Consider the following 56,870-nt stretch of genomic DNA (forward strand, 5'->3'; position numbering starts at 1 on the left):
CCGGCCGCTGGCGAATTTCGGGCAACTTCCCGACGCCTTCAGCACCGGCACGTCGTCACTCACTGTGCGCAGACCACGGAAGTTGAGCCAGAACCACGACTCGTGAACAAGGCCAGGGGGCAGGCCTCCAGTTGCGAGGACGGACGGTCGTGGCCACCCGACCAGCCGAGGAACTCCTCATCACGTCGCCACGGAGCGTGGTGCGGGGGCGGGATCCCCGTGGTGGGAGGCCTTCTCGGCGCGTTGCCCTTCCAGGGGAGGCAACCACGTCTCGGCGACGGCCGAACGCGGTTCACGTGTCGCCGACACCACGCCCGCCCTCCGACGGAGGCGCCCCGGGCCGTAGCGCCGGGCGCACCGCTCGTCGGACGTCCGGCCCCGTTGACGGCCTGTCACTCGAAGCGGCGATTTCCGCGCGGCGACGCCACGCCTGTGCCCGACCGGTGGCCGGGCCGACGGGCGGCCGACCGGCACGGCCAGAACGACGGAGGAGTTCCCCGGACCGGTCGGGGACGGTTCACCCGATGGGATGACCGCGGACCGGCCCGGGCGGCTGCGACCGGTATACGTGACGTGATCCACCGTTCGGAGAGACCACCTGCGAGGGGCCCATGACCGATACGGCCGACACGTCGCCGAGGACGGCCGGCGAGATGCTGCCGACCGCCTACGCCCCCCGGGTGGCCCTGATCCGGGGCGCCATGGAAGCCGGGGACACGGTCCTCGCGGCCCGCCTGGCCGAGGAGCTCCACCAGCACGTCGCCCTGGAGCGCGGTGCCCTGCATCCCGAGGCGCTGCGCGCGCAGGAGGTGCGCGCGTACGTCGCGGCGGTCGGCGGCGATCCCCGGCGGGCGGCCGAACTGTTCAGCGTGGCCGCCACCGCGTGGGCCGGCCTGGGCGCGTCGGAGCAGTGGGCGGCGTCGCGCAACGCGGAGGTCTGCCGGCGTCGTGCGGAGTCGGCGGCGTCCGCCCCCTCGGCGGTCCCCGTCGCCCGGCGCCCGCCCGGCTGCCCGTCCCCGGCCCGGGCGTTCGGACGCGGCACCGTCGTGGCGGTCGTCCTGGCGACGGCACTGCTCTCGGGGGCGGCGGACGCCGGCCCGCGGGCCTACCTCGGGACGGGCCCGCGACCGGTACCCGACGACCAGCCGGTCGCCCCCGCCGTCGTGGGAGCCCTGGAGCGCTCCGCCCCGTCGGCCTCCCTGGCACCGGGCCCCGTGCCGCCCCCGCCGGATCCCGCGGGCGCGGAGCCCGTCCCCGCGCCGGACGCCGGGCCCGCGGGCGAACAGGAGGACCCGGCCGCAGACCCGGACGGAGGCGGGCCCCGGGCGGGGCGCACACCACTGCCGGGCCCCGGACGGCGACCGGGCCTCCCGGCCGGCGGTGCCCGACCGCGGCCCGCTCCCGACGCCGTGCGGCCGTCCGGCGGCCAGGCCGCCGAAACCGGCTCGGACCCCTGCGCCGCCGCCCGCGCGTACGGCGGCCGACTCCTCGGCTCCCTCGTCGAGCTGTGCCACCGAGCCGCCGAAGCATCGGGCAAGCGGCCACCCGCCCCCTGACACCGTCCCTAGGGAGGGAAACGACCCGCGGATGCCCGGTGCCGTCCGGACGCCCGGCATGGCCGGCTGACCGCCTCGTCTCCAGCCAACGGCCCTGACGCTTCCACGAGCAGCCCCGGCGAGAGCCCTCTCAGAGGGTGTTCTGTGAGCCTTTAACCTCCAATAAGCAATCGTGACTGCTTGTCGGATGAGTTTGGGCAATGGTGTGATGATCCGGGCCCTGCCGGTCCACGTCCTTGACGGGAGGGGTTCAGCCGGGCCCGGCTCCGTTCAGCTGGCGAGAGACTCCGCGTAGGCACCGAAGGCGTACATCGCTTCGAGGCTGCCCGGTCGTGGCGGGTCGGTCGGGTCCCAGCCCAGCTCCCGGTCCTGGATCACCTGGGTGAGCAGGGGGCGCCAGCGCGGGTCAAGGGTTTCGCGCGCCCATTCCAGTGCATCGCGCTTGGAGGCCACCTCGCCGGTGTGCAGGGTGAACAGTGCCCGGCAGTAGGTGGTCACGGCATAGCGCTGGCTCCAGGCCACGTCGAAGCGGGCCCAGGTCCGCAGGTCTTCCATGAGGCCCGGCAGCATCTCGCGCATCGATTCGCGCAGGGCCTGGGGTGGCACTGCGTCGACGAGGTCGGTGACCGGGGGGCCGGCGAGGGTGATTCCGTGGTTCCTGAGGATCCAGCGGGTGTGCGGGCTGTTGCAGTGGGCGTCCCAGATCAACTCGCGGTGGCCGTGGTCGCAGAACAGCCACGGTGTTCCGAGCCCGGCGACGGCGCGCAGGGACGTGGTGTCCGCGTAGGAGCCCTCCAGGTGCTTGGTCCAGAAGCCCGGACGGGTGGGAATCTCGTCGTGGAGCCGGCGGAGCTCTGCCTCTGTGGCCCCGGCGGGCAGGACGGTAGTGGCAACGATGAAGTCGCAGTCGCTGTGCAGGTCTCCGGCGCCCAGCGCGAAGGAGCCCTGCAGGTAAGCACCGACGAACGTGTCGCCGAGGATTCCGCGGACCGCGTGGACGAACTCGTCCAGGAGCGCGTCCAGCTCCCGGTACGGGGTGAACATGGGGGATCTCCATACCCGTTGAAGTGGAAGGGGCTCACGGGCGCGGCGGAGATGAACGGGATGTGCCGCCGCGTTCAGGCGCGGCGGATCCGCCCTGCGGCGAAGCAGTACGACGTCATGGGATGGACGGTAGCCGTCGCCCCCTTTGCCGGGCAATCGAGATTCCAGCGGGCGGATCGCGTCTCTTCTCGGCAAGCGGTAAAGATCTCGTGTCAGAGGTCAGCCTTTGCCGGATTTCAGCTTGAGTCGGCCTCCGGCGTGCCGGTGTTGGCTTGGTGAGGGCGAACGGGCCGGGCGCGGGTTCGGTGAGGATGCCGCGGGTCACCGGGCGTTTGAGCTTCGCGCGGGTGCCTTCGGTATGCCGCGGTTCGGCGCCGAGGCCGAGTGCCTGGCAGACGTCTTTGGCGCGGAGCCCGTCCGTGGCCTTCTCGATGGCGGCCAGGATGTCGCGGTATCAGGGCGGTAGCGGCTCCGGAAGCGGGATGCGCGCAGAGCAGCTCGCGAGGTGGGCGCAGGACGGCGACCGGGCCACGGCCGACGAAGCTCGCAATGGGACCGGTACGGGACCGGTTGAGGCGAGGGAGCCAGCCTGTGGAGGCCCTTATCTCCGCCGCAGCAAGCGCCTCATGAATCCGGCCCTGGGCGTGGCAGGCCCGATCGAACCGTCATCGTTTCGCCGGATGGCGGCTCCGATGGTGGTGCCCTTCACCCGCTCCCCGCGGTGGAGCTGGCCGGCTTCGTCCCGCTCCCACGTCCGCCCCTGAGCGTCCTGGAACTCAATGGTGACGGGTCGCTGAACGGTCCCCGGCGGTACCGCAACGCTGATGTCGCGCTGCACCGTCTCCTTGGGTGGAATCAAACCGATGTTGATGTTCACCACGTCGGTCTCGCCCGGAAGCTCGCCGGGCGTAGCGGTCCGCAGGACCACCATGGTGTTGAACACCGGCTGAACCGAGCCGTTGTGCACAACGACCGAGTCGTAGCGGTAGCTGCTGAATTCGGAGGGGGTGGGCGCCGGAGAAGCCCCCGCCGGGGCTTCCTTGCGGCCGGAAGCCCGACGCGTTCAGCGGGAGGGCATTGTCGCCGCCGTCCGACCGGACGCAGCGAAGCGGGCGCGGCACTGCCGGATCGGCCGAAGGCCGATGCACCCCACCACTTTCGGTGCCTGACGGTGAACCGGTGACCGTACGGACGGTCAGCGCCCTTCGCCGACGATGAGGCCCGGGAGTCTCCAGGGAACTCCACCGCGCTGTACGGTCGGGCGAGTACCGCAGCCGTCGACACAGGAGCCGAGATGGAACCGGATCATGTGCCTGATTGGTTCTGGGAGGTCCTGGAGGCGACACGACCGCGTCTGTCTGCCCTGGAGTCGTGGTTGGAGTCCCACTCGCGGGAGGTGCTCGAAGCCTTCGCGCTCGCATACGAGTCCGCGGCGGAATCGCTGGCCGACTTCTCGGAAGGTGTGAGCGTGGACGGGGACGTCTGGTCCGAGGACAGCACCGAGGATCTGTGCATGTGGGTGGTCGGGCAGGGCCACGGGCTGTGGAGCTCGGTGGTTGGGGGAGAGCTGCGGCTGGAGGAAGCCGCTCGGATGTACCTGGGCCGTGCTCCGCTGCTTCCGGAAGGCGTGGCGCTGTGGGACGGGGATGTCTCGGACCCTGAGCACAGGGGCTACCAGTCTCCCGGGGCCATCGTCCACGGCGTCTACCGGACGCGATTCGCCGAGGAGCTCCATGAACGGCTTGAGGCCATGTGAGGGGATTGCCCGGGCCGGGCGGGTAACGCGGCGGCGCCGCGCACATCGTCGACCGGGCCGGCCCGTGGCCGGGAGGAACATGAGCCGCTTCACGCCAGGTGTCCGGTCGACTACCCTCTGCTCTGCAGATCTTCGGAGTGTTACAGCAGAGAGGAAGCACCGTGGGGGACGAGAACAAGGGCGGCCCGAACGACGGCAAGGGCGGGGCCCACGCCAAGCCCGGCGGTCCGCAGATCGGCCCGAAGCCGAACCCGGACGGACAGGGCCCGACTCCCGATCCGAAGCACAAGTGACGGCGGCCGCCGACGTCCACGTCCGGCTGGTCGACCGGCTGGAGGCCTCGGGGGCCCTGACCCCCGGTTGGCGGCAGGCGTTCCTCGACGTCGGCCGCCATGGGTTCCTCCCGGACGTCTTCTGGGCGAGCACCGGCGACGGCTACGAACGCTGCGACCGCGCGCAGAGCCCCGGTCGGTGGCTGGAGCTCGCGTACTGCGACGTGGCGATCGTGACGCAGTGGGACGACGGAGCGGACAGCGGACAGCAGCGGGAGCCGACCTCGTCGGTGTCCATGCCGACGATGGTCGCCTCCATGCTGCGCGACCTGGACGTCCACGAAGGCCACAGGGTCTGGGAGGGCGGAACCGGCCCCGGTTGGAACGCCGGGCTGCTGGCCCGGCGCCAGGGCGCGCACAACGTGGTGACCGTGGAGCTGGACCCGGAGGTCGCCGCCCGGGCCGCCGCCAACTTCCGGGCCCTGGACGCCGCTCCGACCGCGGTGGTGGGCGACGCGGCCCACGGATACCTTCCCGGGGCCCCGTACGACCGGGGAATCCTCACCTGCTCGGTACGGGAGGTCCCCCCGGCCGTGATCGGGCAGATCCGCAGGCAGGGCGTGCTGGTGCTGCCCTTCGCGCCGCTCTTCGGGGGCGGCGCCGTCGCCCGGCTGACCGTAGCCGACGGCGCGGCCACGGGCCCGTTCACCGGCTCCTCGGCGTTCATGCGCATGCGGCAGCAGCGTTACCAGGCCCCGCCCGTCGACGACTACCTGCCCGGCGACTGGCCCGGGGACGCCGCGCAGGAGTACACGACCCTGAATCCGCTCGAAGTCGTCGACGACTGGCTGGCGTCCTTCGTCGTGGGCCTGGCCGTACCCGACGTGTACTACCGGCGCAGCGACGGCGGCGGTATGACGACCCTGTGGCTGTTCGACACGGGCGTCACCTCCTGGGCGACGGTGGACTTCGTGGACGGCGCGCGCCGGTTCGAGGTCCGCCAGTCGGGCCCCCGTCGGATGTGGTCGGAGGTCGAGGAGTCCTTCCAGTGGTGGGTGGGGGAAGGCCGTCCGGGGTTCGAGAGCTTCGGGCTGACCGTGGACGGGGGCGAGCACCGGGCGTGGCTGCACGAGCCGGCCAACCCGCTGCCGTCCCCACGGGGGCGGGGCTGAACCGCGCAGGCCGCGTGCGGCATCGGCGGAACCGGTTGCGGCGGCCCGTGGACGTACCACGAGAACGCGTAGGAGTCGGGCACGGCGAGGCCGTGACCACGGTGCTCGTGTCGCTCCACGAGGCTGTCCCTTGTCCGCTCGGCGAACCTGTCAACCGATCTGCTACGGCAGCCGGCGGTCCTCGAAGGGGTCGTCGCAGTCGTGGGGCTCGTACGGCTCGAAGTCGGGGCGGTCGATGAGCTCGGCGACCGAGAAGGGGTGCCGGTGGTCGGTGAGGAGCCGGTGGACGAACTCGGCGGTGGAACCGTCGAACCGCGCACAGCTGTCGCCGTCCTCGTCGCGGGCGACGACCGGCCACCGGTTCGGGTCTGCGCCCTCCGTCAGCCAGTAGAACTGGTCGGCCTGGACGGAGTCGGCCCACTGCAGGAGCCCGCCCGGGGCGGGGTGGAGCCGGTGGGGGCGGTAGAGGTCGGCGATACCGGGGTCGGCGGCGGCGAGTTCGGCAAGGCGGAGGGCCTGCTCGACGAGGCACAGGAACTGCGGGAACGGGTCGTCGCGGCCGGGCGGGGGACCGGGCAGGGAGAGATCGAGGAAGCCGGCGAACGTGCCCGGGCCGAAGTGCTCCGCCAGGCGCCGGTAGTCGGCGGGCAGGGCGGTGCCGAGCCGGGCTTCGGCCGACGACCAGTCGACGGGCCACTGCCGCGACTGCGGCCGGCCCGTCACGGCGGCGAGCCGCCGCACCCAGCGCTCACCGGGCACATCAGCCCCTTCCTCAGCCTCCCCGGCGAGCAGGAAGGCCGTCGCCCGGTCGGCCCGGCGGGCCGTCACCGCGACCAGGTGCGACCCGCCGCCGTCGTTGTCCCGGACGATCCCGCAGCCGATCCAGCGCCCGCCCACCGCCCACCCGCACAACTCGGCGAGCCGCCCGCCGAACGGCGCGGCCAACGGCAGCCCGCTGTCGTCATCGAGGGAGGGGTCGACGAAACCACCGGCCGCAAGGACGCGCGCCGACCCCCAGCGCGGGCGCAGCGCCTCGACGAGACGGCGGTGGGCGGTGGAGAGGTCCCCGTCGGCCGGCAGCCGGGCGACGGCCGGGGCAGGGCGGGCCAGCAGCGCGTCGATGCGGTGCAGGTGGTCGCTGGTGTCATCCATGACGTCAGTCAACCGCGGGCCGCCGACAGGGCTCCCGGCAGTCCTCGCCGTGGCGATCACAGGCGGCCACCAGCGCGCTGGGCTCCTCGGGGAAGCGGCGCCGGTCGCGGAGAGCTGCGCCGTCGTGGCCGCGTTGATCGACGGTGCGGCCACCGTCGATCGGCTGAAGCGCGAGGACGGCCGGATCCGGCTGATGCCGCACACCTCGGCGTACGGGCCGAGCCCTGGTCGTGGCCGTCGACCACCCGAAAGCCCTGGTTGCTCTTGTGAGCGGCATCGAGAACGCAGGCCACCGCGAGGTGCTGCGGCCCACCCACGGCCGGCCGGCGCGCAGCAGCACCTGGTCGCCACCGCGAGCGCGGTGAGCAGCAGGACCTGTCCCGGCAGCGTGGCGAGGACAAGCATCCCCATGCCGTCCACTGTCACCGCTCCGCCCGCAACGACGACGGTTGTTGCGTTGTTGGGCCGCTGTTGGCCTGCCCTGCCAGCTTTGTGGCTGTCCCCGCGTGACCGGCCCCCGCAGCGAAAGTCCGGGGCCGGGCGCGCTCCCAACACCAGAGGCAGGACACGTGAAAACCACAATCCTCCGACTCCGCCGCATCAGGGCGGCCCTGACCGTGGTCGCCATGACGCTGACCGGCCTGACGGTCTCCGTGGGGCAGGCGTCCGCGCAGCCCTACTACGCGTTCGAGATCCAGAACCAGGCGACGGGCCTGTGCATCGAGGGGTCGTCCGACCTGAACCCGTACCAGATGGAGCTCCACCCCTGCGGCAGCAGCGGTGACCAGTGGTTCGGTGTCAGGAACCACAACACGCTCGTCGACCTCAACACCGGCGGCTCCTGCCTGGCGACGGACTCGTACGGCAACGCCCTGTCCGTGGGCTGTGCCACCGAGGGCTACAACCCCCACTGGACGTTCGGCTCCACCACGGGAGACTGGACGACCATCAGCAGCCCCAACGGCTGTTACCTGAAGATCCTCAACGGGCAGACCCCGGCGTGCATGCCGGGCTTCCAGGGCAGCAACGCCCAGTGGCGCATGATCAGGCGGGTCCCGGACCACCACGCCGGCACGGACGCGGGCACGGGCCGGGTGAAGTGGGCGGACTTCGACGGCGACGGCAAGGCCGACTACATCACCGTCGGCTCCAACGGCGCGGTCAACGTCTGGCTGAACCGTGGCGGCGACACCGGCGGCGGCTGGGACTCCCTCGGCCAGGTCGCCAGCGGTGTCACCACGGACGCCACCCGGGTGCGTTTCGCCGACTTCGACGGTGACGGGCTGGCCGACTACATCTGCATCAACGCCGACGGCTCGGTGCAGGTCTACCTGAACCGCGGGGGCGACGGCCACGGCGGCTGGCAGCCCCTCGGCCAGGTCGCCAGCGGCCTGACCACCGACCCCAGCCGGGTGCGCCTCGCCGACATCGACGGCGACGGCAAGGCCGACTACAGCGCCATCGGCGCCAACGGCTCGATCAGCACTTACCTCAACCGCGGCGGCGACGGCCACGGCGGCTGGGCCGACTACGGTCAGATCGCCACCGGGACCACCACCGACCAGAACGCGGTCGTCCTCGCCGACTTCACCGGTGACCACAAGGTCGACTACATCACCACCAACCCGAACAACTCGGTCAGCGCCTACCGCAACGACGGTGGCGACGGCCACGGCGGCTGGACCAGCCTCGGTCAGGTCGCCGCCGGCGCCTGAGCCGCGTCACCGCCGTGACCCGGGGGCTTCGGTCCGTCAGCCGAAGCCCCCGCTCCCACATCGACCACCACCACACGTACGCCCTGGGGGAACCTTGAAACGCATCCTGCTGCTCGGCCTGAGCACCGCACTGGGCGTGGCCGGCGTGGCCGCCGCCCCGGCCACGCCGGCCGCACACGCCGCGACGGCGACCGCCCCGGCCACGCACGCCGCGACGACGGCCGCCACCGTCACGGCCGCGGTGCCCTCGCTGCGCGTCATGCCGCTGGGAGACTCGATCACCGCGGGCGCCGGCAGCTCGACCGGATCGTCCTACCGGGCCCCGCTGTGGAGCCTGGTCGCCGGCCAGTCCCGCTACACCGTGCGCTACGTCGGCTCCCAGGCCGGCGGGCAGCTGCCAGGCCTCGCCCACGAGGGCCACTCCGGCTTCATGATCGACGACATCCGCGCCGGGATCGACCAGTGGCTCGCCGAGGCCCGCCCGGACGTCGTCCTGCTGCACATCGGGGTGAACGACCTCGACCGCAGCACCGACCCGGTCCATGCGCCCGAGCGCCTCAAGGCCCTCCTCGACCGGATCTTCGCGGACCGGCCCGGCGTCGCGGTGGTCATGGAGGGCGTGATCCCGACGACCCAGGGCCTCCAGGTCCCGCCGTCCACCTTCAACGACCGGGCCCGGCAGCTGCAGGCGGTCGAGGCCCAGGCGGGGAACAGCTTCCGCTACGTGGACCCGCCGGCCCTGACGCCCTCCGGGATGGCCGACCGCCTCCACCCCAACGACAGCGGCTTCCAGCGGATGGCGCAGGCCTTCTTCACGGGACTGGACCAGGCGTACTCCGCCGGCGCGGCCAAGGCGTCCGTGGCGTCCAACGCCGCCAACGACTCGGGCGGGCTGGGCCACGTCCGGTACGCGGACTTCGACGCTGACGGCAGGGCCGACTACATCGCCGTCGGCGCCAACGGCGCGGTCGACGTCTGGCTGAACCGGGGCGGCGACGGGCGCGGCGGCTGGCAGCCCGCCGGCCAGGTCGCCACGGGGACCACCGCGGACGTCGGCCGGGTGCGCTTCGCCGACTTCGACGGCGACGGCAGGGCCGACTACGAGGTGATCTGCGCGGACGGCTCGGTGCACGTCTGGCTGAACCGGGGCGGCGACGGGCACGGGGGCTGGCAGGACTACGGTCAGGTCGCCCTCGGTCTCACGGCCGACGCCGCCCGGGTGAAGCTCGCGGACTTCGACGGCGACGGCAGGGCCGACTACGAGGTCGTCAACGCGGACGGCTCGGTGCAGGTCCACCTCAACCGGGGCGGCGACGGGCACGGCGGCTGGCAGCCCCTCGGCCAGGTGGCCACCGGGCTCACCACCGACCCCGGCCGCGTCCGCCTCGCGGACTTCGACGGCGACGGGAAGGCCGACTACGCCGTCGTCGATTCCGGCGGCGCCGTACGGGTCTGGCTGAACCGTGGTGGCGACCCCGGCGGCGGCTGGGTGGCCCTCGGCCAGGTCGCTTCCGGCCTGACGACGGATCAGGACAAGGTCCAGTTCGCCGACTTCAACGGCGGCGGCAATGCGGACTACGTCCTCACCGACACGCCGTCCAACGCCGCCCACGTCTACACCTGGAACGGCGGCGACGGCCACGGGGGCTGGAACGACCTCGGCCAGGTGGCCACCGGCGTGCCCACCGGCTGATCGCACGGCCGGCGCCGCCCGGGAGCCTCGACCCCCGGGCGGCGCACTCGCGGTCAGTGCCGGACGTCGCGGAGCAGTTCCAGTCCGTCGAGGCTCTGCTGGAGCAGGGCCGGGATGTCGTGGTCCCGGCTGATCTCGGCAGCCTGCTCGAAGCAGGTGCGGGCCTGCGGGAGCCGGCCGAAATGGGCGTGGGCCCGTCCGGTGATGATCAGGCAGTCGGCGATGCCGCTCATGGCCCCCAGACGGCGTCGCAGCGCCAAGGACTCGTCGAGGGCGGCGAAGGCATCCTCCTGCCGGCCGAGGCCCCGCAGGGAGTCGCCGAGGTTGGCCAGCGTGATCGCGACGTGCGTCAGGTTGCCCAGGGCCCGACAGCCGTCGAGGACCGCGTGGAAGTGCGTGTGGGCGGCCTCGAAGTCCTCGTTCAGCAGGTGCGCTCCCCCCAGGGCCGAGCGCACGCCGAGCCGGCCCTCCTCCTCCCCGGTCTCCTGGTGGAGCTTCCAGGCGGCCTGTGCGTACGCCAGGGCCTGCCCGTACCGGCCCTGTTGGCCGACCGTCATGGAGAGGTACGCGAGGAGGCTGGCCTTGCTGGGATCGTCGTCCAGCTCCTCGAAGAGGGCGAGGGCGGCTTCGAGGGCCTCGATCGCCTCGTCGTTGCGAAAGGCCATCCCGTGGGACGTGCCGAGCCTGCGCAGCGTCCACGCCTGGCCGAGCAGGTCGCCGTGCTCCCGGGCGGACTCCAGGCCGAGGTACAGGCAGGCGTCCCACTCGCCCGTCCACCAGAACGTGTGCGCGTACCCCAGGAGCCAGATCGCGAGCCGCCAGGTGAGGTCGGGGCGGGAGGAACCCGCGGCCCGGCGGATCACCTCCTTGATGACGGGCAGTTCCCGCCGACACCAGTCCAGGGCGTCCTGCGGGTCGGTGAACACGGGCACCGGCGCGGCGGGGGACTCGGCCAGGCGCGGCGCCCGAGCGGGGTCGATGGCCGTCCCGGCGGCCTCCAGGGCGAGCGCGTACCAGACGCCCAGCCGCAGCGCGGCCGCCTCACGCGCCTCGGCGGGCTCCTCCTGGAGGGCGCGCTCGGCGGCGAACTCCCCGAGCAGGTCGTGGAAGCGGTAGCGCCACTGCTCCATCGTCTGCACCAGGTGGACGTCGGCGAGCAGTTCGAGCAGGTCGGCGGTCTGCTCCCGGGGGCGGTCCAGCAGGGCGGCCGAGGCCTCGACCCCCAGGGTGTGGCCCGCCCACAAGCCCAGCAGCCGGAAGGCCCGTGCGGCCTCGCGCTCCAGCGGGTCCTCGCTGTCGCGGATCGCGACGTAGCTGGTCGCGAAAGTGGCGTCGACGGCCAGCCGCCCCACCGACAGGGCGCGCAGCCGCCCCCGGCTGTCGTCCAGGCGCTCGGCCAGGGTGCCCAGGGTCCAGGCCGGGCGGGAGGAGAGCCGGGCGCCGGTGATCCGCAGGGCCAGCGGCAGGCCCGCGCAGGCGGCCAGCAGGCGCATCGCGCCGTCCGGGTCCTGCCGGACGCGCTCGGGGCCGCAGAGCCGGGACAGGAGGGCGCGCTGCTCCTCGACGTCGAGCGGGGCGAGGGAGATCCGGGCGCCGGCCGGGAGGTCGGGGAGGGTGTTGCGCGAGGTGACGATCACCGCGCTGCGGCAGCCGCCCGGCAGCAGGGGCTCCACCTGGGCGGCGTCGCGCGCGTTGTCGAGCACCAGCAGGACGCGGCGCTCGGCGAGGGCGGTGCGCAGCAGGGCGGCCCGGTCGTCGGTGTCCTCGGGCAGGAGCCTTGCCGGGGCGCGGTGGTCCGCGGGCCGCTCGTCCAGGGCGGCGAGGAGGGCGGCGAGCAGCTCGTGCGGGTCGCGGGCGGGGGCGGCGCCGAAGCCGCGCAGGTCGGCGTAGAGCTGGCCGTCGGGGTAGTGGTGCCTGACGGCGTGGGCGGCCTGGACGGCGAGGGCGGTCTTGCCGATGCCGCCCATGCCGGCGACGACGGCGATCCGGGGGAGGCCGCCGGCGGGCTCGGGCGGTCCGGCGGGTTCGGCGGGTTCGGCGGGTTCGGCCGTGAGGAGGTCGGTCAGGGCCTGCAGATGGGCCCGGCGGCCGGTGAAGTCGGGGATGGCCGCCGGCAGTTGGGCCTGCGGGCGGGCGGGCCGGGCGGGTTCCCCGGGTGAGTCGCGTTCGTCCCGCAGGACCTGCTCGTGGGCCCTCCGGACGGCGGGCCCGGGCTCGATGCCGAGCTCCTCGACCAGGGCGCGGCGCAGCCGCTGGTGGACGGCGAGGGCCTCGGAGCGCTGCCCGAGGCGGTGCAGGGCGATCATCAACTGGGCGTGGAAGGCCTCGTGCAGCGGGTGCTCGCCCGCCAGGGCGGTCAACTCGGGCACCAGACCCTGGACCCGGCCGAGGCGCAGTTCCGCCTCGATACGCCACTCCAGGGCCTGCAGGCGGGCCTCCTGCCACTGCCGGCGCGGGGCCTGAGCCTGGAGGAGGTCCGGGAACTCGGTCAGCGGCTCCCCGCGCCACAGGGCGAGGGCCGCCGCCGACTCCCGCCGCACGGCCTCCCAGTCCTCGCGCAGCAGCGCCTCGCGGGCCCGCTGGACGCCCAGGCCGAAGACCCGGGCGTCCAGCTCGCCCTCGGCGACCTTCAGGAGGTAGCCGAGCGGGGTGGAACGCAGGCGCTCGCCGTGCTCGTCGCCCAGCTGGGTGCGCAGACGGGCCAGCATGTTGTGCAGCGAGGCGCTCGCCGAGGCCGGCGGGTGGTCGCCCCAGAGGGCGGCCCTGAGCCGGTCCGGCGGGACGGGCCGGTCGGGCTCCAGCAGGAGCACGGCGAGCAGGGTGCGGACCTTGGCGCCGCCGACGGCCCGCTCCTGGTCGCCGACGCGGACGAGCAGCGGGCCGAGCAGGCTGAAGTGCATGGTCAAATCCCCCGGTCCAACGCACGGCGCCGACTGTTCGAGCGCGGTGATCACGGCCACCGTAGGGGACGGGGAGCCCGGGTCTTCAAGGGGATTACCCGATCCGGTGCTGCTCAGCGCCGATCAGTGCCGTTGGGCGACCTCGGTCGGCAGCGGTGAGTGAGGACCCCCGGCCGAAGTAGGCCGTCGTGCTGCTTCCGACGCGGCGCCGGCGGGACATCACGAAGTCCCTCCCGGCCGCATCGCGGCCTCAGCGGTGGCGTCCAGGGCCGGCGAAGGGTGCGGGTTCGGAAGTCGGAGGAGACGCATACTGAGGTTGGCGCTTCAGGGTGACCAGGCCGCCACGAAGCAGCTGACGCCGTCCACGGTCTCGGCGTACAGGAGGCGGTGGGTGGTCAGGTCCCAGTCGGCCCCGTCCAGCAACTGCCAGGGCGAGCGGCCCGAGACCCCCAGTTCACGAGCGAGGCCCGCGTCCATGTTCGGGAAGAACCCGTCCGCGTCACCACTGGCCAGCGCGGCGGCGATGCCCGCGTCGATCTCCTCGGCCTGCGGGTAGGAGTGCCGGGCACCGTCCGCACCGGCGCGGGTCGAACCGTTCCCCAGTACCAGCAGCCCGACCCGGTCTGCCCACCCCGCCAGGTGGACGCCGTCCTCACCGTTCGTTGGCCAACTCCGCGCGTCGTCCACCTCGTAGGCACGTACCGGACCCATCCAGCCCGCCTGCTCCAGCAGCCACGCACCGATGCCGAGCGCCATCGGCAGACTGCTCGCCGGCGCCTCCGCGGGCCGGCCCTGCCCAAGCCGTGTGCTCACGGGAAGCCCGAGGTCCTGAGAGGCCCACAGGGCGCCCTCCTCGTGGAGAAGGGATCGTGTACCCGGACCGACCACAGCCACAATCTCGGGATCCTCAGCGAGTACGGCCGCCACCGCCTCCGCGCACGCCACGCGCAGTTGCTCCGGCGCAGCAGATGCACCCACGTCCGCCGCGAACGCGAGCGGCGGCAGGCAGGGACAGATGGCAGCGGCCACGAGCATGCTCCGTAGCCTAGCCACCGCCTCCAGGCAGTCGCTCCGACGGGCGAGACCGAGTTCGTCACCCTGAAGCGCCGAGGTCAGTAATGGTGGCGTCGGATATTGGAACTCTCCGAATGTCTGCGGTGCGGAGCCGCTCGGGGCGGGCTCAGATGTAGTCGAAGAAGCGGTCCCACCAGGTTCGTGGTTCGAAGCTTGTACCGAGGTTGCTGACGCCGTCGTATCGGGTCCGGAGGAGGTGCTCGGAGACGGTGATGTAGCCGAGTTCTTCGAGTCCGTCGTCGATGGAGCGACGGTCGGCGGTCTCGAAGAGGACGTTCTCTTCCTCCTCGTCGTAGCTGCCGGGATTCCCCAGCGTCACGGCGACGAGGTTGCCGTAGTTGCTGACGGTGATGGCGATGTGGTCGCCGCTGGCTGTCGCACTGGCGGGGATGACGATGGTTCCGTGATGGTTCGCGTCCTGGACGCCCCGATCAACGGTGCAGGTGCAGCGGAACCGCTGGTCCAGCCGGTCTGCCAGTTGATCGAATCGGGCTCGGGTCGCGACGTGGTTGTAGCCCGCAGGGAACTCCAGGTGGTCGGGATCGTCGAGATTCTTCAGCAGGGTCCAGATGTGCTGGTCATCGAGGGGCATGGTCATCGTCTCCGTGTCGGTGAGGATCGTTGCAGGGCCGTCGTACCACCCCAGAATGACTTTCTATAACAGCCCTAGACCTCAGCCACCTACTCAGCCGGCGCCGCGCGCGCCCCTCACGCACGCGTGAAAACGGCGGTTCGGAAGGCTGGCCATCGCAGTGGTGACGGTAAGGCTGTTATAGAAAGTCATTCTGAGAGGACCGGAAAGACGCACCTCCGCAGATTCCTGGCGACCAGGAGCCCCGAGGGAAGGAGTCGGCTCGGTCAGGTACCCGTAGGGAAAGCCACCGGAGAAGGTACCGGCACGAGGCGGATCGGTGATCTCCGGCTCGTGCCAGCCGATTCCCTCCTCCGGGAGCGCCTGGCCGAGGCGGCCGAAGGCAGAGCGGTGACGGTCGAGGCCTTCCGCGTCGTTGCGAGCCTGGTCGTGGAGGAGTCCCACCGATATCGAAAGTCCCACGGGTCGGAGTCTAGGAACGACCTCTGACAGCGACGGGTCCGCCGCCGAGCCGACAGCCCGGCCTTCGGGGAGGATCGGTCCGGGTTCCGGCGGTAGCGGTCGGTCTGCGCCGAGCTGGTTCGGAACGCGGCCGCAGGCGCGGAGTTGCAGGTCGGGGATGTGGTCGTACCGATGGTGGCGCCAGGACCGGCACCCAAGACTTCGAGATCATCTCGCGGCGGCTTGTGGGCGCCCCTGGCCGGACACCAATCGACAACCCGCCTCCGACACCTCTCTGGCCGGCCTGTGACACCCTGGGTCCCATGCACACCCCAGCCGGCGGGCCCACCCCCAAGGAAGAGCTCCCAGTCCTCCACCCCGATCCCGAGCAGGTGCTCACCGACTGGCTGACGACCACCCCGCTCGGCGACAGCGCCCAGCTGAACTACCCGCGCGAGGTCATGCGCTGGATCGCGTACATCGGGGACCGGGTCTGGACCGCCGGCGGCCGCGACATCAAGGACTGGACCGCGGGCGCGGACAACGCCCGCACCCGCGCCTTCCTCGTCAGCGCCGTGCGCGGCTTCTACCAGCACGCCCAGCGCTTCGACCCCGGCATCGTCAACCCCGCCCCCAAGACCCTGCGCCCCTCCGTCGCCGACCTCCCCGGCCGCCCCGCCCTCACCCGCGCCGAGTCCACCCTCTACGTCTCCGCCCTGGACCGCTACAGCGGCCTGATGCCCCACCGCGCCCGCGCGCTCGGCTACCTCGTCCTCGGCCGCGGCCTGCGCGCCCACCAGGCCGTCGCCCTCGACGTCGAGGGCATCGTGCGCGAGCAGCACCGCACCACCGCCCTCGTCACCTTCAAGGGCGGCGGCACCGAGTTCCAGGAACTCCCCCCACCCGTCGCCCTCGCCGTCGAGGACTACCTACCCCACCGCCGCACCGCCGCCCCCCACAGCAGCCCCGAGGCCGGCCCGCTGCTCACCAGCGGCCGCGGCCGCCGACTCGACCCCGCGCCCAGCGTGCGCGACCTCCTGCGCGCCGTCGCCTCCACCCACCCCCAGCTCACCCACCTCGCCGACACCCTCACCGCCGACGGCCTCGCCGCCAGCCCCAACCCCTTCCTCGGGTAGATCCCGCCGCCCGCACCAGGGAGCGCTGGGCGGGACGGGGTGCGGACGGCGTCGAGCACGTCGGTGTCCGGCTGCCGAGGGCGCCCGCAAGGACCCGAATGTCGGCCGGAGCATCCTTTCCCCGTCACGGTGGGGTTCGTGATTCCTGAGTACGTGTCGGCTCTTCGGAGGGCCGTCGGCCCCGACCACCTGCTGTGGCTGTCGGGGGTGGTCGCGGTGGTCCGTGACGGGAACGGACAGGTGCTGCTGCAGCGCCGGTCTGCCGGCGGTCCGTGGACACCGCCGAGCGGAATCGTGGAGCCGGGCGAGGAGCCGGCCGCCGCGGTGGTGCGCGAGGTGGCGGAGGAGACCGGCGTACGGGTGCTGGTGGAACGTCTGGCGCAGGTGGGTACCTCCCCGCAGGTGCGGCACGGCAACGGCGACTTGGCGCAGTACCTGGAACTGGTGTTCGCGTGCCGGCCGACGGGCCCGGGTCTGCGACGACGAGTCGGTGGAGGTCGGCTGGTTCGCGCTGGACGCCCTGCCGCCGATGAGCGGGCGGATGCGGGAGATGGGGGTTGAGGAACATCGGAACGAAAACCGGCGCTAAGCCCTCCCTGCTCTCCGGGGTCCGTTGACCTGCGGTTCCGTGGTGGTTGAACCTTCGGCGGTCGTGTTGATCAACTGCCTGGAGGTCCGGGGTGCCGGTCGAGTTTCTGACGGATGAGCAGGCCGCGGGGTACGCGGCGTTCCGAGGGGCGCCGGCCCGCGCGGAGCTGGAGCGGTTCTTCTTCCTGGACGACGCGGACCGGGAGCTGGTGGAGTCGAAGCGGCGCTCGCACAACCGGTTGGGCTTCGTTATCTGCAGTCCGTGATCCTCTGTCCATCACGTTCAACACGTACGGGTGAAGGCGCCTTCGTCCCGTTCTGGATGGGATTACCTTCCGTCATCCACCACGGATGAGCGGGAGGTTCCATGAGGGTGCAGCGCGTGCTGATGCCGGACTCGGAGACCGAGTCGTGGACGGTGCTGGGGGACGACCACGTACCGATCGTGCCGATCGAGCGCTACCTGGCCTACCTGGCCGCCGTCGAGAAGTCCCCGAACACGGTCAAGGCGTACGCCCACGACCTGAAGGACTGGTTCGTCTTCCTCGCCGGGCGGGGGCTGGACTGGCGGTCGGTGGCGCTGGAGGACGTCGCCGGGTTCGTGGCCTGGCTGCGGCTGCCACCGCGGGCTCGGGACGGCAAGGTCGCGGTGCTACCCACGGTGGAGCACCACTGCGCGGAGTCCAGCGTGAACCGCAAGCTCGCCGCGCTGTCGTCGTTCTGCGAGTTCCACGCCCGCCACGGGGTGCCGCTCGGCGGGCTGATGGTGACGATGCGGCCCGCCGGCCGCCGCGGCCGCGGCTGTTCGTTCAAGCCGTTCCTGGAGCACATCGCCAAGAGCCGGCTGCAGAAGGCCCGCACGATCCGGCTGCGAGAACCCCGGCGACGGCCGAGGGTGCTGTCTGCCGCGGAGGCCCAGGCGGTGCTGGACGGATGCGAGCACCTGCGGGACCGACTGCTGTTCGCGCTGCTGCTGGACACCGGGCTGCGGATCGGCGAGGCCCTGGGGCTTCGGCACGAGGACATCGCTCTGGCCGAGCGGCAGGTGAGCGTCGTCCCGCGCCCGAACGCCAACCGTGCCCGGGCGAAGGCGGGCCGGTCCCGGGACGTCCCGGCCAGCGCGGAGCTGATGCAGCTGTATGCCGACTACCTCAACCGCGAGTACGGCGCACTCGACTCGGACTACGTGTTCGTCAACCTCTGGGGCCGCCCGCACGGCCGCCCGCTCACCTACTCCGCCGCCTACGACCTGGTGGAACGGCTCCGCCGCCGCTGCGGCATCGACTTCGAGCCGCACCAGTTCAGGCACACCTACGCCACCTGGCTCCTGCGCAAGGGCGCCGGCATGGAGAGCGTGAAGGAACTCCTCGGCCACGCCTCGATCACCACCACGATGGACACGTATGTTTTCGGCGGGGTGAAAGAGAGCCACTCGGGCGGTGGCTTCGAGAGCCACTGTGGCCCGTTCGTGAAGGGGATGGACTGCCGTACACGTCCATGATCGGCGGCGAGAACGAGAGCCACCCCTATGGGGCGACTTCTACCGCCGTGGTTGCGGGACGGAGTGTCCTCGGGGAGGTGCTGACGCAAGCCGATAGCTTTGAGGTCCCGGGCCCTCCGACCCGCGTCCCTGACAGGCACGGTCTGAAGGGCCCGGGCGCCGACACCGCAGTCGTCGCTGAATGCTCGGCCACAACAAGGTCCACGCCGAAGCCATCGTCGCGGAGGCCGGGGGCACATGGAGCCGGTACGCCTCCGGAGATCACCTATGGTCACCATCGGGTTCGGCCCGAAGCGAACTGGCGACCGTTGAATAGGCGAACGCCCCAGCGTGGGGGCCCAATCCGAGGCGACGACACAGCCCGGACTTTCCACACACTGCCGCCTTCTCTGAACCAGTCAGGAAAAGATGATCCACGCAGAGAGGGCCGCACCAGCCACCGCGATGGCACACTGCAGCGCAAGCCACAGCATCCACAACTTCTTCTTCTTCTTGCGCAGGTCTGCAGCCGAGTCAACGTTCTTGCGCAGATCTGCAGCCGAGTCAACGTGAGATTTTGACCTCTTATAGAACTTCCAGCTGGCAAGCGCCCCATAGATGCCAAGCGCCAGCATCGAGAGCGTCACGACGAGCATCGACGAGAAGATGATCCACGCAGAGAGGTCCGCACCAGCCACCGCGATGGCACACTGCAGCGCAACCCACAGCATCCACAACTCGATCTCAACCAACCGGGGGAAGCGACCACAATGCTTTCGGCGGGTCTCTTCCCGGTCAGCCTCGATGTCCAGGATGGGGAACTGCACGGCGATCTTCTTACGCAGCTTTCCGGCCTGCGTAGCGTGATAGGCGCTCCTCTCGTGGAACTTCCAGTTGGCAAGCGCCCCATAGATGCCGAGCACCAGTATCGAGAGTGTCACGACGAGCATCGACGGCTGGAGGCCGGTCTTCGCGATGAATCCCAGTCCAGCAGCCACAACAAGAATGATGATGTTCGTCAGCGTCGCCCTCTGGTTCTCATTGTGGCGGTCCGCTTCCAACTGCGCCTTCCAGAGCTCAAGCAGGACATCGATCCGATCAGCCATATCGCTCCCCTTCTCTTCGGTAGCAAGAAAAGTCGGCCCTACCACTCGTCAATTGCCGCTGACGCCACCTTTTCCGGCTTGCTACAGCTGAGCGAAAGGACGTGGCGACTCAGGGCGCCGCCAGCTCACCTGGGAATGTCAGCGAGTAGGCCGGGTCGGAGTCACCGTTTGTTGGTCTGGCGCTCGCTCTGGGTGGTCTGGTAGCGGTAGGATTCGGTGCCGGTCTGAATGAGAGTGCAGCGGAAGGTGATCCGGTCAGCGATGGCCGCGCAGAGCCTGGGGTCGCCGAAGGTCTTGTCCCACTCTCCGAACGGGGAGTTCGTGGCCACTGCGGTCGCCTTGCACTCTTCACGCTCAGTGAAAATCTGGAACAGCAGCTTCGAACCCTTTTTGTCCAGGTTCAGATACCCGAACTCGTCCAGGCATAGAAGATCGACCTTGCTGTAGCGAGCGATTACGGATGACAGCCGGCGCCCGGCGTCTGCCTCGGCGAGTTCGTTCACCAACGCGGACGTGGTGGTGTAGCGGGGGTTCAGCCAAGATGCCTGCAAAAGGGGCCATGACGTGATCTTGGACGTCTGAGCGGCCTTCTCACCCCCGGCCTGCTGTCATCTACCACTGCCCGGTGTTGCCTGTCCCGGGTACGGCGGTTTCGATCTTCGCTCCGAGTCGGGAGTGTGAGCATGCCCGCGCGGGCGGGCGTCGCTCGTATCTGGCATCGGGTCGTGGGGCTTCGGGATGACGTCGATCGAGCGGACCGCGTACCCGCGGTTCAAGCGGCTGATCACCGCGCGTGAGCTGCACCTGTTCTTCTCGCCGGGCCGGGAGGAGGTGGAGTGGGCGGTGGCTCGTACGGACTCCGATGAGCACCAGCTCGCGCTGCTGGTCCTGTTGAAGTCCTATCAGCGGATGGGGTGCTTCCCGCGGTGGGAGGAGGTTCCGGAGCTGGTGGTCGACTTCGTACGGCGGGCCGTGGAGCTGCCGGAGGGCGTGGTGGCCGGCTACAGCGCGGAGAAGACCGCGAAGAACCACCGGTCGCTGGTGCGTCAGCGGGTCGGAGTGGTGTACGACGCCGGGCGGGCCCGCAAGGTGGCCGAGGAGGCGATCCGGGCGGAGGCCGCCTCGAAGAACAACCCGGCGGACCTGATCAACGTGGCGCTGGAGCAGCTGGTGCGGGCCGGCCTGGAGCTGCCGGCGTTCTCCACCCTGGACCGGATGGCGATGAGCATCCGCACGGAGGTCAACGGCGACATCTTCGCCCGGGTCGCCGGGCGGATCGGGCAGGACGATCGCACCGGGCTGCTGCGGCTGGTGACGGTGCTGGGGCTGGACCGCAAGACGGTGTTCAACCAGCTCAAGCAGTCCGCTCAGCGGGCGACCTGGTCGAACATGAAGAAGCTGGCCGAACACCGGAAGTGGGTGGACGGGCTGGGCGACACCGAGGCGTGGCTGGAGGGCCTGGCGGCGGCGAAGATCGCGGACTTCGCCGGTGAGGCCGAGGCGGCAGACGCGGGCGTCCTCCAGGACTACGCGGAGGCCAAGCGGATCACGCTGATCGCGTGCCTGGTCCACAAGTCCCGGATGCGGGTGCGCGACGACCTGACGACGATGTTCACCAAGCGGGTGGCCATCAAGTCGAAGCGGGCCCGCACCGAGCTGGAGGAGATCCGCAGCCAGCAGCAGGCGATCGTGGAGGGCCTGGTCGCCAACTACCGCACCCTTCTGCGGCAGGTCGACAGCGACGGGCCCGCGCAGACGGCGCGGGCGAAGGCCGGCGCGCTGACCAAGGAGACCCTGGACGCGCTGGAGGGCCTGGACGAGGAGTCGGGGGCCTCGGAGGTGAACCGGCGCCTCAAGCGCCGGGTTGCGGCGGCGTTCCTCAAGCTGGCCGAGGGGCTGATGGTGCAGTCCAACGGTCTGTTCAGTGTGACGTCGGCGGTGGACGGCTTCGGCGGGTTCGACGCCCAGTACTCCCAGATTGAGAAGGTCTCCGCCCACCACGGCGACAACTGGGAGGTGCTGCTGCACGGGCACCTGAAGGCCGACCGGGCGGTGATGCTGAACCTGCTGGAGAGCCTGGACCTGGTGGCCACCAGCGAGGACAGCCGGGTACTGGACGCCTTCAACCACCTGCTGCGGTTCCGCAACTCCCGCGACTACATCCCGGTGCGGGGCCAGGACGACGAGGGCCACGACACCGGCACGGTGGACATCCGCTTCGCCACCCAGAACTGGCAGAAGATCGTCCGCGACCGCACCCGGCCGGGCTCGTACGTGCGCCGGCACTTCGAGGCGATGGTGCTCTTCAACCTCGCCGAGGAACTGCGGTGCGGCGACATCGCAGTCACCGGCTCGGAGGAGTACGCCGACTGGAGCCAGCAACTGCTCCAGTGGCCGCAGGTGGAGGCCGCGCTACCGGAGTACCTGGTCGAGGTCGGCTTCCGGGAGCCCAACGACGAGCGGCCGTTCGACGCGGCGGCGTTCGTCGCCCAGCTGCGGGAGCGGCTCACGGCAGCCGCGGCAGCCGCCGATTCCGGCTACCCGGAGAACGAGGGCCTGGTCATCGACCCGAAGACCGGGGTGCCGACGCTGGAGAGGTACCGGGCGGACGAACGCCGCCCGAGCGCGGTGAAGCTGGAGCAGGCCATCAAGTCCCGGCTGCCCGAGCGGTCGCTGCTGGGGGTGCTGGCCCGCACCGCGTACTGGATCGAGTGGTGGCGGCGCTTCGGGCCGGCCTCCGGGCACGACCCCAAGCTCAAGGACGCCTTCGGCCGGTACGTCATCACGACCTTCGTCAACGGCATCAACATGGGCCCCTACGAGGCGGCCCGGCATATCAACGGGGTGAGCGGGCACGAGCTGTCCGCCACGGCCAACCGGCACTTCTCCATCGCGAAGCTGAACCAGGCGATCACCGACGTGGTCAACGCCCACGCCCAGCTGGACATGTCCCGGGCCTGGGGCGACGGTACGGCGGTGGCCGCCGACGGCACCCACATGGACACCTACCTGAACAACCTGGTCGCCGAGACCTCAGTGCGCTACGGCCGGGCCGGCGGCATCGCCTACCACCACATCGCCGACACTTACATCGCGCTGTTCACCCACTTCATCCCCTGCGGGGTCTGGGAGGCGGTCTACATCATCGAGGGGCTGCTGAAGAACGAGTCTGAGATCCAGCCGACCACGATCCACGCCGATACGCAGGGCCAGAGCTACCCGGTCTTCAGTTTGGCCCATTTGTTGGGGTTTGAGCTGATGCCGAGGATCAGGAACTGGAAGGACCTGGTGTTCTTCCGCCCGACCAAGCAGACCTCCTACGTGCACATCGACTCCCTGTTCGGCGAGGCCGGCCGCAACGTCATCGACTGGGACCTGATCGAGCAGCACTTCAAGGACCTCATGCGCGTCGCCCTGTCGGTGCGCGGCGGCAAGGTCTCCTCCGTCCTACTGCTGCGGCGCCTGCGCTCGGGCTCGCGAAAGAACGCCCACTACGCGGCGTTCCGCGAGGTCGGGCGGGTGATCCGCACCGTCCAGCTGCTGCGGTATCTGACGGACCCGCAGATGCGCCGGCGGGTGACGGCAGCGACGAACAAGGTCGAGGCGTACAACGGGTTCTCCGAGTGGGTTCGTTTCGGCAATCGCGGTGTCATCACCGACAACGACCCCGTCGAGCAGGAGAAGGCGGTCAAGTTCAACGCCCTGCTCACCAACTGCCTGATCTTCCACAACACCCTGGACATCGCCCAGGCGGTGCGCGAGCTGCAGGGCGAGGGCTGGAAGGTCGACCCGGAGGACCTGGCCGAGGTCTCGCCCTACCTGACCGAGAAGATCATGCGCTTCGGCGAGTATTCCACCCACGAACTCGACCTTCCCCCGGAGGCATACGAGCCGCACCTGGACATCGACTTCGCCAAACTCGACCTGCCGGAACAGGAGGAGCCGGCGGCGGCCGACTGAGATTGCCGCCTATCGGCGCCCGGGCTTGCTCGACAGGCCAGTACGCCGGAGGGCGGCCCCGGCTGCCTTGCCTGGACCGGTAACGACTGATGCTGCCGGTCCAGGCAAGGGGCGACCCTCTACTTGACGGTAAAGCGATCTGCCACCAGATCGAGACTCTCGATGGCGACTTCGTTGCTGACGGCGTTGAAGTCGGGAGCGGTGAGATTGATCGGGAAGGCATTGACGACGTTCCAGGTGACGAACAATTCAGTGCCGGCGTCGTCGGTGAGGCTGATCGAGATGTCGCGTTTGCCGATGACCGTGTCGTCGGTGGGGTCGAGCCAGCGGGCGAGCTCGGCCTGGTCCTGGAGGCTGCCGTCCGTGAACGTGATCACGTGGCCGTCGGCGGACTCGGGCGCCGGCGGGACGGCTTCGATGCCGGCCTTGGCGGCGATCTCCGGAGGGATTTCCAGCCCCGACACCGAAGCGAACGCCAGTTCCTGGTCTCCGATGGTGACCTTGAACCTGTAGGCGGGGGTGGGGTCTTCGTTCTCATTGAGCGTCATGATGCGATCATGCCAGGGGCCCTGTTATCCCCGAGGGTGATTGCCGGATATCCACTCTTCGGGGTGACTCCCATAAATGACCCTTTCCGGGAGCAAGATCGGAAACGGTCGCCGGGGGCGGCGCGGATGCCCGATCGGTTCTCAGAACTCGTTCTCACTCAAGTGGCGACGGACCCCTGTTCTGGGAATGGTTTGTGAGAGGATTTCGGGCGTGACGGACCCTCAGGACACCATCGAGAGCGACGCCGACGACGTCGAGCGCCACGACTGCCCGCGCTGCGGCGTCCAGCCCGGCTCGCCCTGCCGCTCGCGCTCGGGCGCCGTCGCCGGGATCTACCACACCGGCCGCTTCAAGAAGGTGGCCCGGCTCGCCAAGTTGCTGCGGGTGCCGACCCCGGCCGACCGCGGCCCCGGCCAGCCCTGGCGGCCCGGCACCCCGCCGCCGGCCGCGCCCGAGACGGACACCCCGGGCGCGGACATCCGCATCGGGTACGCGCGGTGCAGCCACCTCACCCAGGAGCTCCAGTCGCAGCTGGACGCGCTCAGCGCGCACGGCATCCCGCGCGACAAGATCTTCTCCGAGAAGATCAGCACCCGCATCCGCGTCCGCCCCCAGTTCGAGGCCGCGCTCACCCTCGCCCGCGAGATCAAGGCCCACGCCCCGCACTGCCGGGTGCTGTTCACCGTCTACGAGATGAAGCGCCTCGGTCGCGACGCCGCCGAGCTCACCGCGCTGGCCGACCACCTGACCGCCCACGGCCTGGTCCTGGAGATGTTGGCCGGCCCTCTGCCCGGCATCTACGACCCGTCCGGCCCCGGCCGGATGCTGTTCGGGTTCTTCGCCGCCATGGCCGAGACCGAGCGCGAGAGCATCCGCGAAGCCACGCTCGAAGGACTCGACGCCGCCTCCCGCAAGGGCAAGCACGGCGGCCGGCCGCCCGTCATCACCGACGACATGCTGCACACCGTGCTGCGGCGCCGGGCAGCGGGCGAGTCCGTCGAGAAGATCCGCCCCGACCTGATCATCCCCACCGGCAAGCGCAAGGGCCAGAACCCCGGCCTCGCCAGCATCTACCGGGCACTCGCCGAGCACGAACGAGCCCAGGCGTACCCCGAAGCCGTCGAGCAGGCTCACGCCGACTTCGCAGCCCTGCCCGCAGAAGAGATCCCCCGTCCCCGGCCCGCCGCGGCAGGCCAGCTCGCCAACTGAGGCACGCGACCGGGCCCGTCACCCCACCAAGATCACGTCATGGCCCCTTTTGCAGGCATCTTGGCTGAACCCCTAGCGGACACTCAGCCCGGCCTCGGCGATCGCAGTACCGATACCGATCAGCAGATGTGACTTGCCGGTGCCGGAGTCGCCGATCAGCACCAGCGGGCGCCCCTGCTGTACCCAGGCGGGGGACTTGAGGTCCGAGACGACCTCCGGTGAGACGTTGGGGTTCTTCTCGTAGTCGAAGTCCTCCAGCCGTTTGGGCCGCGGGAACCTCGCCGAGCGGACCAGCCTCTGCTGTCGGCGAACGTCACGGTCGGCCACCTCGACCTGCAGCAGGTCGAGGAGGAACTGCTTGTAGGTCGCCTGCTCGCGTCGGGCGGTGGCGGCCAGTTCCACGAACCGCTCTCGGAACGCCGGCAGACGAAGCTCCCGGCAGGCTTCATCGATCAGCGCGTCCTCCGGATCACCGGGCAGCGGCATCCGCCTCGGGGGCACGTGCTCAGCGGCTGGTTCTGCGGTCTTGGTCGGGGTCATGCGCTCGTGCCCTTCCGTCTTGTGGCCTGGGTGTTCTTGACCGGCGCGAGCAGCCGGTCGTACTTGGTCATGTCCGGCAATGAGGTACGGGTGTCAGGCGGAAGGCGCCGGGCGTGCAGGGAGATCACCGTGGCCCCCTCGCTCGCCTTGACGGCCTCGCCAGGGCTGCTCGCTTCGTCGTCGAGCCTGACGCCGGGGTTCTCCTCGTTGCCGAGGTCGAGGACGCTTTCCTCGCTGTCTTCGATCGCTTTGCGGGCCTCGATCGCCACCAGGTCGGTGCTGACCGACCCGACCTTGAGGACGGTGGTCATCCCGGCGATCACCGCGTGGGCGGGCAGCTGCCGGTGCAGCAGCAGAACCTCGATCAGCATCCGGGTGCCCTCCCGGTCCCCGGCCTTTCTCTTGGCCGCGGCCCAGAACGCCTCATGCGTCTTGGTGAAGCCGCCCTCCGCCCTGGCCTGCGCGAGCGCGGAGGCCCCGGCGAATGCTCCCGGCTTGACGAGCAGGATCTCCAGGTAGTGGTCCAGGATGTCGTGGTAGGTATAGCGCCTGGTCAATCGTGGGTGGCAGGCCACCACGTGACGGCCGTCGTAGATCCACAGCTCGTTCGCCCGCAGCTTCACCCGCACCTTCATGCCGATGAACTTGGCGGGCACCGAGTAGTAGCACTGGCGGACGGTGACCCGCCCGTTGCGGTGGACCACCGGCGTCAGGTCGATTCCGCAGTCGTAGCTGTCCGCTGGCAGCGGACGAAGTAGGCCGCGCTCCTGCTCGAAGTCGAACCCGATTGAGGTCGGTCGGCCATGGATGTGCCGGGCGTCCTCCGCCGCGTCGATCGCCGCCAGGCGCTCGTTCAGCTCTGTCAGGGAGTCCACCTCAGGCGGCGGGACGAGGTGCTTGCGTCTGTACCGGCCACCCTCATGCTCGACGCCGCCCTTCTCGTGGGCTCCTTGCTCCCCCGGGGTGCAGTAGAAAGCCGAGAATCCATACCAAGATCGAAATGCGGCCCACCGAGCTGACTCCGTGCGGGAGCGCCCGAACAACACCTGCTTCACCGCAGGCTTGAGGTTGTCGTAACGAATGTGGACGGATGGCACTCCGCCCAGCACCTCGAACGCCTCCACATGCCCCTCGAAGAACGCCTCCTGCGAAGCGGTGGCGAACACGCGGTGGACGGCCTTGCCGGAATACGACAACCGCAGCGTGAACAGCACGCACTTACGGCGTTGCCCTGCCAGCTCAAGCCACACGTCCGCGAAGTCGACCTCCGCCTCCTGGCCGGGCAGCTTGGTCTGCGGGACAGTGCCCTCCAGGTGCCGACGGCCCTCCTTCGCTTCCAGCACCAACTCCGGGCGTCGCTTGCGCACGTAGTCTCGCACCGTCGAGTACGCCGCGAGCTCGAAATCGTGCTCAGCGGCCAGGCGCTCCCGAATTCGGTCGACTGTGTGCCGCTGCTTGCTCGGTGCCTCCAAATCCGAGCGCAACATCGCGTCGATGAAGCCCTTCACCGGCTCCAGCACGCTCTTGCGCGGCGGCGGCTTCTTCCGCTTCGCCGGCACCGGACACACAAGCGCCTTCGCAACCGTGTTCCGCGACACCCGATACCGCTGGGCCAACTCCCGCCCCGACACCGTCGGGTCCAGACGCTTGTCCCGGCGGATCCGCTCAAAGATCCACTCACGCGACCTGTACACACCGGTCTCCTGACACGACCGTGATCAACAAGCAAAGCGTGAGCGGCCAAACAGCCCAAACAAGTCATTACGCCGAAAGCGGCATGTCACACACCATCACATCGGGTGGCTCCCAATCTCACCGCCCGACCGGTGGCTCCCGGAACCGCCGCCTCACCGGCTCTACTTCAACCCGCCAGAAACAACACGTACGGCCACCTCACCGTCGAGGACGCGCGCCGCACGCTGGAGGCCGCGGGCTGGTTCACCGGGCGGGAGGTGCGGCTGTGACCGTCACGCCCCTGCGCACAGGCCCGATCGGCGGGCCCGGCTTGTTGGAGAAGCTGCAGGCCGAAGTCCGTCCGGAGTTCCGCGTCGACGTGCTGGTCCCCGCCCCGGAGGACCCGGTGCTCGGCTGGAAGCGCTGCCCGGTACCGGGCTGCGACCGCGCCGCGCACGAGCAGGGCATGTGCACCGGTCACGCCCAGCGGTGGCGCCGGATCGGGCGCCCGGAGATCGCCGTGTTCCTGGCCGACGCGGGACCGCCGTTGCGCGGGCTGGCCGAGCTCACCCACTGCACCGTCCCAGGCTGCCGCTTCGGGGCGTCCGGCAAGGGACTGTGCGCGCGGCACCGCGACAAGTGGTCCCGCTCCGGCAGCACCGACCCCGCCGCCTGGGCGGCGCTGCCGGGCACCGACCGCGCCGAATGCGACCTGCCCTGGTGCACCTTGTGGGCGGAGAACCCCGCGAACGCGTTCTGCAAGAGCCATCACATCCGGTGGCGCCAGGACGGCGATCCGCCCATCGAGGACTTCATCATCGAGTGCCGCTCTTTCGGCCGGCCCCGCGTGGACTTCCGCGCGCTCGCGCCGCAGCTCAAGCTGGAGTTCCAGTACGCCGTTCAAGCCCGCCGCGACGAGCAGACCGTCACCGCCCCGGCCCGCCTGATCCAGGCCGCCATCCGCAGGGCTCAGCAGGAGAAGGTCGCCTCCCTGCTGGACTACTCCGCCGAGCGGTGGCACCGGATCGCCGACCCCTACCAGCACCGCGGCGCCTCCGGCGGCTACGGCAAGCGCCTGGTGGCGTTCCTGCTCTACGCCCGGGACACGGTCGAGACCCTACGCGACGGCGCGGGCTGGGAGATCGAGTACGCCCGCGACGTCTGGCGGCTGGGCAAGCTCGCCGGGCTCAACCGCAGCGCCAGCCGGCCCCGTCCCCGCAGCGAGCTGCGGTTCGACCGCATCGGCCAGCCCTGGCCGCGTGTTCTGGCGAAGCGCTGGATTCGGCTGCGGCTGTCGTCCGGCCTGAACGTCAACACGGTCACCGGCGACATGCAGGCCCTGACCCGGTTCAGCGAGTTCCTCGCCGCCGTCGGTCCCGCGGTTCGCGGCCTGGGCGACGTTGAGCGGCCCCTACTGGAGCGCTACCTGGCCTGGCTCACCGACCTCCCGGGCGGGCTCAGCGCGAACGAGGGCCGCGTCAACGGCCTGCACCTGTTCTTCCAGGCCATCCGCCAGCACGGCTGGGACACCTCGCTGCCGACCAGCGCCGCGTTCTTCACCGGCGACTGCCCCCGGCGCCGCACGCGGCTGGCCCGCCACCTGGCCGAGCACATCATGACCCAGGTCGAGCAGCCGGCGAACCTCGACCGGTGGTCCGACCCGTCCGCCCGGCTGATCACCCTCATCCTGATCCGCTGCGGCCTACGGGTCTCCGACGCCTGCACCATCCGGTTCGACTGCCTGCTCCACGACGGCCAACGCGCCCCTTACCTGCGCTACTTCAACAACAAGATGAGCCGGGAGGCCGCCGTCCCCATCGACGAGGAGATCGAGGCCGAGATCCGCAACCAGCAGCAGCGCGTCCTCCAGCGCTGGCCGGGCGGCAACCCGCACCTCTTCCCCCGGCCGAAGGGCAACGCCAGCGGGAAGCACCACTTCTCCCCGGACAGCTACCGGCAGATGCTCAAGCGCTGGCTCGCCGAGTGCGACGTCCGGGACGAGAACGGGCTGCCCGTCCACCTGACCCCGCACCAGTGGCGGCACACCTTCGCGACTCGGCTGATCAACCGCGACGTCCCGCAGGAGGTCGTCCGGGTCCTCCTCGACCACGACTCGCACCAGATGACGGCCCATTACGCGCGGATCACCGACCAGACCGTGCGGCGCCGCTGGGAGGCCGCCACCAAGGTCAACATCAAGGGCGAGCGGGTGACCATCGCCCCAGACGGACCGCTGGCCCAGGCCGAGTGGGCCAAGACCCGCTACAGCCTCGCCACCCAGACCCTCCCCAACGGCTACTGCGGACTGCCCGTTCAGAAGACCTGCCCGCACGCCAACGCCTGCCTGACCTGCCCTGTCTTCCTCACCGGACCAGAGTTCCTGACCGAGCTCCAGGCCCAGCGGGGGCGGACGCTGACGCTCATCGACAACGCCATGGGCTGCGGCCACCAGCGGGTGGCCGAGATGAACGAACAGGTCCTGACCAACCTCGACCGGATGATCACCGAACTCGAAGCCGACGGGCCGCAGGAGGCCGCCGATGCGAGCTGACAACTCCCCGCACATCATCGCCGCCGCCCGGCAGCGGGCCGCAGCGACCAGGGAGCGGGCGATCGCCGCCCTCCGGCGCATGGACACTGCCGGACAACCCGCCACCTTCGACGCCGTCGCACGCGAGGCCGGCGTCTCCCGGTCCTGGCTCTACACCCAGCCCGATCTGCGGGCCGAGATCACCAGCCTGCGCGACCGGCACGGGCCGGCGCCCGTGGCACCCTGGATCCCTGCCCAGCAGCGCGCCTCGGGCGCGTCCTTGCTCCGGCGGCTGGAGGCGGCGACGGAACGCAACCGCGAACTTGAGGCGGAAGTGCGCGACCTGAGGGACCGGCTCGCCCGCGCACTCGGTCAGCAGCGGGCCGCCGCAGTCACCTCTTCGAGCGAAAGGACCGGCGTCGGTCACCGGTTGGCGAAATCAATCGGTCCCTGCTGATCCAACACAACGCAGTCTTGCGGCATGCTCAGGGATAGCCGCTATCTTCTCAGCCATGATCGAGTGGGGGAGGCGTCTCGGACGCCGTGGCTGCTGGTTCTCATGGAGGAACCTTGAGGAAATCATTCAGGTGCTGGAGGAGGAAGTTCCACACGGTCAGCTGGAGATTCGGCACTCCGCGACGAACGAATCCACTCAGGGTGGTGTGAGCACCAGGACCCAACAGACACGACGTTGGGCCACGCTCGCAGACTTCAAAACAGACGTGTCGGGAGCCGCCACGCTCCGTGATCTTGTTATCGAACGAGGACCAGCCCCTGACGGCCGACACATCTGCATCGAGATCGGTGAGACAGCGAAGTCCTGGCGCCCAGGAGGCATGCATGCCCGCACGTATGCCAACGTGAATGGCGGGACGGATGCCTGGCAGCTGGGGGTCGCGCGCCGCCTCGGGGACGTCCTTCGCGAAGCGTGGTTCTTGGGTCCTCGCCTGGACAAGTGGGTTGGCCACGTTCAGTCGGCCCTGCTCTTCACTGCAGTTATTGGCATCGTCTTCTACTTCCACTCGACCGGTAGCTGGGTTGGCCTTGGGGCCGCCATCATGGCTCTCGCCATTTACAAGATCGAGAAGTATCTCGCCCGGGCGATGCTGATCAACGACCCGAAGGGGCTCCTGAAGTTCGTTGCACATCGACGCGCGAACCATCGCCCCGCTGGCAGTCCTTGGTTCGGTGGTGCCGCCCTCATCTGGACCGTCCTGGGCGGTGTCGCCGGAGTAATTGGTACCGTCCTTGCCATCTTCCAGGCCGTCTTCCAACACGGCTGAAGCCCTCGACCGCACCGGCGGGCGCACCCAGTGTCATGTCTCCTCGCCTGGCCGCAGCCCCGAGAGGATGTCGCCGAGGCCAGGCGGGCAGTGGCACGCAGCCTTCTTGGGAGGCCGTCGAGCGCGAGGCTGGTGTCTGGCGGCCTTGACTCTGCCCTGTGCGGACCTACAGGCGCCGAGATCAAGTACCTGCGGGCGCGGCAGGTACACCGGCTGAGGTCGCCTCTTCGAGTGAAAAAGGCAGCACCGGCCGCCAGCCGGTGAAGGACATCGGCCCTACTGATCCAGTCCGTCATCGACATCGGCCACCACGCAATGTCCCAGATCAGAGCACTGTCCGGCTCTGCGACTGAAGATAAGCTTCGCGGCCCAGCTGACGACGGTGCGCTACCTCGGGGTGTTCCTTGACGACCCGACCGACGTGCCGGTGGAGGTCGCGGAATACCTGGCCGAGCAGCTGGACATCGAGGACGCCTCGGTGTTGGAGGCGTACGGCGAGCGGGAGAACACCCGGCTCGACCACGTGCGCGAGCTGCAGCGGCTGCTGGAGTACCGGGAGTTCGCCGAGGTCGAGCCGGAGCTGCGGACGTGGGTGGACGCGCGGGCGTGGACGACCGGGGAGGGGCCGAAGGCGCTATTCGACGCGGCGGTGGGCTGGCTGCGCGAGCGGCGGGTGCTGTTGCCGGGGGTGACGACGCTGGAGGGCAGCCGGAATACGCCAGAAACGTGCCGTAGGGGTCAACCCCGACGGCGGGCGGCGGGGTCGCGCTCAGCGACGTGCCGGGCGACCGCGTCGACGCCGGGGCGAGCGTAGCGTTCCAGGGACCGTACGGAGGCGTGGCGGGAGCGGGCCAGCAGCATCGGCGTGGACGTGCCGTTCTCCGCGTCGTGCGTCAACGCACTGTGCCTGAGCCGGTGCAATGTCCATCCCGCCAGGTCCTCGACGTCCTCGGGCCGGGCAAGCGGGTTCGCCAGCAGCCGGGTGGACTCCTCGAAGATCTCCTCCCCCCGGCGGTAGGAGAGCCGGGCCCGGCTGGTCTCCTCGCACACGTCCAGCGTCGCGGTTCCGGCTGGGGCCTTGCGACCGGTCAGGAACAGGGGCCCGCAGGTGCGGCCGGCGATCAGGCGGGGCAGGAGCTGGGCGGTGCCGGACTGCCAGTGGATCCACTCGGTCGCGCCGCCCTTGGCGGTGATCTTGCCGCGCTTGTCCTGCGGGTACAGGTCTTCCACGTTCAGGCACAGGACCTCGTCGGCCCGTGCGGCGGACTCGTAGAGCATCTTCCAGAACGTCTTCTCACGCAATGAGACGTCCAGCCGCCACAGGGCAGCGATCTGATTCTCCGCCAGGGCCTTGGTGCGGTCCGGCGGCGCCGGCCGCCGCTCGATGCCGATCGTGGGATCGCCTTCGATCCAGCCCTGGCGCTGCCACCAGCCGATCGCCTTGCGCGCGATGGACAGTTCCCGGTTGACGGTGTCGGCGTCCATCTCGTCCGCCCGCGCCGCCGCCAGTTCGGCCAGCACCTCCGGCAGCGCCGGGTCGTCGATCGCCGCGACGAGGAAGACGGGCGGCTTCGCGCCCCGGCGGGCGGGTCCGGTCGGCGCGGGTTCGCCGGTGAGCATCCACCCCCACGTCGTCAGCGAGATCCGGTAGATCCGCGCGGAGGACTTGGCGATGCCCGCGCCGGTGAGATACCGCTCGACCGTCGCGGTGTACGACGCCGCCGGGGCGGACAGCGGCATCACTCGGGCGCGCGGCAACCGAAGCACGCCCCCGGCCCCGAGTTTGGTCACTGGTTCGATCGTCACGCCCGCCCCGCCCCACTCAGCGCTGCCGCAGTAAATGCGTACACCTCACCCCGGTGGCCGGAACACCCCGCCGCAGGTCGTGGTGATCACGGTAGGGGCTCTGCCGCAGTAAATCCGGTGTTTACTGCGGCACCACCCTGACGAGCCAACAGGTGCGGGAGGTCCGGTAAGCAGAACCGCCGCTCATGCGTTCCCTGCACGGTGTCATACCGTCACGACGCCCTGTGTGCTCCCATGAATGGTTGGCGTGGCGTTGGCGACACGGGATTCATCCTGGAACGCTCGCCGCCTTCGAAGCGCCACCGGCCCGCTGTGTCGTCAACGTTCACCACGCTCAGCTGACCCACTGTCGGATTCGATGAGATGCGGCATCCCCGATATCAGTACCGTCCGCGCCTCCGCCTATTCCAACAGGTTCGCCTTTCTCATCTTGTCAAGAAGTGCGTTGAAATCATCCTTCAGCTGGTCAATGCTAGTCGCATTCGACTTCGTCTGTTTTTCCGCGCGCTGTGGAAGCGGTACAATGCACCATTTGTTTTCATCCAAGTCATAGAGTGTCATCCACTCTAGGTGATTGTCGTCAGTCAACGCTTCAACATGCTGGGGCACGTCCCGGTTCCAGGACGGCGGCTGACTTGGACCGGAGACCTTGTTGTGCGGGTCCAACGGGTCATCGGGTTTGTACGCGTGCAGCAGATACACGAAGCCATTGACGGGCGTCGGCTTGACGATATCTCCAATCTGATAGTGCGTCCCGCTAGCCCAGGAAGAAGCCGCTGCCCCCCTTCCACACGCAGCCTTTACCGTCCACCCAATCTCGTCTGGGTCCGTTTGACCTCTGACGGCGTTGACAAGCAGATCACCCGGACGGTAGAAGTTGCAGCTACCCACACGGGTATTGTAGGGATTTCCGCCAGTCACAACACAGATTCGCCGCTCGCCGTAGACGTAGTTTCCAATCCAGGCTTCCGGAAGCATCAGCGCGCCGGGAAACGGACCGTTTTCATACGCGGTTTGATAGTACGTCGGAGGGAAAGACACCCCACTAATAAGGGACACTGCAACCCTGCCCTTGATAGCCGCGGGCGCTGTCTGGACTTGGGTGCGGAAGAGGGAGTCCCCCGCGAGTTGCAACTTGCCGTCCACCGTCACGATCTGAAAATCATGAATGATCGTGGGATCCTCACCATAGCTGCCGAGGGTGTTGGACGTTGTGACCTGAGGCTCATTTTTTCTCACACATTTCCACACCAAACCATCGAGCTCTTTCAGCTCTGCACCGACCACCGGCGGGAAGTCAGGCATGCCCTTCTTTTCGGGAGGTAGGCCGTTCACTCCACGAGTATGCCCGGCGCGAATTGCTCGATATACGTATCCGTTCCCGGGTCCCTTCTGGGGCGTCTGCTCCTCGCCTTCCTCGATATCGACCCCCGCATCGGCGATCCAATACTTGTGCACTTTGGAATAGTCATTTACCACGCGGAGTGCAGAAGGTCCCTTGCCGAGAGAATTGAAGCCCCAAAACACCGAGTCGGAGGTAGTGTCTATATCGCCTCCAATGACAGCGGTATTCCTACTCTTGAATACCGATGGTGCATCGGCTTCGGCGTAGCAGCCGACGTACACGGAGGGCCTCGATTTGCCGTCACAGCTATAGTTTCGGCGTCGGTTTGCTGCAGTGTGACACGAAACGAAGGTGGAGCCAAATCGCGAATTGTCGCAAATTCCATCACGCCCATTTGATGTGGCATCGACGTTCATAACTAGTATGGTACTGGCGTTGTCGTTGCCCAGGCTGCCGATGTCGAGCCCATTTTGGCCATTGCTGGTAAGGCGGCAATCACGTATCTGCACGCCGCTGGCGTTAACCACCGGTGCGACCTCGCTTGAGGATATCTCTATCCCGTTACGCCTGAAACTGACAACGCTCATTCTCTCAATGCATGCGCCGGTCGCCATAACCCGTATACCATCCATCTGCGGAGCCTGGAAGGTGGCGGCAGGCGTCCCTTGAGCGGGGATCGAATGGAGGGCGAGCTGACGAAGCACAGCATAGTCCGCACGGCCGCGAGGGGGCGTCATGGCCAATCCGGTTGCATAGCCCACCAGGGCAATTGCGCAATAAACGGTCTCCCCGCCGACTGCACCTATTTTGAGCTTGAAATTTCCGGTGACATCTGCGAGTATGCGACTGGTTTCGTCATGATAGGCAAGGCCGGCCCCCTCCAGAATGCAACCGTTTGAGATAACGAGAGGCTTCTTAATGCGGTATTCTCCCGGCGGGAGGTAGACGACACTGCCGTCAGTAGTGCCGAGTCGCATCGCGCAGTCCAGGGCGCTTTGGATCGCGTCCGCGTCGTCGGCGTTTTCGTCGGTTTTGCCGTTTCCCACTGCTCCGAAGTCGAGCACGCTCAGGCGCGTGTCGCGGCGGGGGCGGATTGTCACCGTGCCTGAAGCATCGCAGTCGCCGATCCAGTTCGGAGCGCTCACGCATTCCTTACTTGTAGCGCGGACGAGCTGTCCCGAACTGTCGACGCCAACCGCGCCGGACTTACCACCGTCGGAGCCCAGGCTGCGAAGGGTGAAAACACCACTTATTTGAACTTTGACGTTGTGTGGGGGATCCACCGTTTCCAGCGCGACCCCGAAGAACGGACTGGTATGCAACTTCTCCGTCTCGATAGCAGGGGTGACGGTGCCTGATCCTGTGGTGCGGACCGCCTGGCCGGCTGTGATGCGCTGTGCGGCTTTCATGTTTTCGATGTCCATCGGAACGTCCCTGCCGTCGAGGCTTCGTCGGTCGGACGGGTCGGCGTGAGCGCGGCCGAAGCGCGCGAGCACCCGACCTCGGGGGCGAAGGTCGGTATCCTTCGGCGGTGCACGCAACACAACACCGTTTGGGGGCCTCTTGCACTATTCGCCCTTTCCACGCTAGGCGTGATCACCAGCCTGCGCACTTCGCCAAGGCTCGATGGCCGTCCCGACCGCGATCATGTTGATCAGGGCCGAGTGCATCCACGGCCGGGAGTTCGCCGCCAAGGGCCGGCTCCAACTCCCTGGCCAGTACCACACCGCAGCAGTTGGGAGCACGATGCCGACGTCGGCGACGTGAGCGTCTTCCTCGGGATGGCCGTCCGCAAGACCGCTCACCAATGGCCACGGACTCATCCCGGCCGGCAATAAGGTCTTCGACAAGCAGCTGCCCAACAGTGAGCCGAAGCTGCGGGCCGTCTTCGACAAGGTGGTTGCAGAGCGCGCCATTGGAGCTCGGGTGCCCTTTCGGCTGTACTGGCGCAGTTCATGGCATGGACCACACCGTCAAGCGGCCATCCGCAGCCGCCCTACCGCTTCGTTCTCGGGCGGCTCCATGTCCAGGTGCCAGGTACCGAAGCGGCGGGTCTTGCTGGTGATGTACGGGGTGACGGTGGCCAGGTCCACCGGGTCCACCTCCCACCCCTCGTCGATGAGGTCATTGGCCACCTTCGTAATGTCCACCGCGGTATGAAAAATGAGGCAGTTCGCCAGCAGCTCGTTGAACTTGATGCTCTTCTCCTGGTGGTCCGGGTCGTTGTCCTGGAGCACGTCGGAGGCGAACATCAGCCAGTTGCTGAACTTGTGGAACGCCTCGAATTTGTTCGTCATCGCCTGGATCGACTCGCGCAGCTCGGGTTCCGACAAGAACCTGAGGAGCACGATCGTCCTCATGACCCGGCCGAGTTCGCGGTACGCCTGGTAGATGCGGTTGCGCCTGGACTCGTTGCCCAGCCTGCGCAGCAGCGCGGCCGAGGACAGCCGCCCCTCGCGGATCGACAGCACCACGCGCATGAGGTCCTGCCAGTGGTTCTCGATCAGCCGCCAGTTGATGACGTCCTTCTCCGGGTCGCCGAACAGCGGGTCGATGTGCTGGTACTTCATCGTGGCGCTGGGCCGGTAGAAAGTCAGGTCCTTCCAGTTGCGGATGCGCGGCAGCAGCTCCACCCCGAGCATGTGCGCGAGCCCGAAGACAGGCAGCGACTGGCCTTGCGTGTCTCCGTGGACGATGTCCACGGTCACCTCGGACTGGTTCTTCAACAGGCCCTCGAACAGATACACCGCTTCCCACACGCCACACGGGATGAAGTGGCTGAAGAGCGCGATATAGGTATCGGACACGTGCCTCATCGAGATGCCACCAAATCCCCCATACCGGATGTGGGACTCGGCCAGCATGTTGTTCTCCCAGGTGTCGTACTGGGAGCCGTCGATCCCGGCCTTGCCGACATCGCCCCACACGTGCGCCAGGTCGAGCTGAATGAACATGTCGATCACGTCCGCCGAGGCGGCGTTCAGCTTTTCCGCGGTGATGTGCTGATTGCCCGCCAGTGACAGCTCGTGCACCGAGACCTTCTGCCGCATGTGCCGGGCGACCTGCGCGGGCCCCGCGTTCGTCCCGTAGCAGAAGACCGTCAGGACATAGCGGGCGAGTTTGTCGCGGATCTTCGGATCGCTTCCGGAGGCCGGGCCGAAGTGCCGCCACCACCGGATCCAGTACGCAGTGCGGGCGAGCACGTCCAGCAGGCTCCACTCCGGCAGCCGGCGCAGGATCTCCGCCTCCAGGTCCTGCGCGGACTTACGGCGGTCCTTGCCCTTGCGCGGGGTGAGCACGATCTTCCCCGACGCGGTGTCGATGGTCAGGTCCGCGTTGTCCGGGTACCCGGCGTCCACCTTCGCGGCCGTGGCGGTGAGCTTCTGCTTCAGCGCCGCGGTGAACGCCGGGGCGGTGGCGGGCAGCCCAGCCTGCTCGCAGTAGTCGGCAACCAGCGGCTCGCACGCCTGCCAGGACAGCAGCTGATCGTGCAGGTCGGCGTACGACTCCGAGCCGATGACCGCCACGTCTCCGGTCCGCAGCTCCTGGGTGAGGTAGAAGAGCGTGCACACCTCGAAGTGCCGCCGGTTGATCTTCCCCGGCTTGTGCTTGTCGAACAGAATGCGCTGCCACATCTGCGAGGCGAAGTCGGCCGAGACCGTCTTCGTCTTCTCGGCGCCGTCCTCCTGGGCGACTGTGTAGGTCACCGGCACCCACTGGCTGCCGCGGTGCCGCATGGCCTGGCAGAACCCCACCGCCTGGAGCACCGTGTCGTCGGTGGAGGTGGCAACCATCGACAAGGTCTCGGTCAGGTCGAGCAGAACCTTACGGTGGCTGCGGAAGTGCCGCCGCATCAGCGGCGCGTAGTTGTCGCCGTGGTGGGCGGAGACCAGTTCGTGGTCCTCCGAGAGCTTGGCCAGCCCGCCGGCCTTTTCCAGCCGCTCCAGCACCGCCTTGCCGCACTCGGCGTGCACCGCGTTCTGCTTGCGGACACTGGTGGGGACGGTGACCGACTCCCCGTCGAAGCCGACCGCGTCCCTGGCCGCCTCCAGCACCTCGCCCAGCACCGCGATCAGCCGCTCGGACTCCGCCCGGTGCCGCTCACGGATCCTCTCCAGATCCTCCTTTGCCTTCTTCGTGATCGACCCCATGCGCTTGCACAGCATCGTCACCAGCTCGTCCCGGGCCCGCACCTTCGCCATGTGCAACAGACTCGCCAGCAGCGCACACCGCTTCACCATGCCGACCTTGGACATCTCGGCGGCGTCCAGCACCTTCGCCTGCCCAGCGAAGTGCTCCACCTTCCCCGGCGGAACCCCCTGAAGCCATGTCGCCGTCGCACCCATCGCTTCCAGCCTGTCCAGGTGGGCAAGGTGCTCGCGCAGGTGGGAGACCGTCGGCGCCTTCGCCGGGCGCTTCAGCTCGTCGAACCTGCTGCGACCGCCCGCAGGCACCCGCAGCAGTCCCAGCAACCGGGCGCGGTCGACCTCGTCCATCCGCGACACGATCGCTGCGAAGAAGTCCTCGTTCGCCTCGGTCCTGATCGCCGAGGCCATCTCGTCCAGCGTGCTGTAGCCGGGCAGCTCCATCCTCGCCTTGACCAGCTTCTCCAGCGCCACGTTGATCAGGTCGGCCGGGTTGTCCTTGGTCTGCACGGCCTCCCTAATCGCCACTGCAGCGACCTCCCGGGCCTTCTCCATGTCGTAGACCACGCCGATCCGTTCACGGATGAAGTCCCGCTGCCGCGCAGCCGTACGCACCGAGTCGTGCCGCGGTGACACGCTCTCGTCCTGCTCCAGCAGACCGCGCACATGCCCGACCACCAACTCCGGCACCTCGCCCAGATCCGGGAAGTAGCCCAGCTTCTGGTAGCTCTTCAGCAGCACTACCAGCGCCAGCAGATGCTCCGGCGAGCGCGCCTTGCCTCGCGCCCACGCCACCTCGGCCGTGCCGGGGGTGAACGCCTCGTGCAACTCGCGAGAGGAGATCGTGCGCTTGAACCGCGGATACGCGGTACGTTCCACCGAAGCCATGCGCCGCATGATCCCGGCCGCTCACTCATACGAAGCACACGCAGCCGAGTCGATCACAGACACCTCAAGCACATGACCAGGGAAGAAGCCCCAGCCACCCCGCCGCGAATCATCGGAAGAACCCACGAACGGGTGATCCGCCGGTGGGCCAGCGAGCTTCAGATCACCACCGCAGACGGCCTACGGCACGTTTCCGGCGTATTCCGGCTGGCCTCCAAGGAGGCCGCCCCATGATCCCGGGCCCGCACCGGACGAAGGGCGGCGCCCCGCAGCTCGGCGCCGAGGAACCCGGGATCCCCGGGCCGTTCGGAACCCGGCCCGACCAGGACGACCCGGAGGCGGAAGAGATCGAGGCTGACACTGGGCTGTGGTGCTGACCTGCCCGGTCAGTGGGGGGTCTTCAATGGAGTTGTGAAGCCTTCGCCTGGTGGGTTGTTTGCCTCGACAGTGCCGTACTACGCGAGGTTCCGGCCCGCGTACGATCCCCGCCTGTTCGCCCTGCTCAGCCGGCGTTTCTCTCTGGACGGCTCCCAGCGTGTGCTGGACCTGGGGGCGGGCAGCGGGGCTCTCACGCTGCCGCTGGCTCCCCTCCTGCGCGAGGTGATCGCCGTCGATCCGGAGCCTGCCATGCTCACCGAGGGCCGCCGGCTCGCCACCCGGGCGGGGGTGACCGGAATCGACTGGCGACTCGGAAGCTCCGACACACTGCTCGCGATGGACGTGGGACCGGTGCTGCTAACGGTGATGGGAGCCTCGTTCCACTGGACGGACCGGGAACGGCTGCTACGCGACCTGGACACCCTGATCGAGCCCGGAGGTGCGGTGGTGCTGGCGACCTGCGGCGCCCAGCACGACGACCTCGAACCGCCGCACTGGCTGCCCGTGGTCGAGGAGGTTCGCCGTCGCCATCTGGACCCGGAACGCCTGCGGGAATCCCGGCCGGCCGGGTACCCCGACGTGCGTCACCAGGAGGTCCTGCTCCGCTCGCCGTTCTCCCGGATCGAGGAGGTCCACTGGGACCGGACGGTCAGCCGCAGCGTGGACGAGATCGTTGGTCTTCAGCTCTCCTACAGCTTCACCAGCCCGGCCGCACTCGGCCCCGACCGGGCGGCCTTCGAGGATGACCTCCGCCAGGCCCTGAACACCTTCGCTCCCAACGGCGGACCACTTGACGAGCGTGTCCGCACAGAGGCTGTCATCGCCGCCCGTCCTATGGCCTCAGACTGATCCATCCAGCTCAGATCCTCATCAGCAGCGCGGAGGCGACGTTCAACAGGTCCTCGTCGCTGTAGTCCTGCATCCGCCAGCCGAGATCGCCCACCCGCTCGACCAGCAGCCGCAGGCCGCCCGCGGCGGCCATGGCCTGGCGGGCGAGGGCGGCGAGCTCCGCGTTCCGGTCCCCGGCCATACCCCAGCCTGCTCCCGCTCCCGCTGGCACGCCCCCGGAAATCAAGATCATTCCTTAGCGCTAACCGCTGTACCGCTGCTACTCACGACCGTGCCCTACCGGCGCATCGCCCCCTACAGCGCCGCCGCCGCCGGACTGTGGGCCGCCGCCGAAGCCGGCGCCGGATACGCCGCCGCGACCTCCCTCCAGCGCCTTCTCACCCTCGGCGGGCCCGTCCTCGCCGCCGTCGCACTCGCGGTCATCGCGGGCGTGGTCCTGTGGCTGAGGAAGCGCAGGTAGCCGCCCGGTCCCAGCCCGAATGGTGCCGTCCTGCCCGGGACGCCCGGCACGGCATCACTCTGCGGCCCTGATGTCGGTCGGCCAACCGAGGCCGGCAGCGGGGCGGACCGTCAAGAAGCCTCAGCCTGGTCCTGTGGGTCGAACTTGGTGAAGTCGACGTCCAGGTGCTGCTCGTACGCCTCCGGAGCCAGGTAAAGCTCGTGGGTGGAGTACTCGCCGAACCGCCGACACCCTCGGGGCCGACGGGCCGAAGCGTCTGGAACTCCTGCACCAGGTGGACAACTCCGCCTCGTGCCGGGTTGCGCAGAAGAGCCGGTACGAGTTCGACAGCGTCCTGCCCGCGGCGCCGCCGTCCTTCCCTCTCGACGGCCATCTGGACATACGGTGCTGGGATGCCTGGGATCCACTTCAGGCGCGTTCCGCTGTCACTCCCGGCTTCCGATTGCGGCCACACCGAAGGTGAGCGCGCCCGTCAGTAGCGCACAGGCGAGTGCGAAGGCCGCCCACTGTCCGATGGATTCGACCTGGTCGCCGAGCCCGAGCAGCTGCCAGGCGGTGTCCCGCAGCGCCAACGAGACCGGCAGTGTCAACGCGCCTGCGGTGGTCGCAGTCCGGGCGGCCCGTCGCGTCCCCGATGCGGGAGGGGACGCGGCGAACCGCAGGACGCTGTTGCAGATCATCACGAAGGCGAAGGTTCCGCCCGCGAAGACCGCGGCCTCCACGGTGAAGAGCAGTACCCCGGGCCAGCCCTCGCCGGAGGCCAGTCCCGTGGCGACCAGCAGGCCGGCGGTGAGGGCGGCCGCGGCGGCGAGCGGGGCGAAGCGCCGACGCACGAAGCCGAGCACCGTGCCGCGGCCGATCAGCGCGGCGAGTGCGCGCCCCGCGCGGGAGCGGGGGCCGGCGAGCAGGTTCGCGAGGGGCGCGAGGTCGTCCAGCCAGTCCCCGCCCGCACCGTCGGCCGCGTCGTCGGCCCCGCGCACCGGTTTCGGCAGCCGTCGGATCGCCCGGAGGTGCAGCAGCAGGCTCCCGGCCGTCATCCCGGTGAGCGGCAGCAGGGACGCGATCAGCCAGGGGGTGCCACCGTCCCAGGAAGCGCGGTCCGCCCGCGCGGCCACCGCCGCCCAGTCGGTGGCGAGCGTGGCGGCGACGAGCAGCGTGCAGACCAGCGCGGCCCGAAGTACCTGCTCGACCCGGTAGCGCGGAAGCGGCCGGTCGCGCCGGCACAGCAGCACCCGGACCGCACCGAGCGCGCTGAGCAGGGGGACGAAGAACATGGTGAAGGTCACCACCGCGTCGTACGGATCGCCCTGCCAGGGGCTGCCCGCCCGCACCGAGCGGACCTGCGTCGTCAGGTAGGCGAACAGGGTGAAGGCGGCGGCGCCGGCGGCGGATGCCGACAGCGCCGCGGCCGCGGTGGGCCGAGCGGGGTGTCCGACGTCCAGCTGATCGATCGTCACGTCGTTGCGCATGACGGCGATAGTACACATCGCGTAGTACGTGGCGCGTAGTTCGTGGCACGTAGTATGGTGCTCCGTCAGATCGGAAGGAACGACACATGCAAGCCAACGACGCCCAGACGCTGGTGCTCTGCGCGCTGGCCGACGGGCCGATGCACGGATACGCCATCAACACGGCGATCGAGGAGCTGACCGGGGAGCGGCTGGGCCCCGGCAGCCTGTACGGGGCGCTGGCCAGGCTGGAGACGAAGCGGCTGATCGAGCCGCTCGACGGGCAGGGCCGCCAGCGCCCGGTCCAGCTGACGCCCCTCGGCCGCGAGATCCTGGAACGAGAACTGCGCGCCATGGCCCGCGTTGCGAACGCGGGACTGCGGCGCCTGGGGGTGAACCCGGCGTGAGCATCGTCGCCCGGAGCCTGGTCAGGCTCTACCCGGACGCCTTCCGCGAGCGCTGGGGCTCGATGGTGGAGGACGAGGCCCGCGGCGCGGGCTGGAAGTCGTGGCCCAACCTGGTCGCGGGCATCGTGGACATGTGGCTGCACCCCGCCCACTGGCCCGCCGACTCCCCGGCGCAGCGCCAGCGGCGGGTGGCCACCATGGGGATCACGGTCGCCCTCGCCGCCTGGTTCCTGAGCCATTTGGCCGCCGAACAAGCCGGCCCCCTGCCCGCCGACGGCGTGCGGAACGGAGTCATGCACGGCTGCACCACCCTGCTGCTGCTCGGCATCGCCCTCGTCGCACCCCGGCCCCGGCCCACGCCGAGCGCCGCGATCACACTGCTGGGGTGGGCGCTCCGCCGTCTCGCCGTACCGACGCTCCTCGGCACCACCGTGGTCGTCCTGGTGCACGGCGGCGTGGACGCGGACGCCTCGCCGCCCACCCTGCGCACCGCCGTGCTCGCCGCCTGGTGGATCTCCCTCGGCCTCGGCGCGATCCAGATCCCCCGCATCTTCACCGGCGTCGGCGCGGACGCCGTCGTGCCACCCGGCACCGGCCGCCTCCGGGTAGGCGTACGGACCCTCGCCGGTGCCAGCGCCACCGGCGGCGCGACCATCCTCGGACTCTCCATCGCCGCTGACGGATTCCACCCGCTCGGCGCCGGCATCGGCGTGGGCCTGCTCCTGCTGACGGCGGTGTGCGCGGGCACCCTGAGCGACCTGCGCGACCTGCCATCGGCGTCGTAAGCCGCACGACGCCCCCTGATTTGGGTCCGCCTGAACCGGCGGGCCGCTCCCATCCCACTTGGACGGTGCTCATGCCCGACCTGCTCCGCTCCCTCTACACCCGCCGCCTGCGCCGCGAGGTCATGGCGGGCCCACTGCCCCGACACGTCGGGCTGATCATGGACGGCAACCGCCGCTGGGCCCGACAGATGGGCATGGCCAACCCGAGCCTCGGCCACAAGGTGGGCGCCGAACACGTCGAGGAGGTGCTCTCCTGGTGCGAGGCCCTGGGGATCAAGCACATCACCGTCTTCGTCTGCTCGACCGAGAACCTCCAACGCCGCGGCGACGCCGAAGTCACCTACCTGATGCGGCTGATCGAGCAGGTGGTCGCCGACCGCCTCACCCGCCCGGACGCCCGCTGGCAGGTCCACCTCGCCGGAATGACCGACGCCCTGCCCGACAGCACCGCCCGCGCCCTCAAGGAGGCGGTCGAGGCCACCCGAACCTGCACCACCGGCGCCCACGTCACTCTGGCCGTCGGCTACGGCGGCCGCCAGGAGGTCATCGACGCCATGCGCGACCTGATGTACGCGCGGGCCGAAGCCGGCGCGTCACTGACCGAGGTTGCTGACACCCTGACCGTCGACGACATCGCCCCGCACCTGTACACCGCCGGCCAGCCCGATCCCGACCTGGTCATCCGCACCAGCGGAGAGCAACGGCTCTCCAACTTCCTGCTCTGGCAGAGCGCCTACTCGGAGCTGTACTTCTGCGAGGCCTACTGGCCCGCGTTCCGCGAGGTCGACTTCCTGCGCGCCGTCCGCAGCTTCGCCGCAAGGCAGCGGCGCTACGGCAGCTGAACCGACCCGGAGACCCTCCGACAACTCGTCACATCCACCCCGGAGGGACGATGGCCGACCTCTCCGGCAATACCGACGCAGGTCAACGACGTCATGCGACCTGATTCCGCCGGGGCCGTGGGGTGAGCGCGGACGGGCCCGGGGCTCGCGGATTGCGGTCGCTCACCCCGCTCCGGCGCATGCCTCCGCCTCTGCCAGGTACCGCGCCACCGGGCCCAGGGTCAGCATTCCGCTGGCGGCGCCGGCGTGTTCTGCACAGGCATCACGCAGGGCAGCCGCAGCGTGCGCGGCGATTCCCCGCTCGCCGAGGCGCACGGCGGCGTGGGCGGTCAGGCACCACATGGCCTCCTGCATGTGGTCACGCGGTGGCTCGGGCACCGCAGCGAGGGCGGTACGAGCCTGCTCGCCCCGGTCCTGGGCGAGCAGCACGAGGGGTCGCGTCCAGGGCCTGTACGGGCCCCAGTCGAGGTGCGGGTCGGTGGGCGCGGGCCGGCTGTGCAGCAGGCGCAGTCCCAGTAGGGCGAGCGGGAACAGGCCGCAGTGCAGCCCCGGCATTCCGGCCGTCCGGAGGGCGTCCTCGGCGGCGCGGTAGTGCGCTGCTGCCGTGGCGGCGGTCGGTCCGCCGGGTTCGGCGCTGCGGGCGGCCGTGGCCCGGGCCCTGAACCACCCGGTGAGGACGGGGACGAGGGGCGCCTCGGTGGTGGCGGCGAGCTGGTCGGCCGCGTTGGCGTGCGCGGTCGCGGCGTCGAGGTCGCCGAGGGCCGAGGCGGATTGCAGGCGGACGAGTCGGCCGAGCACGGCGAAGTTCGGCAGCTCGTGCCGGGTGGCCAAGTCGAGGATCTCGGCGCCGGTCCTGTCCCGTGCGGCCGCGAGCCCGGGGCTGCTGAAGGACTGCAGGAACACCCCGTTGAGGGCGAAGGCCAGCAGGGCGGGATCGGACAGGTGCCGTGCCAGCTCCTCGGCCTGACGCGCCGCCTGCTGCGCGTGCTTGAGCTCGGTCCCGGACAGATCGGCGCTGCGGCTCTCGACGGCGACCGTGGCCAGGAGGCGGGCGCGCAGGTCGGCGGGGCCGTCTGGGCCCAGCCCTGTGAGCGTGCGCTCGGCAGCCGCGACGACGGCGCGGGACTGCTCGGGGTCGTCGGCCCGGCTCCAGATGGCGGGCACGTCGTAGGCGCCGATGATCCGGGCGGTCAGGGAGAGGTCTCCCGTGCGTTCCGCCGCCTGGATGGCGGCGAGGCGGTCGCGCCGCGAGCGCACGAGGGCGTCGCCACCCGCCAGTGCGAGGGTGCGGGCCAGATCCACGGTGGTGCGCGGGCCGAGCCGGACACCAGGGCCGGTCCACGCCGTACGTGTTCCTTCGGGGGACGCGGACCCGTTGAGGATGTCCGTCTCCAGGCGCTGAAGGTCGCCACCGGGGTCGAGTCCGAGTTGGTCAACGAGCATCGCGCGGGCACGGCGGAGGGTGGCCAGCGCGTCGGCCCGGCGGCCCGCGCGGTACAGCGCGCGGGCAAGCAGCTCCCAGGCCGGCTCGCGCCACGGGTGTTCGGCGACATGGGCACCCAGTTCGGCGACGAGATCGGCCCCTTCCCCGGAGTCGAGGAGGATCCGGGCGCGCAGTTCCACCCCCTCCAACCTCAATTCCTCCAGCCGGTTCCGCTCGCGCTGCGCCCATGCGGAGCCGGTCACATCGGCGTAGGCGGGTCCTCGCCAGGCCGCGAGTGCCGCGCCGAGGTCGATCACCGCGGCGGGGTTGCGGCGGGCTCGGGTCAGGGTGTCCTGGAACCGATGGACGTCCACGTCCTCGCGCGGCAGGCGCAGCGCGTAGCCGGGACCTTCGGTGACGATGATGCGCGGCGGATTGCGGGGCGGTCGGTCGGGTTCGAGGGCGCGGCGCAGCGCGGCGACGAAGGTACGCAAAGCGCCGACGGCGCGGGCAGGCGGATCGGTCCACAGGTCATTGACAAGGGTGTCGGTGGTGACCATCCGTCCCTCGGCGGCGACGAGCCGGGCGAGTACCTCACGATGGCGGGGTCCGCCCAGGTCAACCGGGCTGCCGTCGTCGTGGAGGGCCCGCACCACACCGAGCACGTCGATTCGCATGCCCTCATCCTCCGTGCCAGGGGTCGGCTGCGCCCAACCGCACTGATCGGTTGCTGATCGCCGTCGCCCAAGCTGATGATCCGGTCAAGTCCCCGACCCGAAAGGGTGGTCCTTCATGACGCTCACCATTCCCGGCTTCGATCACGTCCGCCTGCCCGGTGCGGACGGTGTGGAGCTGGCTGCAGCTGTCGGCGGCAGCGGAAGCCCGGTCGTGCTGTTGCACGGTTTTCCCCAGACCCACCTGATGTGGCGACACGTCGCCGCGCGGCTCGCCGACGAGCACACGGTGATCTGTCCTGACCTGCGGGGCTACGGCGCCAGCGACAAGCCGGCGGCCACCGACGCCGATGTGTACGCCAAGCGCACCATGGCCGCCGACGTCGTGTCCCTGGCGGCGGCGCTCGGCCACGAGCGCTTTGCCCTCGTCGGCCACGACCGAGGCGCCCTGGTCGCCTTCCGGGCGGGGTTGGACCACCCTGAGACCATCACGCACCTGGGCATCCTCGACGTCGTGCCGACGCTCGACATGTGGAACGTCCTGCATGGCGTCTCGGCGGCGGTCGGCTACCACCTCTTCCTGATGGCGCAGCCGCCGGGCCTGCCGGAGACGATGATCGCAGGCAGCGCGGACGTGTTCTTCGGCTCGTTCCTCGACGCCTGGGCCAACGACCCGACCACCATGCCCGAGGACGTACGTGCCGAATACCTGCGCGCGAGCGCCGCGGCAGTGACGTCGATCGTCGCGGACTACCGGGCCTCGGCGGACATCGACGTCACGCACGACCAAGCGGACCTGGACGCCGGGTCGCAGCTGGCCATGCCCGTGACAGTCGTCCAGCAGGACTGGGGCGCGCGGCTCGGCTACGACGCTGCCGGGGTGTGGAAGGCGTGGGCGCCGGACCTGGACCACCGGCTGACCCGCGCCGGGCACTTCATGGCCGAAGAGGCACCCGACGAGATCGCGGCTGCGATCCGGGACCTGCTGGCCCGCTGAGCCCCCTGCTCTCGACTCGTCGGCTGGGCCACGGTCGGTCGGCGAACGCCAGGTTTTCGGCGATCAGCCTTCTTTTCTTGCACTGGGTACCCAGCCGGTGCCGCCCGCCCTACCCGGGGTGCAACGAACGGCCCAACGTCTTTGGGTGCGCCGGCGGTCAGTCCTCTTCCTCGTCGTCCTCAGCCGCGGGGTCGCGGAAGGGGCGCAGGCCCTGGCCGGGGCCGCTGGCCGTGATGTTGAACAGGTAGCGGCCCAGGAAGTTGATGTGCCGGTCCTTGAGCGGGGAGAGGCGGGCGGCGTCCTCGTCCTTGATGTCGTGGCCCTCGGCGCGGAGCCGGGCCACGGCGGCATCCAGGTAGCGGGTGTTCCACAGCACCACCGCATTGAGGACCGGACCCAGGGCGGCCAGCTGGTCCTCCTGGCCCTCGCGGTACGCCTGGCGGATCTGGCCGCGGCCGCCGTGGCAGATCGCGCGGGCGAGCCGGTGGCGTGACTCCTGGACGGTGAGCTGCCGGTTCATCAGCCGCCGGTAGGTGTCGTCCACCGGGTCGACCAGGGCGAGCAGGTGCATGGTCTTGTCGATCCGCCCGTACTCGGCGAACGCGGCCCCCAGCGGGGTCGGGTGGCCCTCGCGGCCGAACATCCGCAGCAGGTCGTAGGCGCGGACCTGGTTGGTGATGAGCGCCCCGGCCACGCGGAGCATGTCCGGCCAGTGTCTGGCGATCTTCTTCAGGTTGACCTTGTTGCAGGCCAAGTCGTCCAGCGGCCCGTACCCGGCGGCCGGCTCACCGCCGTTGTCGGGCAGGTCGGCCCGCCAGAACCGCTGGTCGGCAAGGTCGCGGAAGCGCGGAGCGAAGCGGAAGCCGAGCATCTTGTACAGGGCGAACGCCATGTCCGAGTACGAGGCGTTGTCGGTCGCGACCATCTCCGGCCTCACCCCGCCGTCGAGGTTCAGCAGGGTGTCCAGCGTGTACAGGCTGTCGCGCGGCGTGCCGCGCACCACCATCGCGCCGATCCCCGCCACCTGGTCGTGAACTGCATTGAGCCAGGTCACGCCCCGTTTGTAGCCGTAATACTTGGGCGAGGGACCGGTGTTGATGCTCTTGACCGGGACGACGAAGCGCAGCCCGTCGACGGAGGCGAGCAGCCCGCCGCCCCACATCTGGGCCAACTCGATACGGGACTGGGCAGTGATGAGCGCGGCGTTCGCCGCGGCGATGGTGTCGGCGCGCACGTAGTTCTGGTCGACGTGGGACAGGCGCGAGCGGCTCAGCGCCTTGTTCTCCGTGTCGATGACCGGGGTCAGGCCGATGTTGCAGCTCTGGGATACCAGCAGCGCGACCGGGGAGACGAGCAGGCCCTCCATGCGGGTGCGCCGCTCGGAGACGTGGCCGAAGGCGTCGAGGAACCCGGTCCAGGAATGGACCTCGAACAGCAGGTCCGGCAGCTCGATCCGGGGGAGCATCGCCTCCGTGATGTTCTTCAGCCAGGTCAGCGACTCCGGCTCACCCACCGCACCCAGCTTGTCCACCGACAACTTGGCCCTGCCGCCGCCCTCGGGGACGACGACCTCCACCTTCGCGTCGTCACCGGCCTCTTGAAGCCGGTCGGCCATCTGCCGCCACGCGGCATCCAGACCCCGGACCAGCTGGTCCAGGTGCTCGGCGGCATCTTCGGACAGGGACAGGCCCGCCAGCACGTCCGCCTTCATCGCCTCCCACCGCGGCCCGTCCAACAGCCTCGCGCGCGGCTCCGCCCACCGGTTCGACGGCGAGGCGAACACGTCCCGCCGGTTCAGCGCGCGATGCAGCTGCTCCAGCACGCACACCACGTACGCGTCACGGTCAACCGCGCCCTGCGGGAGCTTCGAGTTGGAGAACACCGCCCGCTTCCACATCGCCGGCACGAGTTCGGCGTCGACCTCGCGGGGCAGCAGCGGCCGGTCCTTGACCCGCCGCCGCGACAGCGCGGGCAGCCGGCGCACCGCGGTGAGCACCCGCCGCCCGGCCGGGGCCGCGCCGAGCGCGTCCGACTCACCCAGCAGAGACAGGAACGACCGGACGGTGTTGTAGCGCAGGGCCAGCTTCTCCCGCATGGCCGCCTCGGCCGACCCGTCGTCCTCCGGCACCAGGGCCTCCACGGTCGCCACCGCCCCCGCGACCGCCGTACGCGGCACGGCCTCCTCGACCGCCGCCCACAACGCGCCGACGTCCAGGTCCGTATCGATGATCACCACCGTCACCACCCGGGAACCCGCCGTCCAGGAACCGGGACCGGCCGGCGCCGCCCGCGCCCTGCGCGCAGCACTGCCCGGCCAGAACGCCCTCAGCCCCGCCGAACAGCAACTCCTGACGGAATGGCTACGACGACTGTCCGCATAGCCGCCCGGTCACCGGGCCGGGAGGCCGCAGCGGCGACGCCCGTCATCCTCCGGTTCGCCCGGGCATGTGCCGAGGGCGGCGGACCGGGACCGCTGGTGGCAGCCCAGGAACCGGCGCCACGCGGTGCGGGCCGAGCCGGCCATCGCCGCGGACAGACCGGTGGGCGTGGCGCTCGGCAGCCGCCGGCCGCTGAAGGTGACGATCGCACTCGCGCTGACGAACGCCGGGAAGCCCCCGGGAGGGCATCACCCGGTACGCACTAGGATCTCCGAGCCGGTATCAAGGGGGGCAGCGTGGCCATCGCCATAGTCGACGCCGTCAGGCTCGCGAAGGAGAACCGCCGGAGGTACGAACGTCTGCTGGAGTGCAAGGAGGAGCTCGATCAGCGGGCCGCGGCCGAGAACGCCGCCCAGCAGAAGGCACGGCAGGCGCTCTACGACGAGGCCCTGGTCCCCTTCTGCGAGGCGTTCCGGCGTCTCGAGCGCGTCGATCCGGTCGAGCCGGCCTCGATCGAGATGCCGAACGTCGGCGACGTGGTTGGCATCGAGCTTCGACGGCTGCGCGAACGTGCCGTGGCGGCCGCGGCCGGCACGCTGGCGGGCAGCGCGCTCGTCGGGTCCGGTGCAGGGCTGGGCGCCTATCTCGCGGTGGGAGCTTTCGCCTCCGCCTCGACCGGCACGGCGATCTCGGGATTGTCCGGGGCGGCGGCCAGCAGTGCCACGCTCGCGTGGTTCGGCGGCGGGTCTCTGGCCGCGGGCGGTGGCGGGATGGCAGCCGGGACGACGGTGCTGTCCCTGATCGTCGCGGCTCCGGCCGTCCTCTCGCTGGCCGCCATCGGGGAGTGGCAGAGCCGCAGACTCAGGCGCGGCGAACAGGAGAAGGCACAGGCCCTGGAACGGGCCGAGACGGATATGAGCGAGGTGGAGGACGCCGCGTCCGCGGTCTACGAGCGCAGCAGGGACACCCGGCGCGTCCTGCGGGACCTCCGGTTCATGATCGTGGAACGGCTGCCGTCGTTCACCGCGCTGGTCGAAGCGTGTGACGACGTCGCCCGCTACGATTCCCGCCGGCACACGGAGGTGGCGACGATGGTGGATCTCGCCGGCCTCGCCGTCTTGGTCATGAGTTGCCCGATCACTGACGCGGACGGACGGATGACCGAGGAATCGGGACGGGTCGTCGCCGACGCCCGGGCCCGACTGCAGGCGATGGACACCAGGTCATGAGGTCCGTACCGGGCTGCTCCGTACCGGGCTCGTCCGGGCGCTCTGCGACCCCCTTGGCGCCGACCACGCCGCCTGGGCCGTTGCAGACACGGCCGTCGAGACACTGCGGACGCAGGAGACAGTGCGGGACGGCCGGCGGATCTCCCGGCAGCAAGGTCACCGAGTTCTCCTCGCGGGGACGTGATCAATAGGGTGTCTCAAGCCGCGGTGGTGGGCCGCGCGCACATTCGAACGCTCGGCGGAGCCTCTGCCCGAGTTCTCCGAGAGGCGCTGCTGATGCACCCGAGTGTTGCCCGACTGGCTGGGATTCTGCCGCAGCACCCCGGAGCCGGCGATCCCATCGACTGGGAGGAGGCGGCCCAAAGGTGGGGCACTCCGTTTCCGGCGGACTACCGCGACTTCGTCTCCGTCTACGGTGGTGGGTCGATCAATTGCTCGCTCTCCATAGGACTGCCGCTGGAGGTCGCCCGGGGTTCTCGCGGCCCCCTGCTCTTCGAGGAGTTGATCGAGTGCGGGTACGAGCTGCTCGATCTGGATCCCGCCGACGGCCCAGCCCTGGAGGGGAAGATCTCGTGGGCCGTGGATTGCAGCGCCAGCCAGGCGTTCTGGGACACCACGGATCCGGATCCCGACAGGTGGACCACCCTCGTACTCACCCGCGATGGTGACTGGGTCGAGTACGACTGCGGCATGGTCGATTTCCTCGTCGGGTTCCTGACCGGCGAGATCAGTCCTCAACCCATGGGCATGTTCTCCCCCGACCAGCCGGTCTTCCTGAACTGGCAGGAGGAACGACGCCTCGAGGAGGAGGGCATCGACCCCTGGCCCCACCTCTGACTGTCCGAGAGCCAGGGGTCTGGTCCAAGCTCTACGGTGTGCCACCTTCCTGCGACCGTTGATCTCTGCTCTTCCTGTCGGCTCCGGAGACCAGGGTGGTGTCGGTGTCAGCGGTCACGTAATTCCCCACGACCTTCATGATCAGCGTCACGTAATTCCCCACCTTCGTCGTCACTTTCCCCATGGGGACGGCGGTCGCGGACGGGCCGCCGGTACGTCCACTGGTACGCGGGCCGCTCGAAGAGCCGGCTTGCTGCCTCTCCCGAGGTGGATCGCAAGACGATCAGGAAGTACCTGACGCGGGGCGGAGGCGGCCGGGATCACCCCGGGTGGGCCGCCGATGAGCGAGGCGGACTTCTGATGCTTCGGACTTTTCGCAGCCGACATCCTCTGCGCGAAGTCGGGATCGTGGTTACGTTGATGGGGTCTGCTGTCAATCCGTCAGAGGTGGGCGATGAAACCGAAGGTCCTGGTCAACGAGGTGAAGGGGGAGGGACCGCCGGTCGTCCTGGTACCTGGCGGACTCACCGGATGGGTGTCGTGGGCACCCCTCGCCGATGCCCTGTCGGCGAGGCGGAGGACCGTCAGGGTGCAGCCGATCCACAACGAGCTCGGCTCGGCCGGCGAGCGCGGGGAGGCCGGGTACACCGCGGCGATCGAGCGTGAATCGCTGCTCATGACTGTGGACGCCCTTGGGGTCGAAACGGCGGACTTCACGGGATGGTCCGGCGGCGGACGAGCCCTCATCGAGTTCGCCTTGGCCAATCCGGAACGGGTGAGGACGCTGACGCTCGTGGAGCCTGCGGCGTACTGGATCCTCGACGGTCTCGGCGAGTCCGACCCCGAGGTCGCCCGATTGAACCAGTTCCTGCATGCGCTGGCCGGACAGGACGTGAGCGAGGATGACCTGGCCGAGTTCCTCGAACTCGCCGGACTCGCGCCGTCAAAGGACCAGGCCCGCGACCACCCTGCCTGGCCGCGCTGGATCCCGCACCGGATGGCCCTGTCCTGGAGCTCGGAGCAGGCCGACCGGCCCGACCGCGACGTCGCCGAACTCGCCGACATCCGATGCCCTGTCCTCCTGGTCCACGGCTCCGCGACCACCGACTGGCTCAAGCGGATCGTTGCCGTCCTCGACGAACGGCTGCCCGATACCCGGGTTCTCGAACTGACCGGCGACCACGCCTGCCACCTCGAGAACCCGGACGCATTCCTCGCTGCGTTGGAGCGACATCTGACTCGGTGAGCCGAGGTCGAACGCCGCACAGAGCCAAAGAAGACGACAAATGGTTGGCACGCGGCCCCGACCACTCAGTGGAAGTCAGGACGGGGCTGCCCGCAGCCTTCATGGGCGACACATTCAACCCGCCGACACAGCCGGCAGACCGAACGAATACGCTCGGCGCTGGCCGAGGTCGACAGGTGAGTCGTCAGCCGCCGCCAGGGAGCGGCCAAGAGCCCGGTCCTAGCCTGGAGACGTGATGACAACCTCGTCGATCCTCGGACAGTTCGATCTCTGCGCGGACAAGGGAGAGTTCCCTGATCTCGACAACGGCTACTACTACCCGGTCGATGCGCGGATCCACTTGCTCGGCGACAGCACGCGCTGGGCCGTGGTCGCCGAACTGCTGGGTTACAGCCCGCGCGGCGGCAACCTCATCGACGTCATGCACTGCTTCGGCAACTGCCTGACGCGCGGCGAGCCCGGGTTCGGCGACTTCCTGGCACGGGTGGACAACATGGAGGAGATCGATCCCGCCGGCACCGAGGTCTACGCGGGAGGAGTCCCGGTGGTCGTCCGCGGCACCGCGCTGACGGTCGACGCCGACGCCGACACCCCTTTGCAGGACGTGTTCCGCCTGATCGCGCCGGCGAACAGGACGCTCCTGCTGGCCGACGAGACGGAGCTGCGGGCCGGCATTCCCTCCGACCTGCCGGAGCTGATGCGACTTGACGAGTGGAACCAACCGGAGGACTCCTGGGACGTCATGCCCAGCGGTCACGAGACGTTCCGGATGATCGCCGAGGTCTTGGACTCCGGGGACCCGACCCGGTACCGACCGACGCTCCCGGCGAACACCCACTGGTCCCACTGGCCGGACGCCGGAACTTTGTAGATCGTCTACCCGACCGCTGCCGACACAACCGTGCTTCCGGCCCTGCGTTCCTGCGAAAGCCTGTCACGGTTGCGCAGGGCCACCGACCGCCCGCTTCTACGGACGAACTCAGACCTCCCGACCGCAGACTCCTACCAGTACTGGACCCCCTCGGGCGGAGGTGCACCGTCCACCCCCTCGGAGAGCGTCGTTCTGGCGGGCTGGCAGGAATCGCCGCCCGATCGGGACCTGCTTCGAGTCTGCGGCCCTGCCCCTCGATGGGGCTGCGCTACTTTCCGGGCCTGCCGAGCTGGTGGATGCGCCAGCCCGCCGCGCGCCAGGGCTCGGGGTCGAGGGTGGTGCGGCAGTCGACCAGGAGGGGGTCGGCGGGCAGATCCAGCAGTGCACCGGGGTCCGCCCGCCGGTACTCGGACCACTCGGTCGCCAGGACCACCAGCTCGGCGCCGGCCAGTGCGGCGGGCAGGTCCGCCGTGAAGTCGAGTTCGGGGTTGCGGACCATCGCGTTGGCGACGGCCTGCGGGTCGTGCACGGTGACCACGGCGCCGGCCCGGTACAGGGCGAGGGCCAGGGCCAGGGCGGGGGACTCCCGGACGTCGGAGGTGCCGGGCTTGAACGCCGCACCCAGCACGGTGACCCGGGCGTCCCGGAGCGGCCGGTCGCCGAGGGCGTCGGCGACGAGGTCCATCGCGACGCCGATGCGGGACTCGTTGATCCTCTCGGCGGCGAGCAGCAGGTCGACGGCGCCGCCAGCACCGAGCTGCCGGGCCGAGGCGGTGAACGCGCGGACGTCCTTGGGCAGGCAGCCGCCGCCGTAGCCGATGCCCGGCCGCATGCCGCCCGCGCCGATCCGCGGGTCGACGCCGAGGATCTCCACGATCCGGGCGATGTCGGCGCCGGCAGCCTCGCACATGTCCGCGACCGCGTTGATGTAGGAGATCTTGAGGCCGAGGAAGGTGTTGGCGGCGCCCTTGGCGAGTTCGGCGGTCGCCGGGTCGCAGACGAACAACGGGACACCGGCGTCCAGGATGCCTGCGTACACCTCGCGGATCGCCTTCTCGCCCTCGGCGCCGGTGACCCCGGCAATGATGCGGTCCGGGCGCAGCGTGTCCTCCACGGCATGGCCCTCGCGCAGGAACTCGGGGTTCCACACCACCTCGACGCCGGTACCCGCCGGGGCCAGGCGCTGGACGAGAGCGGTGACCTCGGCAGTGGTGCCGACGGTGACCGTCGACTTCCCGACGATGGTGCAGGGCTCGGTGAGGTGGAGGGCGAGCCGGCGGACGGCGCCGAAGACCTGGCCCGTGTCGTAGGAGCGGCCGTCGGCGTCGATGGGAGTACCGACGCCGATGAAGTGCAGCTCGGCGAACGCGGCCGCCTCCGCGATGTCGGCGGTGAACCGCAGACGGCCGCTGCCGACGTGCCGGGCCAGCAACTCGGGCAGACCTGGCTCGAAGATCGGGCACTCGCCGACGTTGAGTCGCTCGACCTTTTCGCGGTCGACGTCCACGCCGACGACCTCGTGGCCGAGCTCGGCCATCGCCGCCGCGTGCGGAATGCCGAGGTGGCCACAGCCGATCACGGAGACACGCATGAAGGGTCCTTGTCTGAGCAAGAGGCGCACCGTCACTCGGTGTACCCGTGACGCTACCGGGTGTCGGGTGGGTCGGAGGAGCGGACGTGGGGTCAACTGCTCAGAACTGGACGGACGCCACGCACTCGGCATGGCTCGTCGGAGCCATCCCCGCACTCTGCGGGGCCGACTCACCCTGCTCGTGCTGCCACAGGGTCTGCGGGGAGCTATCCCCGCGCATGCGGGGGCGACTCGCGCTGGAGCGCGGCGTGGGCGGCGTGGGCGGCGTGGGCGGCGTGGGCGGCGACCGCGGAGCTATCCCCGCGCGTGCGGGACCGACACTTCCTGACCTGCCACGATCCGTCTCAGGGTACGCCAATTCATTCAGTTCGAATCCAGGCCCCGCTGGCTACACAGGGCCGACACTTCCCTTCCCGTTCCAGGGCCACCGGCCCCGCAGGTCGTTGGCGTCAATGAGTACGCGCCGCACAAAGATCGCGCCCACGGGACGGTTCTGGTCGACATCGGGATTCGCTGACCCGGCTTCCGATACGGTGGCGGGAACGAGAGAAGACGCTCCATGGATCCCCGCATTCCACGCCTGCACCGCAAGCTGGCCGCGATCCCGTTCCAACCGGTGCGCAGCCACTCCTTCGGGGAAGAGCAGCACAAGTTCCGCCTCGGTCCGAAGCTGGCGGAAGCACGCGTCGCTGCGTTCGAGGCCGAGCACGACCTCATCGTGCCTGATGCCTACCGGCAGTTCCTCACCCACATCGGTGGCTCCGGGGCGGCACCGTTCTACGGTCTCATGCCGCTGGAGCGGTGCTCCCTGCTGGTCATGGATCCGCGCGGAGAACCGGGAGCACCGCG

General features: G+C 69.7%; 48 protein-coding genes and 5 pseudogenes (1 of these 53 running past the window's edge). 33 read left to right on the forward strand and 20 right to left on the reverse strand.

The window, feature by feature from the left end; translation table 11 throughout:
• Nucleotides 1-611: 611 nt before the first annotated feature.
• Complete coding sequence (locus ACFWJ4_RS13605; RefSeq protein ID WP_380542991.1) at nt 612-1,556, forward strand: hypothetical protein; 945 nt, start codon at nt 612-614, stop codon at nt 1,554-1,556.
• 270 nt (nt 1,557-1,826) lie between these two features.
• Here the strand turns inward: ACFWJ4_RS13605 and ACFWJ4_RS13610 are convergent, their stop codons facing one another.
• Together ACFWJ4_RS13610 and ACFWJ4_RS13615 are read right to left on the reverse strand one after the other, a co-directional pair.
• Nucleotides 1,827-2,600 (reverse strand): aminoglycoside adenylyltransferase domain-containing protein, encoded by a 774-nt coding sequence (locus ACFWJ4_RS13610; protein WP_380347883.1) that lies wholly within the window; start codon nt 2,598-2,600, stop codon nt 1,827-1,829.
• 601 nt (nt 2,601-3,201) lie between these two features.
• Entirely contained in the window at nt 3,202-3,543 is a 342-nt protein-coding gene (locus tag ACFWJ4_RS13615) for a hypothetical protein (protein ID WP_380347887.1), read from the reverse strand.
• Between the two features lie 351 nt (nt 3,544-3,894).
• On the opposite strand from ACFWJ4_RS13615, the gene ACFWJ4_RS13620 reads away from it, so the two are divergent.
• The 3 genes from ACFWJ4_RS13620 to ACFWJ4_RS13630 all read left to right on the forward strand — a co-directional run bounded on the left by ACFWJ4_RS13620 (nt 3,895) and on the right by ACFWJ4_RS13630 (nt 5,800).
• Nucleotides 3,895-4,356 (forward strand): hypothetical protein, encoded by a 462-nt coding sequence (locus ACFWJ4_RS13620; RefSeq protein ID WP_380542994.1) that lies wholly within the window; start codon nt 3,895-3,897, stop codon nt 4,354-4,356.
• Between the two features lie 161 nt (nt 4,357-4,517).
• Nucleotides 4,518-4,649 (forward strand): hypothetical protein, encoded by a 132-nt coding sequence (locus tag ACFWJ4_RS13625; RefSeq protein WP_331768627.1) that lies wholly within the window; start codon nt 4,518-4,520, stop codon nt 4,647-4,649.
• Nucleotides 4,646-5,800, forward strand: a complete 1,155-nt coding sequence (locus ACFWJ4_RS13630) for a protein-L-isoaspartate(D-aspartate) O-methyltransferase (RefSeq protein WP_380542997.1) — start codon at nt 4,646-4,648, stop codon at nt 5,798-5,800. Before ACFWJ4_RS13625 ends, ACFWJ4_RS13630 begins: the two co-directional genes overlap by 4 nt.
• 162 nt (nt 5,801-5,962) lie before the next feature.
• On the opposite strand, the gene ACFWJ4_RS13635 is transcribed toward ACFWJ4_RS13630, so the two are convergent.
• A complete protein-coding gene (locus ACFWJ4_RS13635; protein WP_380542999.1) occupies nt 5,963-6,952 on the reverse strand; it encodes a hypothetical protein in 990 nt (329 codons plus the stop codon).
• A 569-nt stretch (nt 6,953-7,521) separates the two neighbouring features.
• On the opposite strand from ACFWJ4_RS13635, the gene ACFWJ4_RS13640 reads away from it, so the two are divergent.
• Together ACFWJ4_RS13640 and ACFWJ4_RS13645 are read left to right on the forward strand one after the other, a co-directional pair.
• Nucleotides 7,522-8,667 (forward strand): FG-GAP-like repeat-containing protein, encoded by a 1,146-nt coding sequence (locus tag ACFWJ4_RS13640; protein WP_380543001.1) that lies wholly within the window; start codon nt 7,522-7,524, stop codon nt 8,665-8,667.
• Between the two features lie 94 nt (nt 8,668-8,761).
• Nucleotides 8,762-10,360 (forward strand): FG-GAP-like repeat-containing protein, encoded by a 1,599-nt coding sequence (locus ACFWJ4_RS13645; protein ID WP_380543004.1) that lies wholly within the window; start codon nt 8,762-8,764, stop codon nt 10,358-10,360.
• Between the two features lie 53 nt (nt 10,361-10,413).
• Here the strand turns inward: ACFWJ4_RS13645 and ACFWJ4_RS13650 are convergent, their stop codons facing one another.
• From ACFWJ4_RS13650 to ACFWJ4_RS13665, 4 genes are all read right to left on the reverse strand, one after another.
• The gene (locus ACFWJ4_RS13650) at nt 10,414-13,260 is read right to left on the reverse strand and encodes a BTAD domain-containing putative transcriptional regulator (protein ID WP_380543007.1); all 2,847 of its coding nucleotides are present in this window, start codon (nt 13,258-13,260) and stop codon (nt 10,414-10,416) included.
• A 324-nt stretch (nt 13,261-13,584) separates the two neighbouring features.
• On the reverse strand, nt 13,585-14,073 hold the full coding sequence (locus ACFWJ4_RS13655; RefSeq protein WP_380543010.1) for a hypothetical protein: 489 nt from the start codon (nt 14,071-14,073) through the stop codon (nt 13,585-13,587).
• Between the two features lie 367 nt (nt 14,074-14,440).
• Nucleotides 14,441-14,932: a hypothetical protein gene (locus ACFWJ4_RS13660; protein WP_380543013.1), complete on the reverse strand. Its 492-nt coding sequence runs from the start codon at nt 14,930-14,932 to the stop codon at nt 14,441-14,443.
• Nucleotides 14,933-15,019: 87 nt separating this feature from the next.
• The gene (locus ACFWJ4_RS13665) at nt 15,020-15,388 is read right to left on the reverse strand and encodes a hypothetical protein (protein WP_380543016.1); all 369 of its coding nucleotides are present in this window, start codon (nt 15,386-15,388) and stop codon (nt 15,020-15,022) included.
• A 302-nt stretch (nt 15,389-15,690) separates the two neighbouring features.
• Here ACFWJ4_RS13665 and ACFWJ4_RS13670 point away from each other — a divergent pair, with 302 nt between their 5' ends.
• From ACFWJ4_RS13670 to ACFWJ4_RS13685, 4 genes and pseudogenes are all read left to right on the forward strand, one after another.
• The gene (locus ACFWJ4_RS13670; RefSeq protein WP_380543018.1) at nt 15,691-16,503 is read left to right on the forward strand and encodes a hypothetical protein; all 813 of its coding nucleotides are present in this window, start codon (nt 15,691-15,693) and stop codon (nt 16,501-16,503) included.
• 138 nt (nt 16,504-16,641) lie between these two features.
• Entirely contained in the window at nt 16,642-17,064 is a 423-nt protein-coding gene (locus ACFWJ4_RS13675; protein ID WP_380543021.1) for an NUDIX domain-containing protein, read from the forward strand.
• A gap of 119 nt (nt 17,065-17,183) precedes the next feature.
• Nucleotides 17,184-17,345, forward strand: a pseudogene (locus ACFWJ4_RS13680) (DUF4158 domain-containing protein); the annotation flags it as partial.
• A 113-nt stretch (nt 17,346-17,458) separates the two neighbouring features.
• Nucleotides 17,459-18,592 (forward strand): tyrosine-type recombinase/integrase, encoded by a 1,134-nt coding sequence (locus ACFWJ4_RS13685; RefSeq protein ID WP_380543024.1) that lies wholly within the window; start codon nt 17,459-17,461, stop codon nt 18,590-18,592.
• A gap of 398 nt (nt 18,593-18,990) precedes the next feature.
• Here ACFWJ4_RS13685 and ACFWJ4_RS13690 read toward each other — a convergent pair whose 3' ends face one another.
• Nucleotides 18,991-19,677, reverse strand: a complete 687-nt coding sequence (locus ACFWJ4_RS13690; RefSeq protein WP_380543027.1) for a hypothetical protein — start codon at nt 19,675-19,677, stop codon at nt 18,991-18,993.
• 161 nt (nt 19,678-19,838) lie between these two features.
• Nucleotides 19,839-20,228: an ATP-binding protein gene (locus ACFWJ4_RS13695; protein ID WP_380543029.1), complete on the reverse strand. Its 390-nt coding sequence runs from the start codon at nt 20,226-20,228 to the stop codon at nt 19,839-19,841.
• 187 nt (nt 20,229-20,415) lie between these two features.
• On the opposite strand from ACFWJ4_RS13695, the gene ACFWJ4_RS13700 reads away from it, so the two are divergent.
• Nucleotides 20,416-23,637, forward strand: coding sequence for a Tn3 family transposase (locus ACFWJ4_RS13700; protein ID WP_380543032.1), 3,222 nt, complete (start codon nt 20,416-20,418; stop codon nt 23,635-23,637).
• A 119-nt stretch (nt 23,638-23,756) separates the two neighbouring features.
• Here ACFWJ4_RS13700 and ACFWJ4_RS13705 read toward each other — a convergent pair whose 3' ends face one another.
• The gene (locus ACFWJ4_RS13705; RefSeq protein WP_380543035.1) at nt 23,757-24,185 is read right to left on the reverse strand and encodes a phage tail protein; all 429 of its coding nucleotides are present in this window, start codon (nt 24,183-24,185) and stop codon (nt 23,757-23,759) included.
• Nucleotides 24,186-24,396: 211 nt separating this feature from the next.
• On the opposite strand from ACFWJ4_RS13705, the gene ACFWJ4_RS13710 reads away from it, so the two are divergent.
• Complete coding sequence (locus ACFWJ4_RS13710; protein WP_380543038.1) at nt 24,397-25,395, forward strand: recombinase family protein; 999 nt, start codon at nt 24,397-24,399, stop codon at nt 25,393-25,395.
• A 72-nt stretch (nt 25,396-25,467) separates the two neighbouring features.
• On the opposite strand, the gene ACFWJ4_RS13715 is transcribed toward ACFWJ4_RS13710, so the two are convergent.
• Nucleotides 25,468-25,935 carry an ATP-binding protein gene (locus tag ACFWJ4_RS13715; RefSeq protein WP_380543041.1) on the reverse strand — a complete coding sequence of 156 codons (468 nt, stop codon included), beginning with the start codon at nt 25,933-25,935 and terminating at the stop codon, nt 25,468-25,470.
• On the reverse strand, nt 25,932-27,629 hold the full coding sequence (gene istA, locus ACFWJ4_RS13720) for an IS21 family transposase (protein ID WP_380543044.1): 1,698 nt from the start codon (nt 27,627-27,629) through the stop codon (nt 25,932-25,934). Before istA ends, ACFWJ4_RS13715 begins: the two co-directional genes overlap by 4 nt.
• Before the next feature lie 105 nt (nt 27,630-27,734).
• On the opposite strand from istA, the gene ACFWJ4_RS13725 reads away from it, so the two are divergent.
• From ACFWJ4_RS13725 to ACFWJ4_RS13745, 5 genes and pseudogenes are all read left to right on the forward strand, one after another.
• Nucleotides 27,735-27,899: a hypothetical protein gene (locus tag ACFWJ4_RS13725; protein ID WP_380543046.1), complete on the forward strand. Its 165-nt coding sequence runs from the start codon at nt 27,735-27,737 to the stop codon at nt 27,897-27,899.
• On the forward strand, nt 27,896-30,160 hold the full coding sequence (locus ACFWJ4_RS13730; protein ID WP_380543049.1) for a tyrosine-type recombinase/integrase: 2,265 nt from the start codon (nt 27,896-27,898) through the stop codon (nt 30,158-30,160). The genes ACFWJ4_RS13725 and ACFWJ4_RS13730 overlap by 4 nt, the downstream gene beginning before the upstream one ends.
• Nucleotides 30,150-30,596: a DUF6262 family protein gene (locus ACFWJ4_RS13735; protein WP_380543052.1), complete on the forward strand. Its 447-nt coding sequence runs from the start codon at nt 30,150-30,152 to the stop codon at nt 30,594-30,596. The genes ACFWJ4_RS13730 and ACFWJ4_RS13735 overlap by 11 nt, the downstream gene beginning before the upstream one ends.
• A gap of 55 nt (nt 30,597-30,651) precedes the next feature.
• Nucleotides 30,652-31,422, forward strand: a complete 771-nt coding sequence (locus tag ACFWJ4_RS13740) for a hypothetical protein (protein WP_380543055.1) — start codon at nt 30,652-30,654, stop codon at nt 31,420-31,422.
• Between the two features lie 352 nt (nt 31,423-31,774).
• Nucleotides 31,775-32,122, forward strand: a pseudogene (locus ACFWJ4_RS13745) (DUF4158 domain-containing protein); the annotation flags it as partial.
• 38 nt (nt 32,123-32,160) lie between these two features.
• Here the strand turns inward: ACFWJ4_RS13745 and ACFWJ4_RS13750 are convergent.
• Entirely contained in the window at nt 32,161-33,213 is a 1,053-nt protein-coding gene (locus tag ACFWJ4_RS13750) for a tyrosine-type recombinase/integrase (RefSeq protein WP_380543058.1), read from the reverse strand.
• Between the two features lie 417 nt (nt 33,214-33,630).
• Nucleotides 33,631-35,997 (reverse strand): glycosyl hydrolase family 28-related protein, encoded by a 2,367-nt coding sequence (locus ACFWJ4_RS13755; RefSeq protein ID WP_380543061.1) that lies wholly within the window; start codon nt 35,995-35,997, stop codon nt 33,631-33,633.
• Between the two features lie 202 nt (nt 35,998-36,199).
• Here ACFWJ4_RS13755 and ACFWJ4_RS13760 point away from each other — a divergent pair, with 202 nt between their 5' ends.
• Nucleotides 36,200-36,340, forward strand: a complete 141-nt coding sequence (locus ACFWJ4_RS13760) for a hypothetical protein (protein WP_380543064.1) — start codon at nt 36,200-36,202, stop codon at nt 36,338-36,340.
• Nucleotides 36,341-36,354: 14 nt separating this feature from the next.
• A pseudogene (locus ACFWJ4_RS13765) lies at nt 36,355-36,481 on the forward strand (IS110 family transposase); the annotation flags it as partial.
• Between the two features lie 65 nt (nt 36,482-36,546).
• Here ACFWJ4_RS13765 and ACFWJ4_RS13770 read toward each other — a convergent pair.
• Nucleotides 36,547-39,606 (reverse strand): Tn3 family transposase, encoded by a 3,060-nt coding sequence (locus ACFWJ4_RS13770; protein ID WP_380543067.1) that lies wholly within the window; start codon nt 39,604-39,606, stop codon nt 36,547-36,549.
• 230 nt (nt 39,607-39,836) lie between these two features.
• Here ACFWJ4_RS13770 and ACFWJ4_RS13775 point away from each other — a divergent pair, with 230 nt between their 5' ends.
• Both ACFWJ4_RS13775 and ACFWJ4_RS13780 read left to right on the forward strand, forming a co-directional pair.
• On the forward strand, nt 39,837-39,983 hold the full coding sequence (locus ACFWJ4_RS13775) for a hypothetical protein (protein WP_380543070.1): 147 nt from the start codon (nt 39,837-39,839) through the stop codon (nt 39,981-39,983).
• A gap of 55 nt (nt 39,984-40,038) precedes the next feature.
• Nucleotides 40,039-40,833 carry a class I SAM-dependent methyltransferase gene (locus tag ACFWJ4_RS13780; RefSeq protein ID WP_380543073.1) on the forward strand — a complete coding sequence of 265 codons (795 nt, stop codon included), beginning with the start codon at nt 40,039-40,041 and terminating at the stop codon, nt 40,831-40,833.
• A gap of 10 nt (nt 40,834-40,843) precedes the next feature.
• On the opposite strand, the gene ACFWJ4_RS13785 is transcribed toward ACFWJ4_RS13780, so the two are convergent.
• Nucleotides 40,844-41,014, reverse strand: coding sequence for a hypothetical protein (locus tag ACFWJ4_RS13785; RefSeq protein WP_380543076.1), 171 nt, complete (start codon nt 41,012-41,014; stop codon nt 40,844-40,846).
• Nucleotides 41,015-41,104: 90 nt separating this feature from the next.
• Between ACFWJ4_RS13785 and ACFWJ4_RS13790 the strand changes: the two genes are divergently transcribed.
• Both ACFWJ4_RS13790 and ACFWJ4_RS13795 read left to right on the forward strand, forming a co-directional pair.
• On the forward strand, nt 41,105-41,293 hold the full coding sequence (locus tag ACFWJ4_RS13790) for a hypothetical protein (protein ID WP_380543079.1): 189 nt from the start codon (nt 41,105-41,107) through the stop codon (nt 41,291-41,293).
• Between the two features lie 226 nt (nt 41,294-41,519).
• Nucleotides 41,520-41,756, forward strand: a pseudogene (locus ACFWJ4_RS13795) (hypothetical protein); the annotation flags it as partial.
• On the opposite strand, the gene ACFWJ4_RS13800 reads toward ACFWJ4_RS13795, so the two are convergent.
• Nucleotides 41,719-42,762: a hypothetical protein gene (locus tag ACFWJ4_RS13800; protein ID WP_380543082.1), complete on the reverse strand. Its 1,044-nt coding sequence runs from the start codon at nt 42,760-42,762 to the stop codon at nt 41,719-41,721. The pseudogene ACFWJ4_RS13795 and the gene ACFWJ4_RS13800 sit on opposite strands and share 38 nt — an antisense overlap.
• Before the next feature lie 86 nt (nt 42,763-42,848).
• Here ACFWJ4_RS13800 and ACFWJ4_RS13805 point away from each other — a divergent pair, with 86 nt between their 5' ends.
• The 3 genes from ACFWJ4_RS13805 (at nt 42,849) to uppS (ending at nt 44,775) form a co-directional block, all read left to right on the forward strand.
• Complete coding sequence (locus ACFWJ4_RS13805) at nt 42,849-43,148, forward strand: helix-turn-helix transcriptional regulator (protein WP_359902429.1); 300 nt, start codon at nt 42,849-42,851, stop codon at nt 43,146-43,148.
• Nucleotides 43,145-43,933, forward strand: a complete 789-nt coding sequence (locus ACFWJ4_RS13810) for a hypothetical protein (protein WP_380543085.1) — start codon at nt 43,145-43,147, stop codon at nt 43,931-43,933. Before ACFWJ4_RS13805 ends, ACFWJ4_RS13810 begins: the two co-directional genes overlap by 4 nt.
• A 65-nt stretch (nt 43,934-43,998) precedes the next feature.
• A complete protein-coding gene (gene uppS, locus ACFWJ4_RS13815) occupies nt 43,999-44,775 on the forward strand; it encodes a polyprenyl diphosphate synthase (protein WP_380543088.1) in 777 nt (258 codons plus the stop codon).
• A 162-nt stretch (nt 44,776-44,937) separates the two neighbouring features.
• Here the strand turns inward: uppS and ACFWJ4_RS13820 are convergent, their stop codons facing one another.
• On the reverse strand, nt 44,938-46,875 hold the full coding sequence (locus ACFWJ4_RS13820; RefSeq protein WP_380543091.1) for a BTAD domain-containing putative transcriptional regulator: 1,938 nt from the start codon (nt 46,873-46,875) through the stop codon (nt 44,938-44,940).
• Between the two features lie 115 nt (nt 46,876-46,990).
• Here ACFWJ4_RS13820 and ACFWJ4_RS13825 point away from each other — a divergent pair, with 115 nt between their 5' ends.
• Entirely contained in the window at nt 46,991-47,869 is an 879-nt protein-coding gene (locus ACFWJ4_RS13825) for an alpha/beta fold hydrolase (protein ID WP_380543094.1), read from the forward strand.
• A 157-nt stretch (nt 47,870-48,026) separates the two neighbouring features.
• On the opposite strand, the pseudogene ACFWJ4_RS13830 reads toward ACFWJ4_RS13825, so the two are convergent.
• A pseudogene (locus ACFWJ4_RS13830) lies at nt 48,027-50,087 on the reverse strand (Tn3 family transposase); the annotation flags it as partial.
• A gap of 7 nt (nt 50,088-50,094) precedes the next feature.
• Here ACFWJ4_RS13830 and ACFWJ4_RS13835 point away from each other — a divergent pair.
• The 5 genes from ACFWJ4_RS13835 (at nt 50,095) to ACFWJ4_RS13855 (ending at nt 54,430) form a co-directional block, all read left to right on the forward strand.
• Nucleotides 50,095-50,250, forward strand: coding sequence for a hypothetical protein (locus ACFWJ4_RS13835; protein ID WP_380543097.1), 156 nt, complete (start codon nt 50,095-50,097; stop codon nt 50,248-50,250).
• A gap of 293 nt (nt 50,251-50,543) precedes the next feature.
• Entirely contained in the window at nt 50,544-51,476 is a 933-nt protein-coding gene (locus ACFWJ4_RS13840; protein WP_380543100.1) for a hypothetical protein, read from the forward strand.
• Nucleotides 51,477-51,656: 180 nt separating this feature from the next.
• Entirely contained in the window at nt 51,657-52,313 is a 657-nt protein-coding gene (locus ACFWJ4_RS13845; RefSeq protein WP_380543103.1) for an SMI1/KNR4 family protein, read from the forward strand.
• Between the two features lie 454 nt (nt 52,314-52,767).
• Entirely contained in the window at nt 52,768-53,559 is a 792-nt protein-coding gene (locus ACFWJ4_RS13850) for an alpha/beta fold hydrolase (protein ID WP_380543106.1), read from the forward strand.
• Nucleotides 53,560-53,794: 235 nt separating this feature from the next.
• Nucleotides 53,795-54,430: a DUF7003 family protein gene (locus tag ACFWJ4_RS13855; protein ID WP_380543193.1), complete on the forward strand. Its 636-nt coding sequence runs from the start codon at nt 53,795-53,797 to the stop codon at nt 54,428-54,430.
• 268 nt (nt 54,431-54,698) lie between these two features.
• Here the strand turns inward: ACFWJ4_RS13855 and ACFWJ4_RS13860 are convergent, their stop codons facing one another.
• Entirely contained in the window at nt 54,699-56,021 is a 1,323-nt protein-coding gene (locus ACFWJ4_RS13860) for a UDP-glucose dehydrogenase family protein (RefSeq protein ID WP_380543109.1), read from the reverse strand.
• A gap of 559 nt (nt 56,022-56,580) precedes the next feature.
• Between ACFWJ4_RS13860 and ACFWJ4_RS13865 the strand changes: the two genes are divergently transcribed.
• Nucleotides 56,581-56,870, forward strand: partial view of an SMI1/KNR4 family protein gene (locus tag ACFWJ4_RS13865; protein WP_380543112.1) — the 5' portion only. The gene runs 298 nt beyond the window's last position; 290 of the gene's 588 nt are visible here — the first part of the coding sequence; it begins with the start codon at nt 56,581-56,583; its stop codon lies beyond the right edge, outside the window.

This window comes from Kitasatospora sp. NPDC127067 (genome assembly GCF_042724755.1).
GTDB lineage: Bacteria > Actinomycetota > Actinomycetes > Streptomycetales > Streptomycetaceae > Kitasatospora > Kitasatospora lactacystinica.

What these genes read in the sequence shown, in the direction of transcription:
- ACFWJ4_RS13860 (WP_380543109.1), bottom strand. Translation starts at nt 56,021, where the DNA reads ATGCGTGTCTCCGTGATCGGCTGTGGCCACCTCGGCATTCCGCACGCG.
- ACFWJ4_RS13740 (WP_380543055.1), top strand. Translation starts at nt 30,652, where the DNA reads ATGATCGAGTGGGGGAGGCGTCTCGGACGCCGTGGCTGCTGGTTCTCA.
- ACFWJ4_RS13610 (WP_380347883.1), bottom strand. Translation starts at nt 2,600, where the DNA reads ATGTTCACCCCGTACCGGGAGCTGGACGCGCTCCTGGACGAGTTCGTC.
- ACFWJ4_RS13635 (WP_380542999.1), bottom strand. Translation starts at nt 6,952, where the DNA reads ATGGATGACACCAGCGACCACCTGCACCGCATCGACGCGCTGCTGGCC.
- ACFWJ4_RS13605 (WP_380542991.1), top strand. Translation starts at nt 612, where the DNA reads ATGACCGATACGGCCGACACGTCGCCGAGGACGGCCGGCGAGATGCTG.
- ACFWJ4_RS13835 (WP_380543097.1), top strand. Translation starts at nt 50,095, where the DNA reads ATGATCACCACCGTCACCACCCGGGAACCCGCCGTCCAGGAACCGGGA.
- ACFWJ4_RS13660 (WP_380543013.1), bottom strand. Translation starts at nt 14,932, where the DNA reads ATGACCATGCCCCTCGATGACCAGCACATCTGGACCCTGCTGAAGAAT.
- ACFWJ4_RS13770 (WP_380543067.1), bottom strand. Translation starts at nt 39,606, where the DNA reads ATGGCTTCGGTGGAACGTACCGCGTATCCGCGGTTCAAGCGCACGATC.
- ACFWJ4_RS13755 (WP_380543061.1), bottom strand. Translation starts at nt 35,997, where the DNA reads ATGGACATCGAAAACATGAAAGCCGCACAGCGCATCACAGCCGGCCAG.
- ACFWJ4_RS13785 (WP_380543076.1), bottom strand. Translation starts at nt 41,014, where the DNA reads ATGGCCGGGGACCGGAACGCGGAGCTCGCCGCCCTCGCCCGCCAGGCC.
- ACFWJ4_RS13690 (WP_380543027.1), bottom strand. Translation starts at nt 19,677, where the DNA reads ATGGCTGATCGGATCGATGTCCTGCTTGAGCTCTGGAAGGCGCAGTTG.
- ACFWJ4_RS13620 (WP_380542994.1), top strand. Translation starts at nt 3,895, where the DNA reads ATGGAACCGGATCATGTGCCTGATTGGTTCTGGGAGGTCCTGGAGGCG.
- ACFWJ4_RS13685 (WP_380543024.1), top strand. Translation starts at nt 17,459, where the DNA reads ATGAGGGTGCAGCGCGTGCTGATGCCGGACTCGGAGACCGAGTCGTGG.
- ACFWJ4_RS13855 (WP_380543193.1), top strand. Translation starts at nt 53,795, where the DNA reads ATGACAACCTCGTCGATCCTCGGACAGTTCGATCTCTGCGCGGACAAG.
- ACFWJ4_RS13650 (WP_380543007.1), bottom strand. Translation starts at nt 13,260, where the DNA reads ATGCACTTCAGCCTGCTCGGCCCGCTGCTCGTCCGCGTCGGCGACCAG.
- ACFWJ4_RS13700 (WP_380543032.1), top strand. Translation starts at nt 20,416, where the DNA reads ATGACGTCGATCGAGCGGACCGCGTACCCGCGGTTCAAGCGGCTGATC.
- ACFWJ4_RS13775 (WP_380543070.1), top strand. Translation starts at nt 39,837, where the DNA reads ATGATCCCGGGCCCGCACCGGACGAAGGGCGGCGCCCCGCAGCTCGGC.
- ACFWJ4_RS13705 (WP_380543035.1), bottom strand. Translation starts at nt 24,185, where the DNA reads ATGACGCTCAATGAGAACGAAGACCCCACCCCCGCCTACAGGTTCAAG.
- ACFWJ4_RS13820 (WP_380543091.1), bottom strand. Translation starts at nt 46,875, where the DNA reads ATGCGAATCGACGTGCTCGGTGTGGTGCGGGCCCTCCACGACGACGGC.
- ACFWJ4_RS13800 (WP_380543082.1), bottom strand. Translation starts at nt 42,762, where the DNA reads ATGCGCAACGACGTGACGATCGATCAGCTGGACGTCGGACACCCCGCT.
- ACFWJ4_RS13670 (WP_380543018.1), top strand. Translation starts at nt 15,691, where the DNA reads ATGCACACCCCAGCCGGCGGGCCCACCCCCAAGGAAGAGCTCCCAGTC.
- ACFWJ4_RS13825 (WP_380543094.1), top strand. Translation starts at nt 46,991, where the DNA reads ATGACGCTCACCATTCCCGGCTTCGATCACGTCCGCCTGCCCGGTGCG.
- ACFWJ4_RS13715 (WP_380543041.1), bottom strand. Translation starts at nt 25,935, where the DNA reads ATGACCCCGACCAAGACCGCAGAACCAGCCGCTGAGCACGTGCCCCCG.
- ACFWJ4_RS13760 (WP_380543064.1), top strand. Translation starts at nt 36,200, where the DNA reads ATGGCCGTCCCGACCGCGATCATGTTGATCAGGGCCGAGTGCATCCAC.
- ACFWJ4_RS13805 (WP_359902429.1), top strand. Translation starts at nt 42,849, where the DNA reads ATGCAAGCCAACGACGCCCAGACGCTGGTGCTCTGCGCGCTGGCCGAC.
- ACFWJ4_RS13850 (WP_380543106.1), top strand. Translation starts at nt 52,768, where the DNA reads ATGAAACCGAAGGTCCTGGTCAACGAGGTGAAGGGGGAGGGACCGCCG.
- ACFWJ4_RS13735 (WP_380543052.1), top strand. Translation starts at nt 30,150, where the DNA reads ATGCGAGCTGACAACTCCCCGCACATCATCGCCGCCGCCCGGCAGCGG.